51 protein-coding genes and 1 riboswitch (1 of these 52 running past the window's edge) are annotated in these 57,671 nt (G+C 39.5%); of the genes, 46 read left to right on the top strand and 5 right to left on the bottom strand.

All coding sequences use genetic code 11. The features are described from left to right. The first annotated feature begins 178 nt into the window (after positions 1-178). From ACLIJJ_RS18010 to purD, 17 genes are all read left to right on the top strand, one after another. Entirely contained in the window at positions 179-1,414 is a 1,236-nt protein-coding gene (locus ACLIJJ_RS18010) for a sugar ABC transporter substrate-binding protein (RefSeq protein ID WP_411411480.1), read from the top strand. Positions 1,415-1,514: 100 nt separating this feature from the next. After that, complete coding sequence (locus tag ACLIJJ_RS18015; RefSeq protein WP_233316171.1) at positions 1,515-2,402, top strand: carbohydrate ABC transporter permease; 888 nt, start codon at positions 1,515-1,517, stop codon at positions 2,400-2,402. Positions 2,403-2,418: 16 nt separating this feature from the next. Further along, positions 2,419-3,249 (top strand): carbohydrate ABC transporter permease, encoded by an 831-nt coding sequence (locus tag ACLIJJ_RS18020; protein WP_233316173.1) that lies wholly within the window; start codon positions 2,419-2,421, stop codon positions 3,247-3,249. 167 nt (positions 3,250-3,416) lie between these two features. Continuing rightward, positions 3,417-3,977, top strand: a complete 561-nt coding sequence (locus ACLIJJ_RS18025) for a DUF2179 domain-containing protein (protein ID WP_233316175.1) — start codon at positions 3,417-3,419, stop codon at positions 3,975-3,977. Further along, positions 3,955-4,152: an NETI motif-containing protein gene (locus tag ACLIJJ_RS18030; protein ID WP_233316176.1), complete on the top strand. Its 198-nt coding sequence runs from the start codon at positions 3,955-3,957 to the stop codon at positions 4,150-4,152. The genes ACLIJJ_RS18025 and ACLIJJ_RS18030 overlap by 23 nt, the downstream gene beginning before the upstream one ends. 107 nt (positions 4,153-4,259) lie before the next feature. Then, positions 4,260-4,360, top strand: a riboswitch (purine riboswitch). A 127-nt stretch (positions 4,361-4,487) separates the two neighbouring features. Further along, entirely contained in the window at positions 4,488-4,976 is a 489-nt protein-coding gene (purE, locus tag ACLIJJ_RS18035) for a 5-(carboxyamino)imidazole ribonucleotide mutase (RefSeq protein ID WP_411230133.1), read from the top strand. Next, on the top strand, positions 4,963-6,117 hold the full coding sequence (purK, locus tag ACLIJJ_RS18040; protein ID WP_411411438.1) for a 5-(carboxyamino)imidazole ribonucleotide synthase: 1,155 nt from the start codon (positions 4,963-4,965) through the stop codon (positions 6,115-6,117). Before purE ends, purK begins: the two co-directional genes overlap by 14 nt. Positions 6,118-6,120: 3 nt before the next feature. Beyond that, positions 6,121-7,413, top strand: coding sequence for an adenylosuccinate lyase (purB, locus tag ACLIJJ_RS18045; protein ID WP_237940615.1), 1,293 nt, complete (start codon positions 6,121-6,123; stop codon positions 7,411-7,413). A gap of 111 nt (positions 7,414-7,524) precedes the next feature. Next, positions 7,525-8,244 (top strand): phosphoribosylaminoimidazolesuccinocarboxamide synthase, encoded by a 720-nt coding sequence (gene purC, locus ACLIJJ_RS18050; protein ID WP_233316181.1) that lies wholly within the window; start codon positions 7,525-7,527, stop codon positions 8,242-8,244. Beyond that, positions 8,237-8,491: a phosphoribosylformylglycinamidine synthase subunit PurS gene (purS, locus tag ACLIJJ_RS18055; protein WP_144456273.1), complete on the top strand. Its 255-nt coding sequence runs from the start codon at positions 8,237-8,239 to the stop codon at positions 8,489-8,491. The genes purC and purS overlap by 8 nt, the downstream gene beginning before the upstream one ends. Continuing rightward, positions 8,488-9,174 carry a phosphoribosylformylglycinamidine synthase subunit PurQ gene (gene purQ / locus ACLIJJ_RS18060; RefSeq protein WP_233316183.1) on the top strand — a complete coding sequence of 229 codons (687 nt, stop codon included), beginning with the start codon at positions 8,488-8,490 and terminating at the stop codon, positions 9,172-9,174. The genes purS and purQ overlap by 4 nt, the downstream gene beginning before the upstream one ends. Beyond that, positions 9,158-11,374, top strand: a complete 2,217-nt coding sequence (purL, locus tag ACLIJJ_RS18065) for a phosphoribosylformylglycinamidine synthase subunit PurL (protein WP_411411439.1) — start codon at positions 9,158-9,160, stop codon at positions 11,372-11,374. Before purQ ends, purL begins: the two co-directional genes overlap by 17 nt. Next, on the top strand, positions 11,359-12,771 hold the full coding sequence (purF, locus tag ACLIJJ_RS18070) for an amidophosphoribosyltransferase (protein ID WP_233316187.1): 1,413 nt from the start codon (positions 11,359-11,361) through the stop codon (positions 12,769-12,771). The genes purL and purF overlap by 16 nt, the downstream gene beginning before the upstream one ends. A 91-nt stretch (positions 12,772-12,862) precedes the next feature. Next, a complete protein-coding gene (gene purM / locus ACLIJJ_RS18075; RefSeq protein WP_411230137.1) occupies positions 12,863-13,897 on the top strand; it encodes a phosphoribosylformylglycinamidine cyclo-ligase in 1,035 nt (344 codons plus the stop codon). 13 nt (positions 13,898-13,910) lie between these two features. Continuing rightward, a complete protein-coding gene (gene purN / locus ACLIJJ_RS18080) occupies positions 13,911-14,480 on the top strand; it encodes a phosphoribosylglycinamide formyltransferase (RefSeq protein WP_233316189.1) in 570 nt (189 codons plus the stop codon). Positions 14,481-14,528: 48 nt separating this feature from the next. After that, positions 14,529-16,064 (top strand): bifunctional phosphoribosylaminoimidazolecarboxamide formyltransferase/IMP cyclohydrolase, encoded by a 1,536-nt coding sequence (purH, locus tag ACLIJJ_RS18085; protein WP_411411440.1) that lies wholly within the window; start codon positions 14,529-14,531, stop codon positions 16,062-16,064. Positions 16,065-16,088: 24 nt separating this feature from the next. Then, the gene (purD, locus tag ACLIJJ_RS18090; RefSeq protein WP_233316400.1) at positions 16,089-17,345 is read left to right on the top strand and encodes a phosphoribosylamine--glycine ligase; all 1,257 of its coding nucleotides are present in this window, start codon (positions 16,089-16,091) and stop codon (positions 17,343-17,345) included. A 34-nt stretch (positions 17,346-17,379) separates the two neighbouring features. Here purD and ACLIJJ_RS18095 read toward each other — a convergent pair whose 3' ends face one another. Together ACLIJJ_RS18095 and ACLIJJ_RS18100 are read right to left on the bottom strand one after the other, a co-directional pair. Further along, positions 17,380-18,270, bottom strand: a complete 891-nt coding sequence (locus ACLIJJ_RS18095; protein WP_233316401.1) for an SDR family oxidoreductase — start codon at positions 18,268-18,270, stop codon at positions 17,380-17,382. A 203-nt stretch (positions 18,271-18,473) separates the two neighbouring features. Then, positions 18,474-18,833: a YgaP-like transmembrane domain gene (locus ACLIJJ_RS18100; protein WP_233316192.1), complete on the bottom strand. Its 360-nt coding sequence runs from the start codon at positions 18,831-18,833 to the stop codon at positions 18,474-18,476. Positions 18,834-18,972: 139 nt separating this feature from the next. Between ACLIJJ_RS18100 and ACLIJJ_RS18105 the strand changes: the two genes are divergently transcribed. The 9 genes from ACLIJJ_RS18105 to ACLIJJ_RS18145 all read left to right on the top strand — a co-directional run bounded on the left by ACLIJJ_RS18105 (position 18,973) and on the right by ACLIJJ_RS18145 (position 29,971). Continuing rightward, positions 18,973-20,718, top strand: a complete 1,746-nt coding sequence (locus ACLIJJ_RS18105) for an adenine deaminase C-terminal domain-containing protein (RefSeq protein ID WP_233316194.1) — start codon at positions 18,973-18,975, stop codon at positions 20,716-20,718. Between the two features lie 234 nt (positions 20,719-20,952). Continuing rightward, positions 20,953-22,005 (top strand): DUF3048 domain-containing protein, encoded by a 1,053-nt coding sequence (locus ACLIJJ_RS18110; RefSeq protein WP_237940619.1) that lies wholly within the window; start codon positions 20,953-20,955, stop codon positions 22,003-22,005. Between the two features lie 31 nt (positions 22,006-22,036). Continuing rightward, entirely contained in the window at positions 22,037-22,354 is a 318-nt protein-coding gene (locus ACLIJJ_RS18115; protein ID WP_237940620.1) for a YerC/YecD family TrpR-related protein, read from the top strand. A 243-nt stretch (positions 22,355-22,597) separates the two neighbouring features. Next, entirely contained in the window at positions 22,598-23,287 is a 690-nt protein-coding gene (pcrB, locus tag ACLIJJ_RS18120) for a heptaprenylglyceryl phosphate synthase (protein ID WP_233316197.1), read from the top strand. Positions 23,288-23,341: 54 nt separating this feature from the next. After that, complete coding sequence (gene pcrA, locus ACLIJJ_RS18125; RefSeq protein ID WP_233316198.1) at positions 23,342-25,549, top strand: DNA helicase PcrA; 2,208 nt, start codon at positions 23,342-23,344, stop codon at positions 25,547-25,549. A gap of 22 nt (positions 25,550-25,571) precedes the next feature. After that, positions 25,572-27,587 carry an NAD-dependent DNA ligase LigA gene (gene ligA, locus ACLIJJ_RS18130; RefSeq protein ID WP_411411441.1) on the top strand — a complete coding sequence of 672 codons (2,016 nt, stop codon included), beginning with the start codon at positions 25,572-25,574 and terminating at the stop codon, positions 27,585-27,587. A gap of 5 nt (positions 27,588-27,592) precedes the next feature. Beyond that, positions 27,593-28,762 carry a CamS family sex pheromone protein gene (locus ACLIJJ_RS18135; RefSeq protein WP_237940621.1) on the top strand — a complete coding sequence of 390 codons (1,170 nt, stop codon included), beginning with the start codon at positions 27,593-27,595 and terminating at the stop codon, positions 28,760-28,762. 127 nt (positions 28,763-28,889) lie between these two features. Beyond that, complete coding sequence (locus ACLIJJ_RS18140; RefSeq protein ID WP_233316204.1) at positions 28,890-29,327, top strand: YueI family protein; 438 nt, start codon at positions 28,890-28,892, stop codon at positions 29,325-29,327. A gap of 215 nt (positions 29,328-29,542) precedes the next feature. Continuing rightward, positions 29,543-29,971 carry an organic hydroperoxide resistance protein gene (locus tag ACLIJJ_RS18145; RefSeq protein WP_233316206.1) on the top strand — a complete coding sequence of 143 codons (429 nt, stop codon included), beginning with the start codon at positions 29,543-29,545 and terminating at the stop codon, positions 29,969-29,971. A gap of 78 nt (positions 29,972-30,049) precedes the next feature. Here ACLIJJ_RS18145 and ACLIJJ_RS18150 read toward each other — a convergent pair whose 3' ends face one another. Beyond that, positions 30,050-30,487: a MarR family winged helix-turn-helix transcriptional regulator gene (locus ACLIJJ_RS18150; protein WP_233316208.1), complete on the bottom strand. Its 438-nt coding sequence runs from the start codon at positions 30,485-30,487 to the stop codon at positions 30,050-30,052. A gap of 205 nt (positions 30,488-30,692) precedes the next feature. On the opposite strand from ACLIJJ_RS18150, the gene gatC reads away from it, so the two are divergent. The 3 genes from gatC to gatB are packed head-to-tail and all read left to right on the top strand — an operon-like array spanning position 30,693 to position 33,893. Then, positions 30,693-30,983 (top strand): Asp-tRNA(Asn)/Glu-tRNA(Gln) amidotransferase subunit GatC, encoded by a 291-nt coding sequence (gatC, locus tag ACLIJJ_RS18155; RefSeq protein WP_233316210.1) that lies wholly within the window; start codon positions 30,693-30,695, stop codon positions 30,981-30,983. Between the two features lie 12 nt (positions 30,984-30,995). Next, positions 30,996-32,453 (top strand): Asp-tRNA(Asn)/Glu-tRNA(Gln) amidotransferase subunit GatA, encoded by a 1,458-nt coding sequence (gatA, locus tag ACLIJJ_RS18160; protein WP_237940622.1) that lies wholly within the window; start codon positions 30,996-30,998, stop codon positions 32,451-32,453. A gap of 12 nt (positions 32,454-32,465) precedes the next feature. Then, positions 32,466-33,893 carry an Asp-tRNA(Asn)/Glu-tRNA(Gln) amidotransferase subunit GatB gene (gatB, locus tag ACLIJJ_RS18165; RefSeq protein ID WP_233316213.1) on the top strand — a complete coding sequence of 476 codons (1,428 nt, stop codon included), beginning with the start codon at positions 32,466-32,468 and terminating at the stop codon, positions 33,891-33,893. Positions 33,894-34,026: 133 nt separating this feature from the next. Here gatB and plsY read toward each other — a convergent pair whose 3' ends face one another. Together plsY and ACLIJJ_RS18175 are read right to left on the bottom strand one after the other, a co-directional pair. Continuing rightward, on the bottom strand, positions 34,027-34,644 hold the full coding sequence (plsY, locus tag ACLIJJ_RS18170; RefSeq protein WP_233316215.1) for a glycerol-3-phosphate 1-O-acyltransferase PlsY: 618 nt from the start codon (positions 34,642-34,644) through the stop codon (positions 34,027-34,029). A 150-nt stretch (positions 34,645-34,794) separates the two neighbouring features. After that, positions 34,795-36,465 (bottom strand): hypothetical protein, encoded by a 1,671-nt coding sequence (locus ACLIJJ_RS18175; RefSeq protein ID WP_233316217.1) that lies wholly within the window; start codon positions 36,463-36,465, stop codon positions 34,795-34,797. 219 nt (positions 36,466-36,684) lie between these two features. On the opposite strand from ACLIJJ_RS18175, the gene ACLIJJ_RS18180 reads away from it, so the two are divergent. The 17 genes from ACLIJJ_RS18180 to ACLIJJ_RS18260 all read left to right on the top strand — a co-directional run. Further along, positions 36,685-37,248 carry an RNA polymerase sigma factor gene (locus ACLIJJ_RS18180; protein ID WP_233316218.1) on the top strand — a complete coding sequence of 188 codons (564 nt, stop codon included), beginning with the start codon at positions 36,685-36,687 and terminating at the stop codon, positions 37,246-37,248. Next, on the top strand, positions 37,245-37,733 hold the full coding sequence (locus ACLIJJ_RS18185; protein WP_341074766.1) for an anti-sigma factor family protein: 489 nt from the start codon (positions 37,245-37,247) through the stop codon (positions 37,731-37,733). The genes ACLIJJ_RS18180 and ACLIJJ_RS18185 overlap by 4 nt, the downstream gene beginning before the upstream one ends. Further along, a complete protein-coding gene (locus tag ACLIJJ_RS18190; RefSeq protein ID WP_233316222.1) occupies positions 37,730-38,821 on the top strand; it encodes a hypothetical protein in 1,092 nt (363 codons plus the stop codon). The genes ACLIJJ_RS18185 and ACLIJJ_RS18190 overlap by 4 nt, the downstream gene beginning before the upstream one ends. Before the next feature lie 43 nt (positions 38,822-38,864). Next, positions 38,865-39,806: a hypothetical protein gene (locus ACLIJJ_RS18195; RefSeq protein WP_411411442.1), complete on the top strand. Its 942-nt coding sequence runs from the start codon at positions 38,865-38,867 to the stop codon at positions 39,804-39,806. A gap of 203 nt (positions 39,807-40,009) precedes the next feature. Then, positions 40,010-40,957 (top strand): diacylglycerol kinase, encoded by a 948-nt coding sequence (locus tag ACLIJJ_RS18200; RefSeq protein WP_233316227.1) that lies wholly within the window; start codon positions 40,010-40,012, stop codon positions 40,955-40,957. Between the two features lie 178 nt (positions 40,958-41,135). Next, on the top strand, positions 41,136-42,503 hold the full coding sequence (gene rlmD / locus ACLIJJ_RS18205; protein WP_411411443.1) for a 23S rRNA (uracil(1939)-C(5))-methyltransferase RlmD: 1,368 nt from the start codon (positions 41,136-41,138) through the stop codon (positions 42,501-42,503). 643 nt (positions 42,504-43,146) lie between these two features. Beyond that, the gene (locus ACLIJJ_RS18210; protein WP_411411444.1) at positions 43,147-44,466 is read left to right on the top strand and encodes a sugar ABC transporter substrate-binding protein; all 1,320 of its coding nucleotides are present in this window, start codon (positions 43,147-43,149) and stop codon (positions 44,464-44,466) included. Between the two features lie 157 nt (positions 44,467-44,623). After that, positions 44,624-45,916: a carbohydrate ABC transporter permease gene (locus ACLIJJ_RS18215; RefSeq protein ID WP_233316402.1), complete on the top strand. Its 1,293-nt coding sequence runs from the start codon at positions 44,624-44,626 to the stop codon at positions 45,914-45,916. After that, complete coding sequence (locus ACLIJJ_RS18220) at positions 45,913-46,752, top strand: sugar ABC transporter permease (RefSeq protein ID WP_251647189.1); 840 nt, start codon at positions 45,913-45,915, stop codon at positions 46,750-46,752. Before ACLIJJ_RS18215 ends, ACLIJJ_RS18220 begins: the two co-directional genes overlap by 4 nt. A 169-nt stretch (positions 46,753-46,921) precedes the next feature. Continuing rightward, positions 46,922-47,971: a LacI family DNA-binding transcriptional regulator gene (locus tag ACLIJJ_RS18225; RefSeq protein WP_233316236.1), complete on the top strand. Its 1,050-nt coding sequence runs from the start codon at positions 46,922-46,924 to the stop codon at positions 47,969-47,971. 84 nt (positions 47,972-48,055) lie between these two features. Then, positions 48,056-49,807, top strand: a complete 1,752-nt coding sequence (locus ACLIJJ_RS18230; RefSeq protein WP_411411445.1) for an alpha-glycosidase — start codon at positions 48,056-48,058, stop codon at positions 49,805-49,807. Positions 49,808-50,154: 347 nt separating this feature from the next. Then, positions 50,155-50,946 carry a MurR/RpiR family transcriptional regulator gene (locus tag ACLIJJ_RS18235; protein WP_341074780.1) on the top strand — a complete coding sequence of 264 codons (792 nt, stop codon included), beginning with the start codon at positions 50,155-50,157 and terminating at the stop codon, positions 50,944-50,946. 157 nt (positions 50,947-51,103) lie between these two features. Further along, positions 51,104-52,582 (top strand): PTS fructose transporter subunit IIC, encoded by a 1,479-nt coding sequence (locus ACLIJJ_RS18240; protein ID WP_233316240.1) that lies wholly within the window; start codon positions 51,104-51,106, stop codon positions 52,580-52,582. Then, positions 52,575-53,024, top strand: coding sequence for a PTS sugar transporter subunit IIA (locus ACLIJJ_RS18245; protein WP_341074784.1), 450 nt, complete (start codon positions 52,575-52,577; stop codon positions 53,022-53,024). The genes ACLIJJ_RS18240 and ACLIJJ_RS18245 overlap by 8 nt, the downstream gene beginning before the upstream one ends. Before the next feature lies 1 nt (position 53,025). Next, entirely contained in the window at positions 53,026-55,635 is a 2,610-nt protein-coding gene (locus ACLIJJ_RS18250) for a glycoside hydrolase family 38 N-terminal domain-containing protein (RefSeq protein WP_341074786.1), read from the top strand. Positions 55,636-56,149: 514 nt separating this feature from the next. Continuing rightward, the gene (gene kdgT, locus ACLIJJ_RS18255) at positions 56,150-57,139 is read left to right on the top strand and encodes a 2-keto-3-deoxygluconate transporter (protein ID WP_233316243.1); all 990 of its coding nucleotides are present in this window, start codon (positions 56,150-56,152) and stop codon (positions 57,137-57,139) included. Between the two features lie 41 nt (positions 57,140-57,180). Beyond that, positions 57,181-57,671: the 5' portion of a sugar kinase gene (locus ACLIJJ_RS18260; RefSeq protein WP_411411481.1), read on the top strand. The gene runs 457 nt beyond the window's last position; only the first 491 of its 948 coding nucleotides appear in the window; the start codon lies at positions 57,181-57,183; the stop codon falls past the right edge of the window.

The raw sequence follows: 57,671 nt of genomic DNA on the forward strand, positions 1-57,671 counted from the left end.
CTTAAAAAAGAGACAGCAGTCATTTTGACTGCTGTCTCTTTTTTTATTTTGTTTCTTTCAAGTATCGGTTCCTTAGTAATTTGTTTAAAGAAAACGCTTGCAAGATATTAGAAACTAGTTTATCATTTCCTTATCGAAACGTTTCGATAAATCAGATTAGGAGGAATCAATGATGGGCTTGAAAAAGAAGTGGTTTATTTTCGGCATTACAGCTTTACTGGCACTTGGTTTAATGGCAGGTTGTTCACAGAAAAGCAGTTCAAGTGATTCTGATGTATTAACAGTCTGGGGTATGGGAGATGAGGTAAAGCAGCTTCCAAAAATGGCAGAGGAATTTACTAAAGAAACTGGGATTGAGGTTAAAATACAGTCGATTCCGTGGGCGAGTGCTCATGATAAGCTGTTAACGGCAGTCGCCTCTAAAAAAGGACCGGATGTACTGCAAATGGGCACAACATGGATGCCTGAGTTTCAGGCAGCGGGAGCTCTTGCTGATATGGGGGAATACTTGGATAAATATCCGAATTTAAAACCAGACAACTTCTTTGAAGGTTCTGTTGAAACAACTCTTTTCGATAATAAATATTATGGTATTCCTTGGGCTGCGGAAACCCGTGTCCTTTTCTACCGTACGGATATTCTTGAATCCGTTGGATATAAAAAAGCACCACAGACTTGGGAAGAGCTTAAGATTGCTGCTAAAAAGTTATCTGAACGCGGTGAAAACATGTACGGACTTAATGTAGATGCAAAGGAACAAACCTTGGCATTTATGTTTGCAAGACAGAATGGATCTGCTTTGTTGTCTGAAGGGAAACCACAGTTTAATGAACAAGCGTTTAAAGACGCAGTTTCTTATTTAAATGATTTTATTCAAAAGGGTTATGCTCCAAAGCAGGATTTAGGTATGGATGTCTCCCAAACATTTTCAGGTGATGCCATTGTTCCGATGTTTATAAGTGGGCCATGGATGGTCAAGGCAGTGAACGATACAGTTGAAGGTATTGAGGGGAAATGGGCAACCGCGGTTCTTCCAACTGGCGCGGATAATAATCTGTCTAGTTTGGGCGGTTCGAATCTGACCATTTTTGAACACTCCAGTAAAAAGGATGAAGCAGCTCAGTTTATTGATTTCATGATGAAAAAGGAAAATCAGCTGAAATGGCTGGGACTGACTAATGCTATGCCAACAGTGAAATCAGCCTGGGAGGATGATAGATTAGCAAAAGATCCATTATATGAAGTTTTCGGTCAACAAATGGAGGCTTCCCGCTCGATGCCTTTAATACCTGAGTTTGAGGAAATCGCCCAAAATTACTTAAAGCATTTTGAACAAATCTATTTAGGTGGAAATAATGTTGAGAAGGAAATGGAAGCCTTTAATAGAGAGACAGAGGAATTGTTAAATAAGTAATAGATGAGTGAGGGTAGCTTAAACGGGAAGTTTACTCAGCAAGCATTTATTAGCAGCAGTTTAACATACCCTCCTTCATTTACAAAAGGGAGTGCTAGTTATGCGGAATTTTGTTAATAAAAGGGCGCCTTATTTATTCATTTCCCCTGCCTTAATTTTATTAATGATGTTTTCTTTAATACCTATTGTCGTAGCTTTTGTAATCAGTTTTACAGATATTAGCTTAATAGGCTTGGCAGATTGGTCACAAATTAACTTTGTTGGTATTGATAATTATATAGATATTATGACAGATCCTCTCTTTTTAAAATCTATTGGTAATACGTTATTTTATGTCATTATTGGTGTTCCGCTGGTGATTATATGTTCCTTAGGAATAGCTGTATTAATCAACTTTGGCGAGAGTAGAGTCTTTCAATTTTTTCGGCTGATTTTTTATACTCCATCCATTACAAATGTTGTTGCCGTAGCTGTTGTATGGAGCTACTTATATAACCCCAGCTTTGGTTTTCTTAATTATTTATTATCATTGGCAGATATCCCCCCAGTTCCGTGGCTTCAGCATCCAGTTGTTGCTAAAATTTCACTAATAATTTTAGCCCTTTGGCGTGCAATTGGAACAAATATGATCATATTTTTGGCTGCTCTTCAAGGCATTCCAAAAGAGTATTATGAAGCTGCTTCTTTAGATGGAGCTAACAAACGGCAGCAGCTGATTAAAATTACTGTGCCTATGCTGAAATTTGCAATCTTCTTTGTGACAGTCACGACGATGATAGGCTGGCTCCAGTTTTTTGAGGAACCGTTTATTATGACGAATGGGGGACCTCTGGACAGTACTACTTCTGTATCTTTATTTATCTATCGCAATGGCTTTCAATTTAGTAAATTCGGCTATGCAGCAGCAGGATCTTTCCTATTATTTATAGCGATAATAATTGTCACCTTGATTCAATTCCGTATGCAAAAAGTTAAGACGGAGGATTAAATAGAGGAGGGATAAAATGAATACAGCACATAAAAAGACAAAAGCTAGCAAATGGGTTGTTGCCATCATCCTTACTGCAGGCGGTATGCTTATGGTGCTTCCTTTCATTTGGATGTTGTTATCCTCATTAAAAACAGACACAGAAATCATGCAGTTTCCACCAACGATTTTACCGCAAGATCCCACTATGGATAACTTTAAAGAACTATTCTCTGCTTTTAACTTCTTTGTTTATTTTAAGAACACAATGATTATCGTTCTTTGTTCATTTGGAGGACTTTTTCTTAATGCGATGGCAGGCTACGGTTTTGCTAAATACAAATTTAAAGGAAAAAACTTTCTTTTCTATTTAGTGCTTGCAACGATGATGATTCCTGGACAAGTCACGATGATTCCGGTGTATTTAATCTTGAATGCGATGGGATTAACGAATACAATGGCGGGAATAGTCCTTCCTGGCTTAGTAGGTGCATTTGGCATATTTCTGTTTCGGCAGTTTATGTCTACAATATCAAATGAAATGTTTGAAGCTGCAAGGCTGGACGGTGCTAGTGAATGGAAAATCTTTTGGAGTATAGTTCTTCCTGTTTCGCGCCCTGTTCTAGCAGTACAAGGCATACTGACTTTCATTGGAGCCTGGAATTCGTTCTTATGGCCGTTAATTGTCGCCAATGATGAAAAATATTATACACTATCTGTCGGGCTACAGCTGTTAAAAGGGCAATATGCAAGCAATTATGCCTTACAAATGGCTGGTTCAACCTTCATGATTATTCCCATTATTATCGTATTTTTAGTTTTTCAGAAGTATATTTTGCAAGGCTTCAATGTTTCTGGAATGAAGTAATAATAATAAATAATATGAAAAAGGCTTAAAAGGAGATTTTCCTTTTAAGCCTTTTCTATTTTAAATACTCATACATATAAATAGGAAGAGATTTGTTTACAATTAAAAATTAAGGTAATTATAAAAAGAAACGCACAATTAAATGCTGAAAAAAGGGTGATGGATTAATGCTGGAAAACAGTGTTACAATGGTCGTAATCATATTAGTCATTAATATTGTATATGTGTCATTTTTTACAATCAGGATGATATTGACTTTAAAAGGGCAAAGATATTTGGCGGCTTTTCTCAGCATGATAGAAGTAGTTATTTATGTCATCGGCCTCGGGCTGGTATTAGATAATCTTGATCAGATTCAAAATCTAGTGGCTTATGCTGTAGGTTATGGAATTGGTGTTATCGTAGGCATGAAAATAGAAGAGAAGCTTGCGTTAGGATACATAACAGTTAATGTTATTACGAAAGAATATGATAGAGATTTACCTAAGGCCTTACGGGAAAAGGGTTATGGAGTTACGAGCTGGGCTGCACATGGCTTAGAAGGAGACAGAATGGCTCTGCAAATACTGTCGCCGAGAAAATATGAGCTGCGCCTCTATGATACAATAAAGAACTTAGACCCAAAGGCGTTTATTATTGCATATGAGCCAAAGACAATCTACGGCGGCTTTTGGGTAAAGAGCGTAAAGAAAGGAAAGTTATTTAATGGGCAAAAAGATGAAGTTTGAAGTACAAGAAAATGAAACGATCGATCAGTGTTTAGATCGGATAAAGAGTGAAGGCTACACTCCTGTAAAAAGATTAGAAAAACCGATTTTTAAAGAAAATGTAGTTAATGGACAGAAATCTTATGAACCTGTAGCCAGCCAAATAGTGTTTGAGGCTGTTAAGCTGGAAGGGTAAATCACGAACAATAAATATGATATTAGTATAATTGTTCGATTTTTATGTTGACAACGGGTGAAAATGCTTGTTAATATGGTATTGTGTTAATAAATAATATAAATGACAAACTAAATTTTAATAGCCCTCATATATAATGGGAATATGGCCCATAAGTTTCTACCTGGCTGCCGAGAACTGCCGGACTATGAGGGAAAGCAATAGAACGCCAGCAGAAGGGATTGGTATTTTTCCAGTCTTTTCAGGTTATTTGAGCTCTGGACGGATGCTTTCTCTCTATGTAGTAGAAACATCTGGGCAGGGCTTTTTATATGTAATAATTCAGGAGGAGAAATATGACTGCTCAAATTGGCGTTATTATGGGAAGCAAATCAGATTGGGAGACAATGAAGCATTCTTGTGACATCTTGGATATGCTGGAAGTGAGTTATGAAAAGAAGGTTGTATCTGCACATCGCACCCCTGATTTAATGTTTGAATATGCCGAGAGTGCTAGAAGCCGGGGACTGCGTGCTATTATTGCAGGTGCTGGCGGTGCCGCTCACTTACCAGGGATGGTTGCAGCAAAAACGACATTGCCTGTGATTGGAGTTCCGGTCCAATCAAGAGCGCTTAACGGGCTTGACTCTCTGTTATCAATTGTGCAGATGCCAGGCGGTGTTCCTGTTGCTACAGTGGCAATTGGTAAGGCTGGTGCGACTAATGCAGGCTTGCTGGCTGCCCAAATAATAGCTGCCTTTGAACCAGAATTAGCTGAAAGAATTTCCTCTATGAGAGAGAAAACCAAAACCGAGGTTATAGAAAGTAGTGATGAACTTGTCTAACTCAGTGATTCTTCCAGGTCAAACTATTGGTATAATTGGTGGTGGGCAATTAGGCAGAATGATTGCATTGGCTGCAAAAGCGCAAGGGTATCGAATTGCTGTGTTGGATCCAACAGAGGACTCACCATGCGGTCAAGTGGCTGATTATAAGATTGTGGCTGCATATAACAGTATGGAAGGCATTAAACAGCTGGCGCAGGTGAGTGATGTTATCACATATGAATTTGAGAATATTGATGCAGAAGGATTGGAATGGCTGCAAACACATGCATATGTACCGCAGGGATCTTCCGTCCTGGAAATAACGCAGGACCGAATTAGCGAAAAATTAGCCATTCAAAAAGCCGGCGTTAAGGTTGCTCCATTCGAGGTAATCGAGGAGCCTGAAGACTTAAAAAAGGCACTGGAAACGATAGGTATTCCGGCTGTTTTGAAAACAGCAAGAGGCGGTTATGACGGTAAAGGTCAATTTGTAATCACTTCAAGCGCTGAAGTACAGGAAGCAGAGAAGCTGCTGACGCAAGGCATATGTGTTCTGGAAAAATGGATTCCTTTTGAAAAAGAAATCTCTGTTATTGTGACAAGAGGCACTAATGGAGAATCAACTGTCTTTCCAGTGAGTGAAAACATCCATATTAACAATATACTTCACCAATCAATTGTGCCTGCCAGAATAAGCGACCATGCAAAAGAGGCTGCGATTCAAAAGGCAGGAATTATCGCTGAACACCTGCAGCTAGTCGGCACATTGGCAGTGGAAATGTTCTTAAGCAAGGGTGACGATATATATATCAATGAATTGGCGCCAAGACCGCATAACTCAGGACACTATACGATAGAGGCATGTGAAACATCACAATTTGAGCAGCATATTCGAGCAGTTTGTGGAATGCCGCTGGGAAGCACGAAGTTATTGAGACCAGCAGTAATGGTTAATATATTAGGTGAACATCAAGCTCCTATTATCAACGTACTTCCAGAACTGCAAGACTGGAAAGTCCACCTTTACGGAAAGCTAGAACCAAAGGAAAAGCGCAAGATGGGACATGCGACGTTGCTGCGTTCGTCTGTTGAAATTGCCCTTGATGAAATAGACAGGTCCAGTATTTGGAGCCTGCAAACAGAAAAAATCGGAGGATAAGATATGATTGATCGTTATACGAGACCAGAAATGGGAAATATTTGGACTGAGCAAAATCGTTTTCAAGCATGGCTGGAGGTTGAAATCCTTGCATGTGAAGCATGGGTGAAGCTAGGTGAAATACCTGAAGAGGATGTTAAGAAAATCCGCGAAAACGCGTCCTTTGACATTGCACGAATTCAAGAAATTGAGCAGGATACACGTCATGATGTTGTTGCGTTCACAAGAGCTGTTTCCGAAACATTGGGAGAAGAGCGCAAATGGGTTCATTACGGATTAACATCAACTGACGTAGTGGATACAGCATTATCTTACTTAATCAGACAAGCAAATGAAATTATTTTAAAGGACTTGGAGAACTTTATTGAAGTCTTGAAAAATAAAGCAATTGAACATAAATACACAGTCATGATGGGCCGTACACATGGTGTCCATGCAGAACCGACAACATTTGGGTTGAAGCTGGCATTATGGCATGAGGAAATGAAGCGCAATCTAGAACGCTTTAAAGCTGCAGCAGCAGGTGTAGAGTTTGGAAAGATTTCAGGAGCAGTTGGAACATATGCCAATATCGATCCATTTGTGGAGCAATACGTATGTGAGCAGTTAGGTTTGCAACCAGCACCGATTTCCACACAAACATTACAGCGTGACCGTCATGCAGACTATATGGGGACAATCGCTCTCATTGCAACATCAATCGAAAAGTTTGCTGTTGAAATCCGCGGACTGCAAAAGAGTGAAACTAGAGAAGTGGAAGAATTCTTTGCTAAAGGGCAAAAAGGTTCTTCAGCAATGCCGCATAAGCGTAATCCGATTGGTTCAGAAAATATGGCAGGTCTTGCTCGTGTTATCCGCGGCTATATGATGACTGCTTATGAAAATGTTCCGCTATGGCATGAAAGAGATATCTCTCATTCTTCAGCTGAACGAATTATCATTCCAGATGCAACAATTGCTATCAACTATATGTTAAACAGATTCAGCAATATTGTTAAGAACTTAACTGTATTCCCAGAGAACATGAAACGCAACATGGATCGCACATTAGGATTGATCTATTCGCAACGAGTACTATTAGCCTTGATCGATAAAGGACTTACAAGAGAAGAGGCTTATGATACAGTTCAGCCGAGAGCAATGGAATCTTGGGAAAAGCAAGTTCCTTTCCGTGAACTAGTAGACAATGACCCAACTATCTCATCTAAGCTGACTAAAGAAGAAATTGATGATTGCTTTGATTACCATTTCCATATCAAGCATGTTGATACTATCTTTAACAGATTGGGACTTTAATAAATTTGGCATAAAAGCACCATGGGGCGCTTTTATGCCGAATACCCTAATTTAGCAAGTTAATCTTACATTCGTTTTATCCCTAATTTTTTTGATAAGGAGACTCTTCAAATGGAAAAGAGAGCTTTATTGTACGAAGGAAAGGCAAAAAGAGTTTATGGAACGTCTGATGAAAATATCGTCTGGCTTGAATATAAAGATTCTGCAACAGCATTTAACGGTGAAAAGAAGGCAGATATCACAGGTAAGGGCCGTTTAAATAACGAGATTACGAGCTTGCTATTTTTAAAGCTAAAAGACATGGGCATAGAATCCCACTTTATCGAAAAACTGTCAGAAACAGAACAGCTAGTGAAGAAGGTTTCCATCATTCCATTAGAAGTTGTTGTTAGGAATTTAGCTGCTGGGAGCTTTTCAAAAAGATTAGGAATAGAAGAGGGGCAGCCATTATCAAAGCCTCTTGTTGAATTTTATTATAAAGATGACTCTCTAGGAGATCCGATTATGACGGAGGATCATATAGAAGAGCTAAAGCTTGCGACAGAAAAAGAAGTTGCAATATTGAAAAAAAACGCTCTTGAAGTGAATAAAGCATTAAGTGCTTTCTTTGCAGAGTTAGGCATCCGTCTTATCGATTTTAAGCTTGAGTTCGGCAAGGACAGCAATGGAGAAATAATGCTAGCTGATGAGGTTTCTCCTGATACATGCCGTTTATGGGATATAAAAACAAACGCGAAATTAGATAAGGATGTATTTCGTCGCGATTTAGGAAATTTGACAGAAGCATATGAGAATATTCTAGCTAGATTAGGGGGAAAACAGCATGTTTAAAGTTAAAGTATATATCACATTAAGAGAGAGTGTTTTAGATCCACAAGGAAATGCAGTGAAAGGGTCTCTTCATTCCCTTAACTATCAAGAAGTAAATGATGTACGCATCGGGAAGTATTTAGAGCTTACTCTAGAAAAATCGGATAGAAATGTAGATGAGCTTGTAAAGGAAATGTGTGAAAAATTGTTGGCCAACACTGTAATTGAAGATTACACATATGAGGTTGAGGAGGTTGTTGCACAGTGAAATTCGCGGTAGTCGTATTTCCAGGGTCCAATTGTGATGTCGATATGTTGCACGCAATAACGGATGAATTGGGAGAAGAAGCAGAATACGTATGGCATGACGCAGATAGCTTGGAAGGTTATGACGGAATTTTACTGCCTGGCGGATTCTCATACGGTGACTATCTTCGCACCGGCGCCATTGCAAGATTCAGCAATGTCATGAAGGAAGTTGTAAAAGCAGCCGAAGCGGGCAAACCAGTATTGGGTGTCTGCAATGGATTCCAAATTTTACTGGAGGCTGGACTTTTGCCAGGAGCAATGAGACGGAACGATCAGCTTAAGTTCATCTGCCGTCCTGTTGAACTGAAGGTCGAAAACAACAGCACAATGTTCTCCAATGCATATAAAGAGCAGGAAGTCATCACTGTTCCTATCGCCCATGGAGAAGGAAACTACTATTGTGATGAAAAAACGTTAGCTAGATTACAAGAAAACAAGCAAATTGTATTCACATATAATGGCGAAAATCCAAATGGAAGCCTAGAAAATATTGCAGGAATCACTAATGAAAAAGGAAATGTCCTTGGCATGATGCCGCATCCAGAAAGAGCAGTTGATGAGCTGTTAGGCGGAGCGGATGGCCTAAAGATTTTCCAATCAATCGTTAAACAGTGGAGGGAAGCAAATGTCGTTAATGCTTGAGCCAAGTCCAGAACAAATTAAGTCAGAGGAAATTTACAAACAAATGGGTGTTACGGACGAAGAATTCGCTATGGTCGAAAAGATTCTTGGCCGCAAGCCTAACTACACAGAAATTGGACTGTTTTCAGTTATGTGGTCTGAGCATTGCAGCTACAAAAACTCTAAACCAGTGTTAAGAAAATTCCCGACATCTGGTCCGCAAGTGCTTCAAGGTCCTGGTGAAGGTGCAGGGATTGTGGATATTGGGGATGGGCAAGCAGTGGCCTTCAAAATTGAAAGCCATAACCATCCGTCTGCAATCGAGCCGTATCAAGGAGCTGCAACTGGAGTGGGCGGCATTATCCGCGACGTTTTCTCCATGGGAGCAAGACCGATTGCTATTCTGAACTCTCTTCGTTTTGGCGAATTGGATAATGCTCGTACAAAGTATCTTTTTGAAGAAGTTGTTGCAGGGATTGCAGGTTACGGAAACTGTATCGGTATTCCGACAGTGGGGGGAGAAATTGCCTTTGATTCATCCTATGCAGGCAACCCGCTTGTAAATGCGATGTGTGTTGGTTTAATTAACCATGAAGACATTAAAAAAGGCCAGGCACATGGAGTTGGCAACACGGTAATGTACGTAGGAGCAAAGACAGGCCGTGATGGTATTCATGGGGCAACATTCGCATCAGAAGAGCTGACAGAGAATTCAGATGAAAAGCGTCCGGCAGTTCAAGTTGGCGACCCGTTCATGGAGAAACTTTTACTTGAGGCATGCTTGGAACTGATCAAATCAGATGCTCTAGTCGGTATTCAGGATATGGGTGCAGCAGGACTTGCAAGCTCAAGTGCAGAGATGGCAAGCAAAGCTGGATCTGGAATTGAAATGAATCTTGATTTAGTGCCGCAGCGTGAAGTGGGCATGACAGCTTATGAAATGATGCTGTCAGAATCTCAAGAACGTATGCTGATTGTTGTTAAAAAAGGCAGAGAGCAAGAGATTAAGGATCTATTCGATAAATATGATTTGGAAGCAGTTGCTATCGGTGTTGTTACAGATGATAAAATGCTGCGACTTCTTCATAAAGGGGAAGTAGTTGCGAACGTACCAGCTGATGCTTTGGCTGAAGATGCTCCTGTTTACCAAAAACCTTCTGCAGAACCGCAATATTTCCGTGATTTCCAAGCAATGGAGAACACAATCCCAGCAGTTGATAATTATGGAGAAGCACTTGCTAATCTTCTTAAGCAGCCGACAATCGCTTCAAAGGAATGGGTTTATAACCAATATGACTATATGGTTCGCACAAGTACAGTAGTTGCACCAGGATCAGATGCTGCTGTTGTCCGTATTCGCGGAACGAAAAAAGCGTTAGCGATGACGACTGACTGTAATGCGCGTTATCTTTACCTAGATCCAGAAACAGGCGGGAAAATTGCTGTTGCAGAGGCTGCTCGCAATATCGTCTGCTCAGGGGCAGAGCCATTGGCAATTACAGACAACTTAAACTTTGGTAACCCTGAAAAGCCAGAAATATTCTGGCAGATTGAAAAAGCTGCTGACGGTATAAGTGAAGCATGCTTAGCACTTAATGCACCAGTTATTGGCGGTAACGTGTCCCTATACAATGAAACAAACGGAACAGCAATCTATCCGACACCAGTAATCGGAATGGTTGGTCTGATTAAAGATACAAATGATATAACAACACAAAGCTTTAAAGCAAGCGGAGATCTTATTTATCTTCTTGGTGAAACGAAGGATGAATTCGGAGGAAGCGAACTTCAAAAGATGCTTGAAGGCTCCATTTCAGGAAAATCACCTGAATTAGACTTAGAAATAGAAAAGAGCCATCAAGCTGCAGTGCTTGCTGCCATCAGAGCAGGGGTTGTTGAATCTGCTCATGATCTAGCTGAAGGCGGCTTAGCAGTTGCAGCTGCAGAAAGCTTGTTTGAACCGAACGGTTTGGGTGCGAAGCTTGATTTGGAAGGCAACCCTGTTTCTGCTCTATTCAGTGAATCTCAATCACGTTTCTTGCTTTCTGTTAAACCAGATAACAAAGAAGAATTCGAAAAGCTAGTTCCTGCAACATTGATTGGAAAAGTAACAGACGACAATATTTTTGCTGTTAGCCAAGGGGAAAATATCCTAATTAAGGAACAGGTGGAAGTGTTAGAAGCCGCCTGGAGAGGAGCTATTCCATGCTTGCTGAAATAAGAGGGTTAAATGAAGAATGCGGAGTCTTTGGTGTTTGGGGCCATAACGATGCTGCGCAGCTTGCTTATTACGGGCTTCACAGCCTGCAGCACAGGGGACAAGAAGGTACAGGAATTGTTACAACAGACGGGAAACAGCTAAAAGGCATTAAAGGGGAAGGACTTGTTGCAGAGGTCTTCACACAGGATGCCATGAAGGAATTGACAGGAAAAGCTGCAATCGGTCATGTTCGTTATGCAACAGCAGGAGGTGGGGGCTATGAAAATGTCCAGCCCCTTCTGTTTCATTTCCAAAGCGGAAGCATGGCACTTGCTCATAATGGAAATCTTGTTAATGCTAATGCGCTCAAAAGCCAATTGGAAGCGCAAGGCAGCATCTTTCAGACTAGCTCTGATACAGAGGTACTTGCTCACTTAATTAGAAGAGGCGGTTTTTCTGCCTTTAATGAAAGAGTGAAAAATGCTTTGACAATGATTAAAGGGGCATATGCTTTCTTAATCTTGACAGAGACAGAGCTGATGGTTGCTCTAGATCCAAATGGTATGAGACCACTTTCTTTAGGAAAACTGGGAGATGCTTATGTTGTTGCCTCAGAAACATGTGCATTTGATGTTGTCGGTGCAGAATTTATCCGCGATGTCCTGCCGGGAGAGCTTTTGATTATTGACGATAATGGTTTCCGTTCTGAGATGTTCTCAGTGGCTTCCAATATTGCAATGTGTACGATGGAGTATGTGTATTTCTCAAGACCAGACAGCAATATCAATGGTATCAATGTTCATACTGCCAGAAAAAACTTAGGGAAAAGACTGGCTTTTGAAGCGCCAATTGAAGCAGATGTCGTAACAGGCGTTCCTGACTCAAGTATTTCTGCAGCAATTGGCTATGCAGAGGAAACAGGCATACCTTACGAGTTAGGCTTAATTAAGAACCGATATGTAGGACGCACCTTCATTCAGCCATCCCAATCATTGCGTGAACAAGGGGTGAAAATGAAGCTTTCAGCAGTCCGTGGTGTCGTTGAAGGAAAACGTGTCATCATGGTGGACGATTCTATCGTTAGAGGAACAACAAGCAGAAGAATCGTGTCCATGCTTCGTGAGGCTGGTGCAACAGAAGTGCATGTATTAATCAGTTCACCACCTATTAAAAACCCGTGTTTTTACGGAATCGATACATCTACAAAAGAAGAGCTGATTGCATCGAGATACTCGGTTGATGAGCTTCGGGAAATCATTGGTGCTGACTCTCTCATTTTCTTGAGCACAGAAGGAATGGTAGAAGCAATCGGCAGAAATGAAGAAGGGGAGAATAGAGGTTCCTGCTTAGCTTGCTTTACAGGCAAATATCCGACAGAAATCTATCCTTCTGCACTGCAATCATATGAAAAGGTGTAAAAGTAAACAGAAGTGAAAAGCGGCATATGGGTGTGTCGCTTTTCCATTGAAATGCACATAAGAGATGTCTTTGAATAGTAGGAGGATACGTATGGCTGAAAGCTACAAACAAGCAGGAGTTAATATCGAGGCAGGCTATGAAGCAGTTTCGAGAATGAAGAAGCATGTAAATAAAACAATCAGACCTGGTGTAATGGGAGGTCTTGGCGGTTTCGGAGGCATGTTCGATCTGTCAGTATTAAACCTGAAAAATCCAGTGCTGGTTTCTGGAACAGATGGGGTAGGTACAAAGCTGATGCTTGCATTTATGCTTGATAAGCATGATACAATCGGCGTAGATGCTGTGGCAATGTGTGTAAATGATATTGTCGTACAAGGAGCAGAACCTATTTACTTCCTTGATTATATTGCGTGCGGCAAAGCAGAGCCTGCAAAGATTGAAGCTATTGTAAAAGGGATTGCAGATGGCTGTGAACAAGCTGGCTGCGCATTAGTCGGCGGGGAAACTGCTGAAATGCCAGGGATGTACAGCGAAGAGGAATATGACCTTGCTGGATTTGCTGTTGGTGCTTGTGAGAAAGAACGTGTCATTACAGGGGAAAATATTAAGGCTGGAGATGTTCTGATTGGTTTGGCTTCAAGCGGAATTCACAGCAATGGCTATTCTCTTGTCCGCAAGCTTTTCTTTGAAAAAGCTAATATGTCTTTATCTGATTATGTAGACGAATTAGGCTGTACGCTTGGAGAAGAATTAATCAAGCCGACGAAAATCTATGTAAAATCAGTTCTGTCTGCTCTTCAAAAGTTCGAGATTAAGGGATTATCCCATATAACAGGCGGAGGTTTCATTGAAAATATTCCTCGCATGCTACCAGAAGGATTAGGGATCGAACTTGAAGAAACTAATTGGGAAGTGCCTCCTGTTTTTAAGCTGATGGAAAAAATAGGAGATTTACAGCGCAAGGAAATGTATAATATTTTTAACATGGGCACAGGAATGGTTCTTGCTGTGGACAGCGATGCGGAGCAAGATGTTCTAAAGCATTTTCAGGCAATCGGCGAAAAGGCATATACAATCGGCAAGGTAACAGATGATGGGGAAATCAACATCATTCTGAAACAATAACGGAGGAACAGACATGAAAAATATTGCTGTTTTTGCGTCAGGCAGCGGCTCCAATTTCCAAGCACTTGTAGATGCTGCAGAAAAAAATGAGCTGCAGGCGTCTATTAAATTACTAGTCTGTGACAAACCTAAGGCGTATGTTGTAGAAAGAGCTGCGAACCACAATGTTGATGTGTTTACATTCACAGCCAAAGATTATCCTTCAAAGGCGGAATATGAACAAGATATACTTCGGAAACTAAAAGATTACGAGATAGAGTGGATTATCCTTGCAGGTTATATGCGTTTGATTGGAGATACACTGCTTCAGGAATTCCCTGGTAAGATAATAAATATCCACCCGTCCTTGCTTCCTAATTTTCCTGGCAAAGATGCTGTCGGCCAAGCGCTTGCAGCAGGTGCAAAGGAAACAGGGGTAACGGTTCACTATGTGGATGAAGGAATGGATACAGGACCGATAATTGCTCAAGAGGCCGTCGGTATCATAGAAGGAGAAACGAATGAAAGCCTTCAAGCGAAAATCCAAAGCATCGAGCATGGACTGTATCCGAAGGTAGTTCAATCATTAGTCCTTTCCAATTGAGTAATTGCAGCAATAGACTACTATATGAAACAGGGGGAAATAAAGGAAATGAAAAAGCGTGCATTAATAAGTGTTTCAGATAAAACAGGAATTACAAGCTTTGCAAAAGAGCTTCATGAATTAGGATTCGAGCTGATTTCTACAGGTGGAACAAAAAAGGCCATTCAAGAGAGCGGCATCCCAGTACTTAGTGTCAGTGACGTAACTGGATTTCCGGAAATCCTGGAAGGCAGGGTAAAAACTTTAAATCCGTATATTCATGGCGGTCTTTTGGCGAAATTTGACGAACCTGGACACCAAGCACAGCTTGAGGAGCATAAAATTCAGCCAATCCAGCTAGTTTGTGTGAATCTTTATCCTTTCCAAGCAACAATTGCGAAGGAAGACGTAACAGTGGAGGATGCCATTGAAAATATTGATATCGGCGGTCCAACAATGCTTCGCGCTTCTGCAAAAAACCATCAATATGTAACAGTTGTAGTGGACCCAAGTGATTATACAACGGTTGTCGATGAACTAAAGCAAGATGGAGAAGTGAAGTTTGAAACAAGAAGAAAGCTTGCTGCTAAAGTGTTCCGTCACACTGCTGCTTACGATTCCATGATTTCTCAATACATGAGCGATCTTTCAGGTGAAGAAAACCCTGAATCATTGACTGTCACATATGAACTGAAGCAATCTTTAAGATATGGAGAAAACCCGCATCAAAATGCAGCGTTTTACCGTAAGCCTTTAGGTTCTGCATTTTCTATTGCGAATGCAACACAGCTGCATGGCAAGGAGCTTTCTTACAATAATATCAATGATGCAGATGCTGCAATTCAAATCGTCAAAGAATTCACAGAACCAGCAGCTGTTGCAATTAAGCATAGCAACCCATGCGGAGTTGGAACAGGCGAGGATATTTTCACTGCGTACACAAGAGCATTTGAGGCAGATCCTATTTCTATTTTCGGAGGAATTGTCGCATTGAACAGAGAGGTTGACGCTGCAACAGCTCAGAAGCTGCATGAAATCTTTTTAGAAATCGTCATTGCGCCATCTTATTCAGAAGAGGCTTTAGAGATTCTTAAAGGGAAGAAAAACATTCGTCTGTTAACTATTCCATTCTCTGCAGGCAACAAGAAGGAAATGAAATTTACGACAATTGAAGGCGGCTTGCTTGTTCAAGATTTCGACCATTTTACATTGGATGATGCAACAATCACTATCCCAACTGACAAAAAGCCGACAGATGAAGAATGGGAAGCACTGAAGTTTGGCTGGAAGGTTGTTAAGCATGTGAAATCGAATGCGATTGTCGTTAATAATCAGGAAATGACTTTAGGAGTAGGTGCAGGTCAAATGAACCGTGTTGGTTCAGCAAAGATTGCCTTGGAACAGGCTGGAGAAAAGGCAGTTGGAGCAGTATTGGCTTCCGATGCGTTCTTCCCAATGGATGATACAGTCGAAGCAGCAGCAAAAGCTGGAGTCACTGCAATCATTCAAACAGGCGGCAGTATCAGAGATGAAGATTCCATCAAGAAAGCAAACGAGTATGGAATTGCCATGGTATTGACAGGAGTAAGGCACTTTAAACACTAAAAGCTTTGATGGAGGATGGAAATGATGAAGGTACTCGTAATCGGCCGTGGTGGAAGAGAGCATACGATTTGCACAAAAATTAAAGAAAGCAAATTAGTTGAAACTATCTTTGTAGCACCAGGCAATGTAGGAATGACAGATGTTGCCGAACGCGTTTCAATTGAAGAGACAGAAGTAGATAAGCTTGTTGAATTTGCTCTAGATAATAAAGTGGACCTGACGGTAGTAGGACCTGAAGTTCCTTTGCTGTTAGGTGTTGTTGATAAATTGGAGGCTGCTGGGCTGAAGGTTTTCGGACCAAGGCAAAAAGCAGCAGAAATTGAAGGCAGTAAATCCTTTGCGAAGGATTTAATGAAGAAATATGAGATCCCGACAGGAAAGTATGAAACATTTTCTGATTATGAGCAAGCTAAAGCATATATATTAGAGCATGGGGCGCCGATTGTTATTAAGGCAGACGGCCTTGCAGCAGGCAAGGGTGTAACAGTTGCAATGACATTGGAAGAAGCTTTGGCAAGCATTGAAGAAATGCTTGTCGGTGCGAAATTCGGTGATGCATCTGCGACTGTTGTTATTGAAGAATTCCTGGCTGGTGAGGAGTTTTCCTTAATGTCCTTCGTCAATGGGGACACAGTCATTCCATTAGAGATTGCTCAAGACCATAAACGAGCATATGATGGTGATCAAGGACCGAATACTGGCGGCATGGGAGCTTATTCTCCTGTTCCTCATATCGATGAGAAAATCGTGCAGACTGCCATTGAAACAATCGTTAAGCCGACTGCACAGGCAATGATTACAGAAGACAGATCGTTTACGGGAATCTTATATGCCGGTCTTATTGCTACAGAAGAAGGCCCGAAAGTGATTGAATTTAATGCTCGCCTCGGCGATCCAGAAACACAGGTTGTTTTGCCTAGGATGAAATCTGATTTAGTTGAAGTGCTGCTTGCTATCCTTGAAGGAGAGACTCCTGTTATAGAGTGGCACGATGAGGATATGCTTGGTGTTGTCGTTGCAGCGAAAGGATATCCAGAAAGCTATGGAAAAGGTGCTGTCATCAAAGGTTTAAACACGATGGAGGATGTATCTATTTTCCACGCTGGCACAAGTTTGGACGAAGACGGTAACTTTACAGTGGACGGCGGCAGAGTATTGCTTGTTGCTGCTAAGAGCAAAACAATTAAGGCTGCCCAAGACAAGGTATATAAAGAGTTAGAAAAGCTGGAAAGCGATGGAGTTTTTTACAGAAAAGACATCGGCTTTAAAGCAATTAAATAATATGAAAAAAGATCCCAGTTGGGATCTTTTTTTGTTAGGCTAGTTCAATACCTCCTGTAATTCCATATACTTGTGCTGTTACGTAGCTTGATTCCTCAGATGCAAGGAACACATATACGGAAGACAATTCAACAGGCTGTCCGCTTCGCTGCAACGGTGTATTTTGACCAAATTGTGGAATTTTGTCACTAGGCTGTCCTCCAGTAACCTGCAATGCTGTCCAAATTGGACCTGGTGCCACCGTATTTACACGAATGCCTTTTGAGGCAACTTGTTTAGCCAACCCGCGTGTAAATCCGGTAATCGCAAATTTAGTAGAAGCGTAATCAAGCAGGTTCGGGCTTGGATTATAGCCTTGAACAGAAGTAGTCGTAATAATGGAAGCCCCTTTTGGCAGAAGTGGCAACGCTGCTTTTACAACCCAGAACAATGAAAATACATTAATTTCAAATGTGCTTCGAAGCTGTTCTGTCGTCAAATCAGCAATATCTTCAACTGCTTGCTGCTTGCCTGCTACTAACGCCAGCACATCAAGACCGCCGAGCTCATCATATGCTTTTTTAACTAATTCACCACAAAAAGCCTCATCGCTTAAATCACCAGGGATAAGAACAGCTTTTCGTCCTTCCGCTTCAATCAGTTCCTTTACTTCTTCTGCATCGGGCTGTTCTTCTGGCAGATAATTGATTGCGACATCTGCGCCTTCTCGAGCATAAGCAATAGCAGCTGCACGGCCGATACCAGAATCTCCTCCGGTTACAAGAGCTTTGCGGTTTGTCAATCTGCCATTTCCTTTGTAGCTTTTTTCTCCGCAGTCAGGCACTGGCTCCATTTTTTGCTGCAGTCCTGGCGGGTCCTGATATTGCTTAGGGAAGTCTCCTGTAAAGTATTGTTCTAATGGATTGTTTAGATTAGACAATGCAATCTCTCCTTTTTGTTTTATTTCCGTTTACTCTTTTTTCATGCTTCTCTATTTGGATTCCCAATCATACACAACAATAAACAATACTTTGGTGAAAAATTACAAAGAGAAATAAAAGTAAGAGGTATGGATAATGAGTCTTTTGCATATTATTTACGAATACAATAAGAAGCCTGCAGGCTAGCAAGGCTGCAGGCATTAGTGGTTTATTTTTTCATATCCTCAGGTGAAAAGATGGTTGCAGGATTAAATTCGCTCATGATGTTTTGAATGTCCGCAGGAGAAGCTTTTTCACTATCCTTAGGTTTTTCCTTATTTTCCTTGTGGGCAGTGTGCTCATTGTCTTTTTTAGGTGTATGTCCCTTACTGTTGTCAAATAGAGCAACAATCGGACAATAACGCACAATTCCTTCTGCGATTTTCATTCCAGCAAGCATAGCTATCCATAAATAGGATTGCTGATTAGGTCTTTTTGCGAGCTTAGCTGTGCTCCAGGCTAAAAAGGTAAAGCCAAGTGTGATGCGAATCATTGCATTTATCAAGCTGATATTTTGCTTAGGGTTCATAATAAAAACAGCCTCCTTAGAAAATTTAACGTAATAGTAATATTAGAAAAATCTTTCTGTGATAAAATGATTTTAATGATAAACATTTCCATTTTTTTAAAATAAAAACAAAAGCTGCAAATACAAAGGGGAGAAAACAATGTTAGAGCAACGTTACCGTTGGAAGAACAAATTGTTAAGAAAACATGTTTCCGTCCTAAATGGCGAAATTGCGCCATCCATCATATTGCAAAACGCAAAATATCTTAATCAGATTTTGCGAAAATGGATTTGTGCAAACATTTGGATATACCAAGATAGAATCATTTATGTCGGGCAAGAGATGCCTGGAAATGTCCGCGGCAGTGAAATTATTGATTGTGATGGTCAATATTTAGTGCCGGGCTATATAGAACCGCATTCCCATCCTTTTCAAATATATAATCCCCTTACACTTGCTCAATATACATCTCAATTTGGAACAACAACGCTCATAAATGATAACCTTCTATTGGCTTTGCAGTTAGAAAAAAAGAAAGCGTTTTCTTTTATGAGTCAGATGCGGAACCTTCCAACGTCAATGTTTTGGTGGTGCCGGTATGATTCTCAGACAGAGCTTGCAGAAGAGGAAAAAGTATTCTCCCACAGCAATGTTAAAAGCTGGCTTGAGCATGATGCTGTCATTCAAGGTGGGGAGCTTAGCGGTTGGCCGCAACTGTTGGATGGTGATGATATGATGCTCCATTGGATTCAAGAGACGAAACGGATGCGAAAGCAAGTAGAGGGACATTTTCCCGGAGCATCGGAAAAAACATTAGCAAAGCTGATGCTGCTTGGAGTTGACAGTGATCATGAGGCAATGACAGGCAAGGAAGTGCTTGACCGGCTGATGCAAGGTTATATGGTCAGTCTCAGATACTCATCTATACGCCCTGATTTGCCAAAGCTTGTCAAAGAAATGAAGGAGCTTGGAATCAGCCAGTTTGATAAATGCATGCTGACAACAGATGGGTCTCCGTCCTATTTTTATGAAAGCGGGCATATTGACCAGCTTATCCGCATAGCAATGGAACAAGGAATTCCTTCTGTGGATGCCTATAATATGGCAACCATAAATATTGCAAGATACTACAATATTGAGCACCTGCACGGAAATATTGCGACTGGCAGAGTCGCTAATATTAATTTCCTAAAAGACATCGCTGATCCAACACCTCACTCCGTTTTGGCAAAAGGAGTCTGGGTAAAGCGGGCAGGTGAGATAGTGACAGAAGCGTACCCTTCCATTGATTGGGTGGAATTTGGTTTTGAGCCATTAAAGCTGGACTGGGAATTGACTTATGACGATATGCAATTCTCCATGCCATTCGGAATAAAGCTTGAAAACTCTGTTATCACAAAACCATACTCCATTTCCATTGATGTATCTGGTGAGGCGCTTTCCCAAAATCATGATGAGTGTTTCTTTATGCTGTTAGGAAGAAACGGAAATTGGAGAATAAACACACTTCTTAAAGGATTCTCGAAGGAAATAGGCGGTTTGGCAAGCTCTTATACAGGCGATGGAGATATTATCCTCTTAGGAAAAAATCAGAAAGACATGATAAAGGCTTTCAATAGGATGAAAGAGATAGGCGGAGGAATTGTCATATACAAGGACGGCCAATTGGCTTTAGAGCTGCCGCTGCCTTTAAAAGGTGTAATGGCTGATATGTCTGTTAATGAATTGATTAAGACAGAAAAAAAGTTATTACAATATATTAAGGATGCTGGCTTTCCTTTTGACGATCCAATATATACGCTTGTTTTCTTTTCCGCTACCCATCTACCGTATATAAGAATTACCCAGAGAGGTTTATATGATGTCATGAATAAAAATGTACTCTTTCCGTCAATAATGCGTTAAAATATAAAAGAGATCCTTTTATAAATGAGAATATTCTGATATATGTATAAAAAGGCAACAATATAGCAATAAAATATTGATTGTAGCCCGTGTAACAGCAAATCAATCTGGTACGTATTCTTAGTAAGTGCAGCCTTTTTAGCCTATTTTTACAGAGAACCACTGTTTGCCTTCAGCGTTTTTCCGCCCATTCTTCCTAGCAGGTTTAAAAAAAACGCGCTATTAGGAGGATTTATGAAAAAGAGCATAGTATTGTTTTTGGCGGCAGTTTTTCTTTTATTGACAGCATGCAGCAAAGAACCGGAAAGTGTAGGCACACATGATGAAAATCATCAGGGCGGTGATGCTGGCAAGGACGAAGGCAGTGTGGAGGATTTAGGGTATACATTTCCTCTGACAGGCCTGTCTGCAGATGTGAAAAGCAGTGAGCGAGCAGTCAGCGTTATGGTGAATAATCATCCGAAAGCAAGGCCGCAGACTGGTTTAACTGATGCTGATATTGTATATGAGGTTCTGGCTGAAGGAGAGATAACAAGGTTTCTTGCCATCTATCAGAGCAAGGCTCCAAAGCTGATTGGGCCTGTCAGAAGCGCAAGAGACTACTATATTGAACTTGCTAAAGGTTATGATGGCCTTTATATTGCGCATGGTTATAGTCCGGAAGCAAAGAGGCTGTTGACAGAGGGCTTTATTGATAATCTTAACGGTATGCAGTATGACGGAACATTGTTTCAGCGTTCCGCTCAAAGGCAAGCGCCTCATAATTCGTATATCAGCTATAGCAATATATTAAAAGGGGCGCAACAAAATAATTATGATATGGATGTATCACCTAGACCGCTCACTTTTTTAAATGAACAAGAGGTAAACCAAATACAAGGGGAAGCAGCGAATAAAATATCCATATATTATGGTTCGAACCCACAGTACAATTCTTTATTCTATTATGATAAAGACACTGAAAAGTATATCAGGTATTCAAACGGCGAAAAAACCGTGGATTACGAATCCGGCATGCCTGTTGCCGTAAGCAATGTGTTCATTTTGGAAGCAGAACATCACACAGCCGACAGCAAAGGCAGACGAGATATAGATTTGCAATCTGGTGGAGATGGCTACTTGCTTCAAAAAGGCAAGTGGAATAAGGTTGAATGGAAAAACATAGATGGCCGGCTTCTTCCGTTTGACGGTGACCGGCAAATAGGACTTGTTCCCGGAAAGACATGGATAAATATCATACCTTCTGATCCTGGATTAGACGCAGCCGTTTCATTAGAGACACAATAAACTAATATATGTAACCGATGGAGGTCATGAAATGCAAATTGATAAACTAAGAGGGAAAGAGCTGGATCAGCTATTTAAATCCATCCTTTCATTAGAGAATTTAGAAGAATGCTATCAATTTTTCGATGATTTATGCACAGTTAATGAAATTCAATCACTTTCACAGCGTCTTGAGGTTGCAAGAATGTTGCGAGAAGGAAATACCTATCATAGCATTGAAAAAGAAACTGGTGCTAGCACAGCTACAATCTCCCGTGTGAAAAGATGCTTGAACTACGGCAATGACGCCTATGTTATGGCATTGGACAGAATTCAAGAAGACAAGACTTCGGAAGAAGAAAGTGAATAAGATATTTTCCTGAGCAGGCAATGATTGCCTGCTTTTTTGTTTAGTTAAAAAAGCTGAGCTTGCTGAAACATTGTCTCTTACAAAATCGTCCTATTATAAAGCAGAACTACGTGAAACTTATTGTTATTCATAACGAAATATCCTGCAAATATTTACATGCATAATTCCCGCCTTTCATTTCTTTTTTGTAACATACACAAATGCTATAATGATGTAATGGAAGTTAGAATGGAGGATTTTTGCATGTACAATGTCCGTGAGTGGCGTCACGTTTTTAAATTAGATCCGAATAAAGAAATTTCAGATGAACATTTAGAGAAAATAGCTGAATCAGGAACAGATGCGATTATCATTGGCGGGACAGATGGGGTTACGCTTGAAAATGTGCTGAGCATCATGTCCCGAGTAAGAAGATATACAGTTCCTTGCATACTAGAAATATCAACAATCGATGCTATTACTCCCGGTTTTGATCTTTACTTCATACCAACTGTCTTAAACAGCAAGGATACAAAATGGGTGACAGGTCTTCATCATGAAGCAGTAAAGGAATATGGTGAGATTATGAATTGGGAAGAGATACTTGTCCAAGGCTATTGCATCTTAAACAGTGATTGCAAAGCAGCTAAAGCAACAGATGCGAATACCGACCTCGATGCCCTTGATGTTGCTGCATATGCAATGATGGCAGAGAAAATGTTGCACCTGCCTATTTTTTATCTTGAGTACAGCGGTTCTTACGGAGACGTGGAGGTTGTCAAGGCAGCGAAAAGAAATCTGACCGATACTGTCCTTTTTTACGGCGGAGGAATAAGATCACTGGATGACGCGCAGAAAATGGCGCTCGAGGCAGATGTAGTGGTTGTTGGAAATATTATTTATGATGATATAGCGGCTGCTTTAAGCACCGTGAAAATAAAGAATCTGCATTGATTACAAAAACGGAAAAAGGTATTATAGAATATATGTTCTTATGGCGGTGAGATAATGCAATTTTTAACAGATAAAATATTAAATGGTTTAAATCCTGAACAGCAAAAGGCTGTTAAGGCAACAGAAGGCCCGCTTCTTATAATGGCAGGAGCAGGAAGTGGAAAGACAAGAGTGCTTACACAAAGAATCGCTTATTTGATGGTTGAAAAAGGGGTTAATCCATACAACATCTTAGCGATAACATTTACGAATAAAGCAGCAAAGGAAATGAGACATAGGATTGCAGGAGTGCTTGGCGGCGCGAGCGAGGATATCTGGATTTCCACATTCCACTCCATGTGTGTCCGCATCCTGAGGAAGGATATAGACAGAATCGGCTATAACAGAAACTTTACGATTTTGGATACGACAGACCAACAGTCTGTAGTAAAGCAAATTTTAAAGGAAAGAAACATCGATCCGAAGAAACATGATCCTCGGGCGATATTGGCAAGCATCAGCTCTGCTAAAAACGAACTGATTACACCAGAGGAATATGCAAAAACAGCAGGGGATTATTTCGCTCAGATTGCCAGTGATGTATATACCGAATACCAAAGACGTTTAAGAAAGAACCACGCTTTGGATTTCGATGACTTGATTATGCAGACAATCCACTTGTTCCAGCGTGTACCGGAAGTTCTTGAATTTTATCAACGCAAGTTCCAGTATATTCATGTAGACGAGTATCAAGATACGAATAGATCTCAGTATATGCTTGTAAAACTGCTTGCAAGCAGATTCCGCAATCTTTGTGTTGTAGGTGATTCTGACCAGTCTATTTATCGTTGGCGCGGGGCGGATATTGCCAACATCCTTTCATTCGAGAAGGATTACCCGAACGCAACGGTGGTCATGCTTGAGCAAAACTACCGTTCTACGAAGAAGATTCTTCAAGCTGCCAACAAAGTTATTGAAAACAACACAGGCAGAAAAGATAAAAATCTGTGGACGGAAAATGAAGATGGAAATAAAATTCATTACTATCGTGCAGACAGTGAGCAAGGGGAAGCACAATTTGTAATTGGGAAGATCCAAGAAATCAGAAGAGAAACCTCAAAAAAACTGGCTGATATTGCGATTCTTTACCGTACAAATGCTCAATCTCGTGTAATGGAAGAAATGCTTCTAAAATCAAATATTGAATATTCCATTGTCGGGGGAATAAAGTTCTACGATAGAAAAGAAATTAAAGATACACTTGCTTATTTAAGACTGATTGCAAATCCCGATGATGATATTAGCTTGCAAAGGGTCATAAATGTGCCGAAACGAGGGATTGGTTCAAGCTCTATCGATAAAATCGCTAATTTTGCAGCAATGCATGATATGTCTATGTATGATGCGATTGAATCAGTTGAGCTAATTGGATTAAGCCCAAAAATCACAAAATCAGTAGCAGAATTCCACAACTTCATCCGTAAGTACAGTGAAATGCAGGAGTACTTGTCTGTAACGGAGCTGGTGGAGGAAGTGATTGAAAAGTCTGGTTATCTAGAGGCGCTGAAAGCAGAGAAATCGATTGAATCCCAAAGCAGAATTGAGAATATCGAGGAGTTCATGTCTGTTACGAAAAACTTTGAGGACACGAATGAAGACAAGTCTTTAATTGCCTTCCTGACAGATTTAGCTCTTGTTGCAGACATCGATAAGCTTGATGATGACGGCAATCAGGCAGATGCTGTTGTACTAATGACGCTCCACTCGGCAAAAGGACTGGAGTTTCCAGTAGTATTCTTGATTGGTCTGGAAGAAGGGGTTTTCCCGCATTCCCGTTCCCTTATGGAGGAAGTGGAAATGGAGGAGGAAAGAAGACTTGCCTATGTTGGGATTACAAGGGCAGAACAGCAGCTGTTCATAACAAACGCTCAAATGAGAACATTGTTTGGTCGTACGAATATGAATCCTCCTTCCCGTTTCATTAAGGAAATACCAGAAGATTTATTAGAAGGAGTTCCAGAAAGAAAGAGCGAATCGAGATTCAGTGCCAGACCGGCAGCACCTGCAGCAAGAAAAGCAGTTATACGCCCTGCGGCAAGGACAACAGGTGGAGAGGATATTGGCTGGAATGTCGGAGATAAGGCGGTTCACGGTAAATGGGGAACCGGTACGGTAGTAAGCGTTAAGGGAGACGGAGACTCCAAGGAGCTTGATATTGCATTCCCAAGTCCGGTAGGCATAAAGAGACTATTGGCGAAATTTGCGCCGATCCAAAAAGGCTGATGAACGAGAAAGGAATGGAAGTATGGATCTACAAGCAGCAGAAAAAAGGGTAAAGGAATTGCATAACCTTTTAAATAAATATAACTATGAATATCATGTACTTGATAATCCCTCTGTTCCCGATGCAGAATATGATGCTCTTTTAAAAGAGCTTGTTGATTTGGAACAAACATTTCCTGAATTAAAGACAAGCGACTCTCCTTCCCAAAGGGTTGGAGGGGAAATTTTGGATATGTTCTCAAAGGTCCAGCATGAGACACCGATGCTTAGTCTTGGGAATGCCTTTAATGAAGCTGATTTACGTGATTTTGACAGAAAGATGCGCCAAGCAATTGGAGACAACTTTTCTTATGTTTGTGAGCTGAAGATAGATGGACTGGCTGTGTCGCTTCGCTATGTAGATGGATTGTTTGAACTGGGAGCGACACGCGGTGATGGCACTACTGGGGAGGATATTACAGCGAATTTAAAGACAATTCGCTCCATCCCTCTTCGGTTAAATCAGCCTGTAAGCATTGAAGTGCGAGGCGAAGCCTTCATGCCGAAGAAATCCTTTGAGGCACTGAATAAAGCAAAAGATGAGAACGGAGAAGAGCCGTTTGCCAACCCAAGGAATGCGGCAGCTGGCTCTCTCAGACAGCTTGATCCGAGGATTGCGGCTTCCCGAAATCTTGACATCTTCCTTTATGCGATTGGAGATCCTGGAGAAACAGGTGTGCGATCTCACAGCCAAGGACTTGATTTGTTAGATGAGCTAGGCTTTAAAACGAATAAAGAAAGACAGCGTTGTGCAACAATTGAGGATGTACTTCAGTATGTGGAAGGCTGGCAGGATAAGCGCCCTCATCTTCCATATGAAATCGATGGAATTGTTATTAAGGTTGACAGCTTGGAGCAGCAAGACGAGTTAGGCACTACTGCGAAAAGTCCAAGGTGGGCAATCGCCTATAAGTTCCCTGCTGAAGAGGTTGTCACAAAGCTCCTTGATATCGAGCTAAGCATCGGACGAACAGGTGTGTTGACGCCGACAGCGTTGCTTGCCCCTGTTAAGGTGGCAGGGACTACTGTCAAACGGGCATCTTTGCATAATGAAGATTTAATTCGCGAAAAAGATATTAAAATCGGCGACAGTGTTGTTGTAAAAAAAGCGGGCGACATTATTCCTGAGGTCGTGAATGTGCTTGTGGAAAGACGAACAGGCGAAGAGCAGGACTTTATCATGCCGACTGAATGTCCTGAATGCGGCAGTGAACTGGTAAGAATTGAAGGAGAAGTGGCTCTGCGCTGCATTAATCCTAAATGTCCTGCCCAAATAAGAGAAGGACTGATCCACTTTGTGTCCCGCAATGCCATGAATATTGACGGACTTGGCGAAAGGGTTGTTAGTCAGCTGTTTTCTGAAAAGCTGATTGAAGATGTTGCTGACCTCTATAAGCTTACATATGAGCAGCTTATTAATCTGGAAAGAATGGGCGAAAAGTCTGTGACGAACTTGTTGAATGCTATTGCTTCATCTAAAAGTAATTCCTTAGAGAGGCTGTTGTTTGGGTTAGGAATTCGTCATGTTGGAGCGAAGGCTGCTAAGACGATTGCGATGGAATTCAGCAATATGGACGCATTGGCTAATGCGAGTGTTGAAGACTTAAAAGCAATTAATGAGATAGGCGATAAAATGGCTGATTCAATTGTTGCATTCTTCGAGCAGGAAGAGGCTGCAGAGCTGATTGAGGAGCTTAAAGCTTCTGGAGTAAACATGGAATATACAGGTGCAAGACCTGTTGCACTTGAGGATTCAGACAGCGTGTTTGCCGGAAAAACAATTGTTTTAACTGGTAAACTAGAGCAGCTTTCCCGTAATGAAGCGAAAGAAAAAATCGAGCTTTTAGGCGGGAAGATTACGGGAAGTGTCAGCAAAAAAACAGATCTCGTAATCGCCGGTGAGGATGCAGGCAGCAAATTGACGAAAGCAGAACAGCTGGGAATTGAAGTTTGGGATGAGGATAAGCTGTTGGAAGAACTAAAGGTTAAAGGTGTGTAATGTTGATGAAAAGAAGCTTTTTATTTATAGCCAGTCTCGTTTTTCTACTTACTGCCTGTGCCCCCAACTTCCAGAAAGAAGAGGAAGTAAAGAGTGAAACAGGCGATAATGAAACGGAGACAGCCATCCTGCCGAAATTCAAAATATCGGATGAGTATTACAGCATGAGTCTTCCTTTCAAAACATCGGAGGCGAGAGGGCTTGTCGTCAATAATTTGAATTCAAGGTACGACATCAGTGAGTTTGAGAGCGGTTTGATGCGAGTTGCCCAAAACACATTCAGTACAGAAAACTATTATTTTCAAGAGGGGCAGTATTTGAATAGTTCAACAGTTGCTTCATGGCTGAACAGAAAGTACACAGCGAAGGAACTGAAAGATAAGAAAATGTCTGAAAGTGACAATGTCGGGTTGAATCCTTCTGATGAAGATAAGAGCCAAGCAGAAAGTGGAGAGATGGATCCGATATATCTTGCACATATTCTCGAGCATGATTATTTAGTGAAAAATGAAGAAACAAATAAATTGGAGCTGGGCGGTGTGACAATCGGTCTTGCACTAAATTCGGTTTATTATTATCAGGAAAAAAATAACGGATCTACAAAAAAGAAAGATATTAGTCAGCAAACACTTCAAAGAGAAGGGAAGAAAATTGCTGCAGAGGTTATCAAAAGGCTCAGAAAAATCGAAGGCTTAGAAAATGTACCAATCAACATCGCCTTGTTTGAACAAAAAGAGACGTCCTCTGTTGTACCAGGCAATTTTATTGCTTATGCGAATGCAGGAAGTGGAGAATCTTCTTTAGGTGAGTGGAAAAGTATAAATGAGAAGTATGTGATTTATCCGAATAATGATAGCCAGTATAAAACAGAAAATGCTGCCTTCTCAAAATTTCAAAATGATATTGAAGAATATTTCCCGAATTTCAATGGTGTAATCGGCAAAGGATTTTATATAAACAATAAGCTGCGGAGCCTCAGCATTGAGATGAAGATACAATTTTATGGAGCGACAGAAGTCATCGGTTTCTCCCAATATGTAGCTGGGAAAGTGATGGATCGTTTCAAAGACACAAACCAGGCAGTACAGGTTAGCATAACTTCTGCAAATGGAGAAGAAGCACTGATAGTCAGAGATGCAGGTCAGGATGAACCGTTCGTTCATATTTATCAGTAAGGTATAAAGATTATCCCAATACGGGGTAGTCTTTTTTATTTTCCTTTTTTTGCAACAATTTCAATGACTGTAGGTGGAATTTTTTTAGTATAGTGGTAAAGAGTATCTATATAAGGAGTTGGAAAGAATGACAAATCCAAATTTAGATGATTACCTGCAGCAAGGTATGTACGGCACTAAAGAAACAAAGCCTGAAGAAAGAAGGCAGTTTCTCGGAACAATCAGGGAAAGGATTGTTCTTGCTTTGAGGCAGAGCCAAGTAAGAGAACCAGATGTCTATAAAGAGGCAGAGGAAGCTATTAAAGGCAATAAGGGGGCAAAACTTTATTTAAACGGCCACTTGGATTATTCCTATTTGTCTAAGTACTTAAAAATCGCCAATCAGCAAAACATGGAATATACAATTGTAACAAATAACGATTATAACAGTGATATCGGTTTGCTGATAGCATATGACCATGCAGTAGACAAAGAAGATATTTATGTAACAGAAAATTCAGCAGAAAAGAAGGCAGACGAACCGAAAGAGAAAAAAGGATTTTTTGCTAAGCTCTTCAAAAGATAATAAGGTTTATGGCGAGAGGGAAAAGAATGCTGATTCTTTTCCCTTGTTTCTTTAGATGAGGTTTAAAAGGGACAGGCACGTGATATACAAAAAACAACAGGATATTTCGTTTATTTATGGGAAATGTAAAAAAGTAAGTTGTATAACTTGTAATGTAAAATTAAATTGTGTACAATATAATTGTGTAAAACATTATTTAATTGGAGGGTTTAACTATGTCAGAAACATTGTTTACTACATCTGTAAAAGCGGTTGGCGGAAGAGAAGGAAGAGTAGAATCAGAGGATTATGTCATTCAATTAGAAACAGCAATGCCTGGAACACCAAGAGCAAAACAGCTTGAGGATGCAACTAACCCAGAGCAGCTGTTTGCAGCAGGCTATGCAGCTTGTTTCGATGGAGCTCTTCAGATGATCGCAGGAAAAGAACGTGTGAAGTTTGAATCAGAAGTGACAGCAAGTGTCAGCCTGATAAAAGATCCAACAGATCAAGGTTTTAAACTTGGTGTTAAATTGTCTGTCAAAGGTACTGGCGTAGATAAAGCTACTTTAGAAGATCTTGTTCATAAAGCACATAATTTCTGCCCATACTCTAAAGCAACTAGAGGCAATATTGACGTTACACTTGAAGTTATTGCTGCATAATAAATCAAAAAACCATCGCCTACATGTGATGGTTTTTTTATACCTAAAAAGAAGCGCCTTTTTAAAGACGCTTCTTTTTTATTTGGCAAGCTGCTGTAAAAGATGAGCCAGGGAATTTTTTAACTGACTAAATTCCTGTGGTTCTTTATTAGAAAGCTTGAATATTTCTGCTGGAATGCAGGCTGCTTTTTCTTTAAGGCTTTTGCCTTGTTCTGTTAACGATACCATAACAGAGCGCTCGTCTTCTTGGGAACGTTCCCTCTTGATAAGACCGTTCTGTTCCATCCGTTTTAACATTGGAGTTAATGTGCCTGAATCAAGGTACAGCTCTTCTCCCATGCTTTTCACACTTAGCACCTCATGCTCCCATAATAACAGTAGAACTAAATATTGAGGATAAGTCACATCAAGATCCTCAAGCAAAGTTTTGTATTTTTTAGTCATTTCTCTTGAACTGGCGTAAAGCAAAAAACAGAGCTGATTTTCCAGTTTAAGCATATCTATTTCATTTGCCATTGTAGTTCACCAACTTTAAAGTATCTTAATAATATTACTATTGTAATCCAATTATAGCTTTTTTCCTAATGAAGTAAATTGGGGCAGCATTATAAAGGCAAGATTTTTGGAAGGATAACAAATACTTCATTGTTCTTGTTGCCTTAATAGAGGCTTGTTTGATATCATCAGATTATTGCATGGAACGTACTTGGAGGTGACAATTATGTCAAGGATTACAAAAGAAGAAGTAAAGCATGTTGCAAACCTTGCGAGGCTTGCGATTACAGAAGATGAAGCTGAAAAATTTCAGAAACAGCTTGATGCAATCATTTCATTTGCTGAGCAGTTGAATGAGCTGGATACAGAAGGTGTTGTACCAACATCCCATGTGCTCGATACGAAAAACGTATTGCGTGAAGATGTTGCAGGAAAAGGCCTGCCAATCGAGGATGTCCTGCGAAATGCTCCAGAGCATCAGGACGGCCAGATCAAGGTGCCATCAATTATTGAGTAAGGAGGGAAGAGGATGAGCTTATTTGATCAAAAAGCGGCAGATTTACAAGAAATGCTGCTTAAAAAAGAACTTTCTGTTACAGATTTGGTGCAGGAAGCATACACGAGAATTAAGGACGTAGATGAAAAAGTACAAGCCTTTATGACATTAGATGAGGAAAATGCCTTTAATCAGGCGAAGCAGCTTGATGCAAGATTGGCTACAGGTGAAACGACAGGTCCACTGTTCGGTTTGCCAATCGGGATAAAGGATAATATTGTCACTAAGGATTTAAGAACAACATGTTCTAGCCGCATATTGGAGAACTTCCAGCCAATCTACAATGCGACAGTTATGGAGAAATTACATAATGCAGGCACGATTACAATCGGGAAGCTGAATATGGATGAGTTCGCGATGGGGTCATCAACAGAAAACTCCTATTATATGAACACAAAGAACCCTTGGAGTTTAGATAGAGTGCCAGGTGGTTCATCAGGCGGATCAGCAGCTGCAGTTGCTGCAGGAGAAGTTCTGTTTTCACTTGGATCTGACACAGGCGGCTCTATCAGACAGCCGGCTGCCTATTGCGGAGTTGTCGGCTTAAAGCCTACATATGGACGTATTTCACGTTTTGGTCTTGTGGCATTTGCGTCTTCTTTAGACCAAATCGGACCGATTACAAGAACAGTTGAAGACAATGCCTTCTTGCTGAAAGCTATTTCAGGAGTAGATCCGATGGACAGCACATCAGCAAATGTGGCAGTTCCGGACTTTACGAAGAGCTTAACAGGTGATATTAAGAACTTGAAAATCGCAGTGCCAAAAGAATACTTAGGCGAAGGTGTAAGCGAGGAAGTGCGTCAATCTGTGCTTGATGCTCTTAAGGTGTTAGAAAAGCTTGGAGCAACATGGGAAGAAGTATCATTGCCACACAGCAAATATGCGTTGGCAACTTATTATCTGCTGTCTTCTTCAGAGGCTTCTGCTAACTTGTCCCGCTTTGACGGAATCCGCTACGGCTACCGTGCAGAAGATGCAGGAAGCTTAATTGAACTCTATAAAAAGACTAGGGCAGAAGGCTTCGGAGATGAAGTGAAACGCAGAATCATGCTTGGAACTTTTGCATTGAGCTCTGGTTATTATGATGCTTACTATAAAAAAGCACAAAAAGTCCGCACACTTATTAAGAAGGACTTTGAGGATGTATTTGAGAAATACGATGTAATCGTAGGACCTACAACCCCAACACCAGCATTCAAAATCGGTGAAAATGTGAATGATCCATTGACGATGTATGCAAATGACATTCTGACAATTCCAGTAAACCTTGCTGGAGTGCCTGGAATCTCTGTTCCTTGCGGATTCACAAACGGATTGCCGCTTGGCTTGCAAATTATCGGTAAGCACTTTGATGAAGAAACTGTTTATAAAGTGGCATATGCATTTGAACAAGCAACGGACTATCATAAGCAAAAACCAACGCTGTAAGGGGTGAAATAAATGGAATTTGAAACAGTCATAGGACTTGAAGTCCATGTGGAATTAAAAACAGAATCGAAGATATTTTCTGCAAGCCCGAACCATTTTGGGGCTGCACCAAATACAAATACGACAGTTGTCGATTTAGGTTATCCAGGCGTATTGCCGGTCTTGAACAAAAAAGCTGTCGATTACGGTATGAAAGCGTCAATGGCATTGAACTGCCAAATTGCAACAGAAACAAAGTTTGACCGTAAAAACTATTTCTATCCAGATAATCCGAAAGCATATCAAATTTCTCAGTTTGATAAACCAATCGGTGAGCATGGCTATATCGATATAGAAGTGGACGGTTATAAGAAAAGAATCGGAATCACACGTGTTCATATGGAAGAGGATGCTGGAAAGCTGAACCATGGTGACGGTTATTCTCTAGTCGACTTTAACCGCCAAGGAACACCTTTGATTGAGATTGTTTCAGAGCCTGATATCAGAACACCAAACGAAGCATATGCATACCTGGAAAAACTGAAATCAATCATCCAGTATACTGGAGTATCTGACTGTAAGATGGAAGAAGGCTCTTTACGCTGTGATGCGAATATTTCCATTCGCCCTGTTGGACAAGAAGAATTCGGAACAAAAACAGAATTGAAGAACTTAAATTCATTTAACTTTGTTAGAAAAGGTCTTGAATACGAGGAAAAGCGTCAGCGTGAAGTTGTTCTTGGCGGCGGTGTGATAGAGCAGGAAACACGTCGTTATGATGAAGCAGCAAATACAACAATATTGATGCGTGTTAAGGAAGGTTCAGATGATTATCGATATTTCCCAGAGCCAGACTTAATGGACCTATATATCGATGAAGATTGGAAAGCTAGAATTCGTGCGGAAATTCCAGAGCTTCCTGATGCTCGTCAGAAGAGATATGTAGAAGAATTAGGCTTGCCTGAATACGATGCTAATGTATTGACTGTTACGAAAGAAATGGCAGATTTCTTTGAAGCGACAGTAAATGCTAAAGCAGATCCTAAGCTTGCCTCTAACTGGATTATGGGTGATGTATCAGCATACTTGAATGCAGAAGGAAAAGAGCTGGCAGATGTTGCACTGACTCCAGAGAGTCTTGCAAGCATGATTAAACTCATTGAAGATGGGACAATCTCCAGCAAAATTGCTAAGCAAGTGTTCAAAGAGCTGATTGAAAACGGCGGCGACGCAGAACAAATCGTTAAAGATAAAGGATTAGTGCAAATTTCGGATGAAGGAGCTCTCCTTCAGGTAATTTCCGAAGCATTGGACAATAATCCGCAATCAATTGATGACTTCAAGAACGGCAAACAAAAGGCTGTCGGCTTCCTTGTTGGTCAAATCATGAAAGCAACAAAAGGACAGGCTAACCCGCAAATGGTCAACAAGCTGCTTGTTCAAGAAATAAACAAAAGATAATGTAGAAAAACCAAGAGCTAACTGCTCTTGGTTTTTTCATTTATTTCGACATTTTCTCTGCATATTTCCCAGGAAAAGTGTTCTCTTGGCAATTTTCGAACTTTTTTTGCAAAGCTTGTCCTAATGAAGATACTTAGCTAATCTTTTTCGGTCCGATGCGGTCTTTTTTTATTGTTTTATCATTTATTTTCGGTTCAGTGTGATTAAAGAAATTAATAATATTGGATCTGTGCAAGTATATAAGCAGTAAAAGATAGATTATAAATATAAGTTCATGTTCTAAAGTAGCATCGAATAGGGCATACAGCAATATCGTAATTCCGACAGATATGCTGCCGAGGAATACATATTTAGTTATCCAGATAACAGCGATAAATGTTAAGTAGACAACCAAGAACATAACAGGATTTGCGACAATCAGCATACCTGCTGTAGTGGCGATGGCCTTTCCGCCACGGAAGCCTGCGAACACAGGGAAACAATGGCCGATTACAGCCGCCAAACCTGTATAAATCGGATCGATATCCTGGTGCAATAAAATTGGAAGAGCTGCAGCTAGTGCACCCTTGCCGATATCGAAGATGAGTACGGCGAGACCAGCTTTTTTCCCAAGAACGCGAATAGAGTTCGTTGCTCCTGGATTAAAGCTGCCGTGCTTTCTTATATCGATACCAAAAAACATCTTACCTATTATAATGGCAGCTGGAATAGATCCTATTAAATATGCGATTAATATCGTATACAAAAGCATTCTCCTTTGACGGTATGATAAATATTCCCATTTCCTATGTTAGTATATGCAAGCAGAAAAGTATACTTGTTCCTGAATAACATAATTTTAAAAAAACGGCAAAAAAGCCGCCAATTTTAATTGATAGGCGGCTCTTGTGACAAATATAGTCTATTCAAATCCTGCCATGACAAGTTCTTGGACACTGACAACAACCTCTTCTGTATCCATATATTTCACAGAAACATTCATCCCTTTTTCTAGGAAGATGCTGTAAGGGAAATCATTAGATGACACTTGGAATATTCGTTTATCTTTATCTACCATAAAGCGGACGACAGTGCTGCCTTCCATTTCTGATTTATAGACATTGCTGATTGTCCCTTGTAATTCCTTCATATCAGCCAAATCGGTAGGAACTGTGTTATCGTCCTTTAGCAATGTAGCAATTGCATATTTATAATCATTAAATAGCTTTGATTTTTCATTGCTGTAGCTGTAAACCTTCTCATCCTTGGCGTTGACAAGAACAATTTGTCTCAGCACGTTGTTGCTGTCCATCAAAGGAACTACCCATGTAAACTGGCCATAGATCGTATAAAGTATAGGGGTGCCAGCTTCATATTTTTCCGCTCTGAATGTCTTTTCCGCCACATTGATGGCAGACTTTCCATTTAACGATCCATTTGCATTCTCATAGAATGTGAGCTTGCCATCTCTGGCATTTATGAGAGAGTAGCCGACCATGCTGCCGCTGTCTGATTTAGGACGAGTGAAATCTGTAAACCAGTTTAACGCAAGATCCTTATTGAACACTCCATTCACTTCATCTATGTCTTCCCATTCTGTTGGCACCTTTATATCTTCTTTAGAGAAAATAGTATTCCAGAAGCCATGCACATATTTTCCATACCATTCATTCCAATCTTCCGCTACACTTGTTGGGATGACATGATCGATAAATGCAGGAATCTCGTTCATCTTATAATCTTTTATTTCCCCGCTTTCTGGGTCAATAATATAAATGCCCTTTACATCGACAATTTCCCTGAATTTATTGTAGTCCCCATATGGAACAACATAATAGGGCTTATCATTATCATCGGGTTCAAAGCTTGCTTCGAGCAGGACAGAGTCCTTGTGTTTTTTTCTTACAAGACGCTTTAAGTCTTCGTTGAAATAGGCAGATGGAACATAAGTCATTTCTGATTTTACTAAAACGGCATCTTTATTTTCATCCTCTGCACTCATTTTAACGAATCCAGGAACAGGCACATCTTTCATCCATTTAAAGAAGCCTGTGTATTCAATGGGCGTTACCCAATAAAGATGATCGTCGATTTTTTGCAAAGTAGATTCCCCGAGGTCATAGTAGGAGGCATGTGACAGCTCCCCAAGCTTTTTTTCACTTCGATACCTTGCGTATTTTTCCGGAACCACAGCAATATGCTGTTCATCTGTAGATTCTTCTTGCTCTTTGGCAACAGTGGCCTTTGCTGCTACAAAATCATACTTATCATTAGCTATTGTCAAAGGATAAACAAATTGGAAGTAAGCACTTGCGACCAGCATGGCAATCCCGAGAAAGCTTGTGTAATAAAATCCTTTTGCTTTCCGATAAATGATGTCAGCCAAAAAGAACAGCGCTAAATAAAATAAGCTAAACTTAATTGCAGCCTGCACAGAATAATCGATAAGCTGGAAATAAGTTAAAATAAAGATGATAATCGCTCCAAGTATGACGCGCAGAAGCTGTGTGTATAAAAAAACTTTACTGCGATAATAAGCTTTCCAAACAATTGGATTAAGCGTTAACGCGAGCAATGATAATAAATATATCATTAACATAAACCTCCTTATGATAATTGCTTCCATTGTAATACGGAATGTTCCCCATAATAGTTTCATAAATCATTCCTAACTTAATCCGACAAAAAACATCTTTATAAGATCAGAAAAATGTTACTATAAAAAAGTATGACTCGCTGGAAAGCTTATTAATTGAAAAAAATATAACATTGGTGTAGGGGTTGAGCATTTTATAACGTCTATTATGTGAACATGTTTAGAAGGGGGGAGAGAATAATAGCAGATCAAGAGTTGATTGAGTTAGTCAAACTTGGAGATGATGATGCATTTAGACAGCTCGTCGAGAAGTATCGCCAAGATGTATTTCGCACAATTTACAGCATCCTGAAGGATCAGAAGGAAGCTGAAGATGCTGCACAGGAAGTATTCCTTAAAATTTATTACTCTCTCCCTAAATATGAAAACCAAGGATTTAAGACTTGGATAACGAGAATTGCTGTCAATCATTCGATTGATGTTAAGCGAAAACAGCAAAGAAGAAAAGAGGACATTACAGAACAAATCGAGCTGGATACAGGAAAAAAAGACAATGTAGTAGCAGAAGTGCTCATTAGGCAGCAGCGCAAGCTGTTAAGAGAAAAGCTCAACGATATTCCAGATAACTACCGTGATGTTATTTATGGCTACTATATTGCGGAAAAGAGCTATCAGCAATTGGCAGAAGAGCAAAATGTTCAAGTCAAAACAATTGAAACAAAACTGTACCGGGCAAGAATCTGGTTGAAGAAGCATTGGAAGGAGGAGGATTTCTTATGATAACACACTATTCTTTTGAACAATGGCTAGAGTATGCAAAGGATGAACTGGACGAGGGTAATCGTTCACAAATGGAAGACCATCTATATGGATGTGATCATTGTCTTGATTTGTATGTCCAAGCAGTAGAAGCACAAGAACAGGAACTACCGTCTATTTCGGATGTGGAAGCATTCACAGATCAAATCATGCAAAAAATTACACAGGAACAGGCAGAATTAATGGATATACCTGTTGTAAAACCGAAAAAGAAAAAATCATTCTATCAATCCTCTATCTTTCACTACGCAATTGCGGCCAGCATTACACTAGTTTTGATGACGACTGGAGTTTTCCAATCGATTATCAAACATACTGAAAGCATTCAGAAGGCAGAAATGCCAATGAAACAGGAAGAGGTAAAAGTAGGCTTTGTTGATAAAACATTTTCTTGGCTAAATACATTTGATGGGAGTATGAGTATGAAGGAGGAAAAGAAAAAATGAAAAACCCGTTTGCCGCATTTATATTAGCTTTCTTTCCGGGAGGCGGACTATTTTACATTGGAAACCGGATAAGAGGGTCCTTGTATGGAGCAGCTGTATTCGGACTGGCTGTATTCTCGATATTTCTGTTTAGCATGTCTGGATATATGGATGGGGTTGTTGCAGCCGTTATTTTTATTGGCTTTCTCATCTATTGCATAAGCATTTTGGACACTTATATTACAGCTAGCCGCTATTTTAAAAGACAGGTTCTCCCAAGCAGTCAGACAGGTGATGGAACGGAGAGAACAGTGCTTGTAAATACAATAGAATCACAGCGTTTTTACACCATTGTTTTATCCTTTGTGCCTGGTTTAGGACATATTCAATTAGGATTGATGTACCGAGGGATAACTCTATTGTCCACTTTCTTAGGGCTGATTATCATGGTGCTGTTTGTTTCCATATTGACAGGTGCAGGAGAGTTTCTGCTGTTTCTTGCTATCCTGCCGGTCATTTGGGTATATGGATTTTTTGATGTGATGCAGCAGTTTACCAAAAAGCAAAATGGAGAGGAATTGGTTGACCAGACGATTTTCCAAGACTTTGAAAAAAATCGTGAAGACGGAAAGAAAAGCAAAATCATTGCCACTTTTTTATCCATTTTTCCAGGAGCCGGCCATCTTTATTTAGGGTTGCAGCAAAGGGGGCTGCAGCTGATGGCAGCATTCCTGTTTGCAATCTTTTTAATCAATGAGCTTTACTTAGGGATTTTCCTATTTCTAATTCCGATTATTTGGTTCTACAGCTTTTTCGATGGACTCCAAAAAGCATCTAAAATAGGAGAAGTGGAGCTGGAGGATACACCTGTTATCGCCTATTTGACCAATTATCAAAAATGGGTTGGAGTTGGACTTCTTCTTGTAGGCTTCTATTACATGATCGTTAATATCCTGCTTCCTGCCTTTTCTTCAAGGCTGAAGGTATGGCTTGGAATTGATTTGCAATTCTTGTTCTATCATTATTTCCAGACAGGAGTAGTCTGCATCATTCTTATTCTAGGCGGATTGCGGGTGCTTGTCGGCAATAAGAAAAATACAGACAAATAAGCAGTCAGCAAAAAAAGATTGCATAAAGGGGGAGAAGCACGGAATGAGAACATGGAGAGTTGGAACATTTTCGATGGGGTTGTCACTTTTGTTTCTGGGGGTTTTCTTGTTATTGTCGCAAATATTGGATTGGAATATCACAACGGCATTAAAGCTGTGGTGGCCTGTCATTCTTGTAGTCCTTGGGTTGGAAATCCTTGTGTATCTGTTCCTTAGCAAGCAAGAGAAGCCATATTTGAATTTTGACCTTTTCAGCATCGTTATCGTTGGGATATTAGGTACAGCAGGGGTCATCATGGTTTTTTTGCAGACTTCAGGCGTTATGGATTTAATTCAAGATGAAATTAAAAAGGAAGCAATAACATTGGACCTTCCAGCCTTTAACCAAGATATAAGCAAGGATATTAAAAGAGTCGTAGTAGAAGGTGACGGCATAGAGCAATTTAGAGTCGAAGGAATAAACGAAAGAAATGTCTCCATGTTTGGTACATACAGACAAGACAGAACAATCGAAAAGATAGAAAAAGCAGAGGATTATCTTACCATTACGGATAAAGGAGATACACTGTATATTAGGGTGAAGGAGCGTCCGCATCAAACAGGATTGTATGAAGATTATTCAAGTTTGGATGCTACTCTGCTTGTGCCGACAGATGTCCAACTGGAGCTTGCTGATCTTTGGAGCAATATTTCTCTTAATCCAAGAAATTTGAACAGTGATTGGAAAATAGCAGGTACAGGGGAGATCGGATTGGATATTAGAGAGACAGATAATGTTCGTGTCTCCGTCCAAAATACGGACATATACAATAAAGAGGACCAGAATTGGAAGTTTGCTAAGCTGGATAATGACATAGACGGGAACGCGGATTCAGCTAGTGAAGTGGAAGTCACAACGCCTAATGCTACCCTTGAAAAAGGAAAAGCGGAAAATCATATATATGTATCCAATAGTGACACATTGATCTTAAATAATATGAAATAAGAATTTAATCAAACGTTTGTTTAATTTTATAAAACAGGCAAAAGCGGTTGGAACGCCTATTATTAGGGTATAATTGATAGCAGATTTCTAAATCCTGCAGAGCATTTTTCGCAGGATACTAAATATTGCCTAATGAAGTAGTTTTCGTATATGATGTTAGATGGTAGAAACAAGTCATGAAATTATGAAATAGGATGATGGGTATGAAAAGGGCTAGAATTATATATAATCCTACATCAGGCCGGGAAGCTTTTAAGAAGCATTTACCGGAGGTGCTGAAAAAACTGGAGAACGCAGGGTATGAAACATCCTGCCATGCTACGACAGGTCCAGAGGACGCTACAACAGCGGCAAGGATTGCAGTAGAAAGAAGATATGATCTTGTTGTTGCTGCAGGCGGTGACGGGACGATTAATGAAGTAGTAAATGGGCTTGCAGAGCAGGAGTACCGGCCGAAGCTTGGGATTATCCCAGTGGGAACGACTAATGATTTCGCAAGAGCCTTGCATATCCCCCGAGATATTGAAGCTGCTGCCGATATAATTGCAAAAGGAGACACAATTCCTGTTGATATCGGACGGCTGAATGAAGATAAGTACTTCATCAATATTGGCGGCGGAGGCAATTTGACAGAGCTTTCTTATGAAGTGCCAAGCAAGTTAAAAACAATGCTTGGACAGCTTGCCTATTATTTAAAGGGTATGGAAAAGCTGCCTTTCATTAAAGCAACGAAAGTAAAGATAGAATACGACGGCAAATTGTTTGAGGGAGAAGTCATGCTGTTTTTAATTGGGCTGACTAACTCTGTCGGAGGGTTTGAGAAACTTGCGCCAGGCTCTTCCATTAATGATGGTCTATTCTCTTTGCTAATCTTGAAAAAGGCAAATTTAGCTGATTTTATTCGAATCGCTACATTGGCTCTGCGCGGAGAGCATATTAATGATCCAAGCGTTATCTATGTTAATGCCAACCACATTAAAGTAACATCAGAGGAAAAGGTTCAACTAAATCTCGACGGTGAATTTGGCGGGGTTCTTCCAGCTGAATTTGTTAATTTGTACAGACATTTTGAAGTGTTTGTTCCAATAGACAGTATCCGTGATGAGGACCGTCCTGATAAAGAGACAGCAGTAAAAGAAACAGACGAGTAAAGCTATAGAGTGAGGATGACTCACTCTATCCACCACTCTTTTAACCCCCAAAAAAGCCCCTTTTTTCCATTGTTTTCAACTGACCAAAAACGAACAAGGATTATAGATTACAGGAAAAGTATGATACAATTTGTTCGGTATACTTTTTAAAAGATAAATGTAGCAAAGGAAGTAGACAATGAGCAGAACATTGCCCGTTCAAAAGAACGATATAATAGATATAGTATTTGAAGATTTGACACATGACGGCTCTGGTGTAGCAAAAGTTGAAGGTTATCCACTGTTTATCCCCAATGGACTTCCTGGAGAAAAAGCAAAAGTTAAAGTTATTAAAACGAATAAGAATTACGGCTTTGGCAGAATGCTCGAGCTGGAGGAAAAAAGCCCTTACCGAGTGGAAGCACCATGTCCTATTTATAAAGAATGCGGCGGCTGCCAGCTTCAGCATCTTAATTATGAAGGCCAGCTTATAATGAAGCATAAGCATGTCCAGGACGTTCTTACAAGAATCGGGAAAATAGACGCTGTTGTACACCCGACTATCGGGATGAGTGAGCCGTGGCGCTACCGCAACAAAGCACAAGTGCCGATAGGAGAGCATGAAGGCGGACTGATAGGCGGTTTCTATCAGCAGCGCAGCCACCAAATTATCAATATGGAAGCTTGCCTTATTCAACAAGAGGAAAATGATGATGTCGTAAGAGCAGTGAAAGAAATCTGCCAAAAACACGGAGTAAAGGCATATAATGAAGAGCGTCACAAGGGTGAGCTTCGTCATATTATGGCCCGCCGCGGGTTAGTTACCGGTGAAATTATGGTTGTTCTTATCACCAGAACAAATGAAATTATTAACAAAAATAAAATTGTGGATGAAATTGCACAAGCTGTTCCAGGCTTAAAATCAATTATCCACAATGTGAATAACAAAAAAACAAATGTAATTATGGGAGATACGACTAAGGTATTATGGGGACAAGAAACAATTACTGATTATATTGGTGATGTTAAGTTCGCTATTTCTGCCCGTTCTTTCTATCAAGTGAATCCAGAACAGACAAAGGTTCTCTATGAAAAGGCGCTCGAATATGCTAATTTGCAAGGAGAAGAAAGTGTTATTGATGCCTATTGCGGTATAGGCACCATTTCCTTATTCCTCGCTAAAAAAGCGAAAAAGGTATTCGGTGTAGAAATCGTTCCCCAAGCAATAGAAGACGCAGGCAAAAACGCCTTGCTCAATGATATCCACAATGTGGATTTTGCTGTCGGCAAAGCAGAAGAAGTTATCCCCAACTGGTATAAGGAAGGGAATACAGCAGACGTGCTCGTAGTCGATCCGCCAAGAAAAGGCTGTGATGAAGCACTATTGCAGACAATCATTGACATGAAACCGAAAAAGGTCGTATACGTTTCCTGTAATCCGGCAACATTAGCAAGAGATTTACGCGTCCTTGAAGACGGCGGCTATAAAACACTTGAAGTACAGCCTGTGGATATGTTCCCGCAGACAATGCATGTAGAGGCTGTTGCGCAGTTGGTATTAAAATAGAATGCTTCCCGGGTTTCTTTCATGAAATCCGGGATTTATTTTTTTATGCATCTAATTTTAAAGTTCGGGGGAGCTATATGTAGAATTTAAAAGGGGAACTATTAACAGCATAAATAGCAACTAGACTTAGGGATTAATGTGTAAGGATGAAACTATTTATTTTTTTATGGAGTTATTGCTTAAAAACCATTGTTTCTTTCCAATTTTTTTAGTTGGAGCTATTGCCATCACTATCACCGCCTTGAGTTCATATACGATAAGTAAAGAATTAATCACCTGTGCATCAAGAAATGTGCCCCATTTCTCCTCCTCTATGCTTCCGTTAATGAGTAGTTGATTATTCTGTGAACAACAAGATAACTTAAAGGGAAGCCTCTGGTTAAAAGTCGAAATTCCTCGAAAAATAAAGCTATTCAGTTATTGACAGAGCCTATACAGAAACTTATAATTAACCTGTAAATTGAAAGGGTTTTCATTTTTGGGTTATCACTTTATGTGATATTTTTTTGATGTATTGATAAAACGTTTAATCATTTTTTACTTAAATATATAGTTGGTTTTATTCCTATATTTTTTACATAATGATAAAACGTTTAATCAATTTTTTTATGCTGCAAAATTATATAAAAGGTGGGGAAAATGAATGAAAAAATCTTTGTCAGTAATACTAGTTTTCATGTTGATTGTGTTGGCTGCTTGCAGTAAACCTGGCAGCAGTTCAACGGGAGGAAATGAAGCAAGTTCTGATTCTTCGAATGACTCTAAACAGGAAAACAGCGCAGAGATAGAACCGGAGGATGGAGCCGAGCTGGTAATGTGGACAAATGGAGATGAAGAAGCAGAATGGTCCAAATTTGTTGCAGAAAAGTACACCGATAAATATGGGGTTCCTGTCAAAATTGAAGAGGTGAGCCATGTGGAGGCTGCCGGGAAACTGGAAACAGACGGACCAGCAGGGCTGGGTGGTGATGTATTTACCGGGGCACATGATCATGTAGGGACAATGAACGCAGCAGGACTAATTTATGAAAACTATTTTGCTGATGAATATAAACAGCGTTTCATGGAAGGAGCCATCACTGGCGTTTCTTCAAAGACAGATGAGGAGATGAAAGTTTATGGATATCCAGTTGGTATTGAAACAATAGGATTATTTTACAACCAAGATTTATTAGATGAGATGGGCTTTAAGCCGGCAGAAACGATGGATGAGCTTATTGACCAATCAAAGCAATTTATGGAAAAGAATCCTAAGTCATACGGATTTATGGTTGAGCCAGGCAACTATTATTTAGTGCATGGGTTTCTTGGAGGATACGGCGGTTATATCTTTGGTGAGGATAATACAAATCCAGAGGACATTGGTTTGAACGGGGAAGGCGGACTTAAAGCTGCAGAGCTGATGACAAAAATACATGATGAAATTCTGCCGCTTAAAAAAGAAGACATTACTGGTGATGTTATCAGTTCCCAGTTTAATGAAGGAAAGTTGCTGTACTATATAACAGGTCCATGGGCAGTAAAAGGGCATCAAGATGCTGGAATTAACTTTGGTGTTAGAACAATGCCTTTATTGGACAATGGGGAACATCCTCAAACCTTCTCAAGTGTTAAATCATTATTTGTAAACGCATACAGCAAATATCCAAAGGCTGCAACATTACTTGCACAATTTGCAACCTCTGACGAAATGCTGCTGGAACGTTATGAAATGACAGGGCAATTACCGCCTGTAAAAACATTGATGGAGAATGAAACAATTAAAGCAGATGAGATGAATGCTGCTTTCTTGGAGCAAGCGCAATATTCTATATCAATGCCTAACATCCCAGCAATGCAGCATGTGTGGGCAAGTATGGAAGTCGCATTTACAGCATTATGGAATGGCCAGTCTGAACCAAAAGAGGCCCTTGATAAAGGTGTTCAGCAAATTAAAGATGCAATTGCTTCACAAACTGAATAGACATGTGTTGAGCCAATGCCTTCTTGGGATTGGCTCAACAGCATAACTAAGGAGGGAATGATAAATGGCAACACCAGAACGGAAGCTGAATGAGGGTCTGCCGACAAACAACGAAAAGGCGGCACCGCCTGTAAAGAAACAGTTCTTTACAAAACCTATGCTTGCAGCAGGTTTATCTGTTCTTTTTATGGGACTAGGACAGCTCTATAATAAACAATACTTAAAGGGATTAACTTTTCTGTTGCTAGAATTGTATCTTCTTATTTTTTGGACAGTGCCCTTCCAATGGGCGATGTGGGGTCTCACAACTTTAGGAGAAACTGTTCAGACTAGACAAGGGTTTGAAATTATTCAAGGAGACCATTCCATCTTTTTAATGATTGAAGGGATATTGTTTCTGATTTCATTCTTGCTGTTCCTGTGGTTTTATTATTTAAATATTCGCGATGCCTACAAGGTTGCTGCTAAAGCAGAAAAAGGCATCAAGCCTAATAATGCGAAACAAATGCTCAAAAACATTTGGGATAATGGGTTTCCTTATATTCTTTTGACTCCCTCTATCCTCTTTACCGCCTTCTTGACCATTTTGCCTTTGCTGTTCGGAGTATTGATTGCTTTTACAAACTACTCAGCACCAAACCATTTGCCGCCGAAGGCTTTAGTGGACTGGGTAGGTTTTGACACGTTTGTTCAACTTTTCAAAATGAAAACATGGAGCGCTACATTTTATGGTGTGTTTTCTTGGACAGTAATCTGGGCTGTTCTAGCGACGATTACAACTTATTTTCTGGGACTTGTTTTTGCTGTTTTGATATCCCAAAAAGGAATAAAACTGAAAAAGTTTTGGAGAAGTATATTTATCTTGCCATGGGCAATTCCACAGTTTGTATCCATTTTAATCTTCCGCAATATTTTTAATGGAGAGTTTGGACCAATTAATAAGTACTTAATGGACTGGGGAATTACAGACCAGGCAATTCATTGGCTTTCAGATCCAATTTTAGCAAAGCTTACACTGGTTATTGTAAACATGTGGTTTGGCTTTCCGTTTTGGATGGTGCTGATGAGCGGTGTTATGACAAGTGTGGATAAGGAAATTTATGAAGCTGCAGAGGTGGATGGTGCTTCTTCTGTACAAAAGTTTTGGAAAATTACAATGCCGCTTATCATGTTCTCAACAGCTCCACTGGCAATCATGTCGTTTGCGAACAATTTTAATAACTTCAACATTATTTACTTAATGACACAGGGTGGACCAGTTAATACTGATTACTCATATGCAGGTTCCACAGATATCTTAATCAGCTGGATTTATAAACTGACATTAGATAATAGCCAGTTTGCTGTTGCATCTGTTGTGTCTATCCTGATTTTCATTATTATCGCGATATTCTCCATCTATAATTTCAGGAAAACACGAGCATTTAAAGAGGAGGATATGATGTCATGATAGGGATATCTTTAAGAGAGAAAATAAGCAAATTTTTCACTTATACTATTTTAGTCATTACAGCCATTTTCGTCTTGTATCCTGTTATTTGGATTATAACTGGATCTTTAAATCCCGGGGATTCACTATTTTCTACAAGTCTCATTCCAGATTCCTTATCATTAAAACACTATGTTTATTTATTCAATGAAACAGATTATTTAAATTGGTATAAAAATACGCTGAAAATTGCTTTTTGGAATATGATTTTATCTACCTTCTTAGTAGTAACAGCAGCATACGCCTTTTCCAGATTCCGCTTTCCAGGCAGGAAGCAGGGGCTGATGACCATGCTTGTCTTGCAGATGTTTCCAGGATTTATGGGAATGATTGCAATCTATATCCTGTTATTGCAGCTTAATCTATTAGACAATCATTGGGGATTGATTTTAGTTTATGCAGGTGGTTCAATTCCATTTAATGCATGGCTCGTAAAGGGTTATTTTGATGGCATGCCGAGAAGCCTGGAGGAAGCAGCAAAGATAGATGGTGCCAGCAATGTGAAAATTTTCTACAAGATTATGATGCCGCTTTCCAAACCAATCTTAGTTTTTGTGGCGGTAACTAACTTCATCGGACCATGGATGGATTTTATTTTTGCCAGATTAGTATTGCGCTCAAGCGAGAAAAAAACATTGGCTATCGGACTTTTTGAAATGGTGACTGGGCGCGGGAACAGTGAATTTACTACATTTGCAGCTGGAGCAGTTCTAGTGGCAGTGCCGATTACTATTCTGTTCTTTATCTTCCAGGATCAGCTGACAGACGGCCTAAAGGCAGGAGCTAATAAAGGTTGATTCCTTTAAAACTGCGCTCATATGGATAAAAAAATAGCTTCTTCTTAGATTGGGAATCTTAGTTATTTATAGGTTTGGCGTGATAAAATACAATTACTCTATAAAGATGGAATGATACAAACCAATTTAAGAACAGCAATTGATTTATATATATGAGAGGAAAGCCATAATGGAGAAACCAACAATTAAAGATATAGCAAGAATGGCTAATGTTTCAATAGGCACTGTTTCCAATGTAATAAACGGAAAAGGAAGATACTCTGTTGAAACAAAGAAGAAAATTGACAAAATCATTAAAGAACTAAACTTTATGCCAAATGTGGCAGCAAGAAGCTTAAAGGATAAATTAAACCCATTAATTGCACTGGTTGTGCCATTTGCCGATAAAGGAGAAGTCTTTGTTAATCCATTTTTTACACAGCTCATTTCTGGTGTTGAAAGCGGAGCAAGAGACAGGAATTTTCATGTGATTGTTGCTGCGGTCAAAGATGAACCTCAATTATCTGTTTTGCTGGAGAAGCAAATAAATGGTTTGATTGTTTTTGGTGCAAATGAAAACCAAGTAATACTGGAAGAGATAAAAAAGCTGAGACTGCCGACGGTTTTTATGGACAGCTATCTTTCTGATCCTGAGCTTTATCAGTTAGTGATAGATGACGAATTGGGAGGATACTTAGCAACGAAATATTTAATCAGCTTAGGGCACAAGTCAATCAATGTTATTGCTGGAAATCTTGATCCTATCGGCAATCCGGCAGAAAAGACAAAAATGAATACAGTCGGCCATTTGCGGCTTTTTGGTCATATAAAGGCATTAGAAGAAGCAGGAATTGAGTTTGACCCAAGCTTAGTTTTTCCACATGAATTTTCAGTAGAGGGCGGTTATACAGCCGCACAGCAAATTATAAAACAAAAGGGGAATTCGACTGCTGTATTTGCTTTTTCAGATATGACAGCCATGGGAGTTATTAAAGGCTTTTATGATCTCGGTGTCTCTGTGCCAAATGATTTCTCTGTAGTAGGATTTGATGATTTGTACTTCTCGGAATATTTAACACCAGGATTGACAACTGTTAGACAGGATATTTATGGAAGAGGTCATTCTGCTGTAAAACTTCTCATCGATCAAATAGAGGAAAAGACTATGGAACACAATCGCAAAATAATTTCTCCAGTCAGTCTAAAAATTAGGCAAAGCACGGCTTCGTTCAATAGCTAATCTTATAGGAGCAAAAACGTAGAAAAGCTTCTGTAAGGCACACTGACGCATATCCCCTTATCCTAAAGGGAGGGATAACTTGTTATGTTAAAAGAAGCGATTTTCCATAGACCTATAAATAATTTTGCTTATGCTTATGATAAAGAAAAACTGCATATACGTCTCCGTGCTAAAAGAAATGATTTAACGAAAGCCTATTTAATTTATGGTGACCCATATGAGTGGAGCGAGGATGGCTGGCAAAATCGGACAAAACCGATGCATCTGGAAGGAACAGACGAATTATTTGATTATTGGTTTGTGGAGATAAAGCCGGAATACCGCCGTTTGCGGTATGGTTTTGAGTTATATTCAGGGAATGATTTACTCATTCATGGAGAAGGTGGCTTTAAAAACCATTATCCGAAGGAAATAAGCTTTTACTACTGTTTTCCATTTTTAAATGAGACAGATGTCTTTCATGCTCCAGATTGGGTGCAGGATACAGTCTGGTATCAAATTTTTCCTGAGAGATTTGCAAACGGAAATCCTGAATTAAATCCAAAAGAGGCACTAGCTTGGGGAAGTGAAGAGCCAAAGCCAGACAGCTTCTTTGGCGGAGATTTTGAAGGAATTATCGAACACATAGACCATTTAGTTGACCTAGGGATAACGGGAATTTACTTCACACCTATCTTCCAATCCTTCTCCAATCATAAATATGACACAATTGACTATATGGAGATTGATTCCCAATTTGGTGATAAAGAAACGTTTAAAAGATTAGTAGAAATCTGTCATCAAAAAGGCATTAAAGTGATGCTGGATGCTGTTTTTAATCATAGCGGCCTCTTTTTTGCTCCGTTCCAGGACGTTTTAACAAATCAAGAAGCATCTGTTTACAAAGACTGGTTTCACTTTAGAGAATTTCCTGTAAAACCATTGCCAGTTCCTAATTATGATACATTTGCCTTTACGCATATGATGCCTAAACTGAATACAGAAAACCACGAAGTAAAAGAATATTTGCTGGAAGTGGGCCGCTATTGGATAAGAGAATTTGATATTGACGGCTGGCGTCTTGATGTGGCAAATGAAGTGGACCACCAATTTTGGCGTGAGTTTAGAAAAGCAGTGAAAGAAGTAAAACCAGATGCATATATCCTCGGTGAAGTTTGGCATGATTCTATGCCTTGGCTTCAAGGAGACCAATTTGACGCAGTAATGAATTATCCTTTTACAGAAGCAGTGTTAGGCTACTTAGCAAAGGATGAGCTCCATGCAGAGGAATTTGCAGAAAAAATTACAACTGTTCTTACAGCCTACCCCAAAAATGTTAACCAAGCTGCATTTAATTTGCTAGGCAGTCATGACACACCAAGAATATTAACAGTCAGCAATAACAGCAAAGAAAAGTTAAGATTATTGTTCTTATTTCAGCTGTCCTTTATGGGAAGTCCTTGTATTTATTATGGAGATGAAATTGGTCTGACTGGAGAAAATGACCCTGGCTGCCGCAAGTGCATGGTGTGGGAAGAAACAGACCAGGATCGTAATCTGTTTGAATTTGTTCAAAAACTGATAGAGCTTCGAAAAAACATAGCTGCTTTTGGCAGCAATGGCGACTTTCAGATACTTGAAGCAAACCGGCAGACAAACCACATCGTCTACAAAAAACAAACCAAGACAGAAACGCTTCTTATAACTATCAACAACTCTAATGACTCGATTGCAGTGTCTATTCCATACGATTTTACGGACAAAAATCCTGTAGATCTATGGAGTGGCACGCAAATGGAAGAGAATTCGAGGATTAATTTAGATCCATATGGGTTTTCTATAATCATGCTGAAATAAAATAATGTTGAAAAGCTTGTGGATAAAGCTATCAACACTTAAATGAAATTAGTTGAAAGTCTCCTGTTGTGGATGGGAGGCTTTTTTTGTGGATATCTTCTTATTAATTAGAAGATATCCACAATGTAATCAATAGTTTTTATTTTCTCTAAAGGGATAAATTATAAAAGTGTCATTATTTTGTCAAAAAGCAATAGTTAGCAATTAGAAAAGGAATAGTATACTTTAAAATAATAGAATTTCTCCTCTATAAGAAGAATTAGCCGAATAGACTGATTTTCTTCATAGAGGTTTTTTAGTGTCTATAGGTTTCTCAGGGACACATATCAAGAAGAGGGAGGTAGAAAATGAATATAGTAATTAATAGAATTAATGAACATTTAAGAAGACTATCACCAGCACATAAATCACTTGCTAACTATATACTGAATAATCCAGATCAGGTTGAAAGCATGACAGCAAGAGATTTAGCTAAAAGGACACATAATGTTCCAAGTACAGTAATTTCTTTTTCTAAAAAAATTGGTTTTAAAGGATTTAACGAATTAAAATTTCAATATTTAAATGATGAGCAAAATAATCATTCTATCAATGAAGAAATCATTTATTCTTTTAAGAAAGCGGAGCAAGTGACAAAGAATCAAGCTTTTATAGATGCTGTTCAGCTGTTAATTTCTGCACGTAAGATATTTATTATGGCGTTTCAGATGTCCCAAATACCAGCAAAAGACTTTTATTTTAGAATGAGAAAGATAGAGCCAGCAAAAATGATTTTCTTTGATTCGTATGCAGATCAATTCCGAATGGCGTCTCTCATGGAGGAAAAGGATGTTATTCTAATTGTATCTAACAGTGGTGAATCTGATGAAATACTTGATATTGAAAGAGAGTTAAGTAAAAAAAACTGTAGGCAAATATTAGTGACGAATGGAGTTAATAGTTCTCTAGCTAAATATGCAACTATTGAATTAAGCATTGGTTATTTAGAGGAAAATCCAATTCTGTTTAAGGAAGCTCCTACAACAGCTAGATATGCTTTAATTTATCTGTTAGAGAAACTATATTTAAACATTCTACATGCTAATTATGATGAATCATTTCAGCGAATAAAAGAAACGAGTCAGTTCTTTAAATATTGATATGGTATTAGACAAATGATAAAATTTGTCTTTTTTTTAAAAGGAGTGCGAACAAATTTCCAAAAGTTATTAAGCCATTGAAAATCTGTTTCTATGTCTGTACTATCTATTTTAGAAAGCGCTTTCTAAAATCTCTTGATTCAATGGAGGAGTAAACATGGCAGTTAAGTTTTTTGTTGCAGTGACTGGTTGTGCAGCAGGGATAGCACATACGTATATGGCGCAAGGGGCGCTGGAAAAAGCAGCAGAAGAATTAGGAATAACAGCAAAGGTTGAAACTCAAGGAACAATTGGTACAGAGAACGAATTAACAGAGCGAGAAATTGAGCAGGCTGATGTAGTTATTATTGCAGCAGATATCCATGTTGATAAAAGCCGTTTTGTAGGGAAAAAAATACTTGAAGTAGATACAAATCAGGTATTAAAAGATGCAAAGAGTTTGATTGAAACTGCTTCAGAAAAAGCTGTGCTATTCAGTGGAAAAGGAATGAAAGTCGGAAAGAACATGGAAGTGGGTTCATCATCAAACAAAGTGGTCAAGTTCCTAATGTCAGGCTTAACGGACATGATTCCTATTGCAATAGCGGCAGGGTTACTGCTAGCTTTTGCGAATACATTTGCTTTTCAACCAGATCCAAATAATGCTGATCTAGTTGTCTGGGGATTCTCCGATGATGCGAAGGGAATGTTTTTCTCAAAGCTATTCGATTTAGGGAAAATAGGCTTTACTTTAATGATTCCAATATTTGCGGCAGGAGTTGCTAGAGCAATTGGAGACAAGCCGGCTGTTGCTCCTGCTTTTATTGCAGGATATATGATTAATGATGCAGGGTTCTTAGGAACAGAGACAGGGGCCGGCTTTTTGGGAGCGATTATTGTTGGCTTTGGCGTTGGCTACCTTGTCCGTTTGTTGAAGAGTATCCCTTGGCCAAATATGCTTAAACCTGTTGTGCCTATTTTGATTATCCCACTCATCTCAACTTTTATTTCGTTTATTGTCATCTACTACTTAATCGGACAGCCAGTAGCTTTAGGTATGAATTCTCTCTATACCTTTATTAATGATATTACAAAAAATTACGCTGCTGCTCCTATCATATACGGAGCAATATTAGGCGGCATGATGGGAGTGGATTTAGGAGGTCCAATCAATAAAACAGCAATATTAGTTTCCCAAGCGATTTTTGTTGATACGATGGCGCAATTTGGGCCAGATGGGGTTAATGCCATTCCGCAAGCAGCGGCATGCTCTGCGATTGCAGTAGCGCCACTAGGAGCAGCGTTTGCTACATGGCTGTTTAAAAAATATTTTACGACAGATGAACGCGCACTGGGATCTTCAGCGTTTGTTATGGGGATTGTGGGCATTACTGAGGGAGCAATACCTTTTGCAGCAGCACATCCTAGTCTAATCATAGCTAATACAATATCATCAGCAATTTCAGGGGCATTTATTGCTGCTGTTGGAATACAATTTTACGGCGGAATTGGTTCACCGCTAGGAGCCTTTATAGGGTATACAACAGGTCCAACCCTTGCCTGGCTATGGTGGATTTTGATTATTTTATTTTCTGCATTAATTAATGCGGTACTGTACAGAATGACATTAAGAAAGCGGGTAATTGTAAATGGCTGAGATTTTTAATGAGAATAATATTTTTATAGTTGAAGACAATTTGGAAGATAAGGAACAGTTATTTAAACTTATTGCAAATGATGCATATAATTTGGGATATGTAAAATCAAATGAGGAATGCTTTAGGGGTCTTTTAACACGTGAAAGTCAACAGACTACAGGATTTCAAGATGGATTTGCTATACCTCATTGTAAAGATCAAACTGTACAAAATCCAAGATTATTAATATACAAAACCTCACCTATTCCGTGGAACAGTCTTGATGGACAGGCAATCGTGTTTTCTTTTGTTCTGTTGATACCTGAAGATTCTGCTAAAGAGCATTTGCGATATTTAGCTAAAATTTCAAAGTCATTAATAGATGAATCATTTCGGCAAAGATTGAAAACAGCGGATAAAACAACCATTCATCAATTAGTTTGCAGGAACTTGGAGGTGTAAAATGAGTAAAGTTCATATCGTTAACCATACTCATTGGGATCGGGAATGGTATTTTACAACAGCAGATGCTTTAGTGTTAAGTGAGAGTTGTTTTACACATGTTCTAGATGAGCTAAACAATAATCAGGATGCAATGTTCTGTTTGGATGGGCAAACGTCTATTTTAGATGATTATGTAAGATTAAAGCCTGAGCGTGCCAAACAAATTAAATCCTTTATAAAGCAGGGACGATTAGCTATTGGCCCATGGTATACGCAGACAGATGCTTTTTTTGTAAATGCAGAGTCTATTATCCGAAATCTAACTATTGGTATTAGAGACAGTCTGAAGTATGGGGGATACATGAACGTAGGCTATTTGCCAGATACATTTGGATTTAACGCACAAATGCCTACTATTTTAAAGAATTGTGGCATAGACAACATTGTTTTTTGGAGAGGTATTAATTTTAAAAAACATGCTATTGGACCCTATTTTAAATGGCAGGGTCTTGGAGGCCAAGAAATAATTGCTGTTAATTTAGTAGACGGGTATGGTGCAGCGGCACATCTTCAGGATACAGATGAGTATATTGCAAAGAGACTAGTTCCAGTTACAAATAAACTAAAGCAATTAACGGACAGTGATGAGATTATAATGGCGTCAGGCGGAGACCAACTGGATATTATTCAAGATTTGCCTCAGAAATTAACAACTATAAATAAACAAACGAAAGACTGCTATGAAGTAAGCACATATGCACATTTTCTTGAATACCTCAGGCAACAAAAAAATCTGAAACTATACATCGGTGAACTTAGAGAACCTTGCGAATCCCGTGTGCATAAGTCGATAGGTTCAGTAAGATATGATATTAAGCTTAATAGCTTTTTGCTGGAGCAAAAGCTTCTGTACCGTGTTGAACCCATGATGGCTATTGCTAGGGCAAAGGGAATTCATATTGGAGAAAAATTACTTTCAGTAGCTTGGAAAAAGTTACTTGAGGGCCATGCGCATGACAGTATGGGAGGATGCATATCAGATGATGTAGCAACTGATGTACTTCATCGCATGAAAGAAGCAAACGAAATTGCTGACGGCATCGAAAATATGATTAAGAAGCGATTATCTGAACAAATGCAGTTAACCGAACAAGAGTTATTGATTGTTAATACAACACCTTTTCCATTTAGTGGTTTAAGAATCATAGAATTTATGAGTCCTTCAAAAAATATTAAACTAGTGGACTGTGAGGATGCTGTTATACTAGAGGCAATCTATTATGAAGGTAGGAGTAACATCCTCTTAGAAACACCGAAAGGACCAAGGTATATACAGGAAGAACCTTACTACATGCTGAGGGTGCTAGCTCCTATTGAGCTACCAAGTATGGGCTATCGTGTCATTAAATACGAAAACTCTAATCATTCACTATTAGAGTTGGAATCATCTAGTGATACGTCTATTGCTAATAAATATTGCAAAATTTTCTTCGAAGAGGACCAACTCAAGCTAACTACTCATTTTGGTAAAACTATCGACAACTTTATAGAGTTTGAAGACTGTGCAAATGATGGAGATACTTATGACTTCTCTCCGTTGAAAGGCGATATACCAAAACTGCTTTCATTAGAACTTAAAAAAGTTAGGAAATCTTCACTTATGGAAATGATGACATTAGAAGGTACTTTTCATTTACCACTAAATTTAAAAGAGAGACTCAAAGAAAATGGTAGAACAGGTACGCTTTCTATTAAGTTGCAAATTAGCTTGCTGAAAGACGTAGATCGGGTTGAGTGCGTATGTATAGTAGACAATCAAGTATATACCCATCGGTTGCGTGCAAAAATTAACACAAATATAAAGGCAAAAGAAACAATCTCATCGGTGCCCTTCGGTTTCATTAATCGTCCAGTTTTAAACGGTGATCCAGTAGACTGGGAAAATGAATATGTGGAAATCCCAACAGATATAGAACCTTACGATGCTTCTGTAGCAGTGGAGAGCAACGAATACCATTTCACTGTGTTCAGCAAGGGGATGAAGGAATATCAATTTATTGAAGATAGTTTTTACCTGACATTATTTGCATCGACAAGTCAGCTAGGGAAACCGGACCTACTTTATAGACCTGGACGTGCTTCTGGAGATACAACAAAAAAAGGGCATGTAATGATTCCAACCCCAAAAGCAGAACTGATTGGAACACACCAATTTAACTTTGCTTTTCGAATTGCAGAAGATAAGTATGATGAGGAATCTACTGCAAAGTGTTGGGAGGACTACACTGTAGAGCATATAAGCTATCAATCTCAAACACTAAATAAGTTTATTCATCGTCTCGATAATAAGCTTCAGCCTCGTGAACAAGGACAACAGCTATCCTATGCTTTTTCATTATTGGAAGTACCTAAAGACAATCATTTCAGCAGTTTGTCCCCGTCTCTGTATGAAGATAATGCATTTTTATTAAGGTTGAAAAACCCAACAGATAAATTTAAACGTCTAACCGACTATAAATTTACAAGTTTTACAAAGATAGCTAAAGTAAATTGTATTGAAGAATTACTAGAAGAGGATGAGTATATTATTCCTCCATATGATATGTTGACTCTTAAACTTTGGCTGTAAACATTTAAAGTGAAAAGCATAGTTTATGCCATTGGAGAGAGTTTAACTTTAACAATTAGACCAATTCATTAACTCTGAAAAAAATCTCATATATGAAAAAACAATATCACCGAAAACAGATATTGTTTTTTTTGTCGAATTTCCACTTTATTTTGCCAGATTATTGAAATATAAATATGTAAGCGCTATAATTATATTATGGAACAACGTACCACATAGTGGAACGCTAAAAGAGGTGATGGATAGAGAAATTATTTTTTACCATTAAAAATGTAAGCGTATTCCAACTATTGAAAAGCAGCAGTATGACTTTAGCAGTAATGTTTTTCTGGCTTTATCTATCGTTAAATACTAAACAAGCAAGAAGAATTGGATGACGCGTTTAATGGTATTTGGAAAGGACTAAAATCCTTTTACAGAACTGTATAAGCTATTAGACTACATAATTACTTATATTATATGCAGCGTCTTTTTCGATTGCTTAATTACCTATATGGAAAGGTAAGGATGCCGAATGAAAATCATGAAGTCGATTGAGAAGATTCCAGGGGGCCTAATGCTGGTTCCGTTGTTTTTAGGAGCTATTATTCATACGTTTGCACCAAAATCAGGAGAGTATTTCGGTTCATTTACGAATGGGCTGATGACAGGTACAATTCCCATTCTTGCTGTTTGGTTTTTCTGCATGGGGGCAGGGATTAATTTAAAGTCGACAGGAGTAGTTTTGCGGAAATCAGGAACGCTGCTGGTGACAAAGATTGGGGTTGCATGGATTGTTGCCCTTGTGGCCGGAGCATTTTTGCCGGAAGGCGGAGTGCAGACAGGCTTTTTTGCCGGGTTTTCGATTCTGACACTTGTTGCGGCGATGGATATGACAAATGGTGGTTTATACGCGTCGATGATGCAGCAATATGGAACAAAGGAGGAGGCTGGGGCATTTGTTTTGATGTCGCTGGAATCCGGTCCTCTTGTGACGATGCTTATTCTTGGTTCAACAGGAATAGCGTTTGAGCCTCAGGCATTCGTCGGAGCGGTGCTTCCATTTTTGATTGGGTTTATTTTAGGTAATCTAGATTCTGATTTCAGAAATTTTTTCAGCAAAGCTACACATACGATGATTCCGTTCTTTGGATTTGCGTTAGGTAATACGATTGATCTTGGCGTTATTGTGAAAACTGGCTTTGCCGGTATTTTACTAGGCATTCTTGTCATTGTTGTTACAGGCATTCCGTTAATGCTGGCTGACAAATATATTGGCGGAGGAAACGGAACGGCCGGAATTGCTGCATCAAGTACTGCTGGAGCAGCGGTTGCTAACCCGATGATTATTGCTAGCATGAAGCCTGAATTTATGCCAATTGCCCAGTCTGCAACGGCACTGGTCGCTGCATCTGTAATTGTTACGTCTATCCTAGTGCCGATATTGACTGCTTCCTGGTATAAATATATGCAAAAGAAAAATAAAACAAGCAGCGGTAGCGGCTTGGACTCACGGGCAATTTAGGAGCAGTTTCTTCCTATATATATAGAAGGAGTTGGTGAATGATGAGCAGGATTGTCACTGTAGGTGAACCGATGGCCCTTTTTGCTGCAGAGTATGAGGGGCTGTTGGAGGAAGCAGAGAAATTTAGTCGGTTTGTAGCAGGCGCAGAAGTAAACTTTTCAATTGGAATGGCTCGGCTAGGTCATCAAGTAACTTATATAACTAAGCTTGGAAATGATCCGTTTGGTAAAAATATTCAAACATTTTTAGAAAAGAACAATATTGATACTAGTTTTGTTTCCTATGATGATAAGCATGTTACAGGTATGCAATGGAAGCAAAAGGTTGTTAAGGGAGATCCAGAGGTGTTCTCTTTAAGAAAAAACTCAGCAGCCTCAAATATGGATATTCAATCAATCAGCTCCTTGCAGTTTGAGGATTTCGATCATCTGCATTTAACAGGCATTCCTCCCGCTTTATCTCCAAGCTGCCGGGAGTTGGTTTATGAATTGGCACAAAATGCTAAGCGATCAGGAGTACCGATATCGTTTGA

The organism is Niallia laureatilytica, from assembly GCF_046613985.1.
Lineage (GTDB): Bacteria > Bacillota > Bacilli > Bacillales > Cytobacillaceae > Niallia.

What these genes read in the sequence shown, in the direction of transcription:
- ACLIJJ_RS18235 (WP_341074780.1), top strand. Translation starts at nt 50,155, where the DNA reads ATGAATATAGTAATTAATAGAATTAATGAACATTTAAGAAGACTATCA.
- gatA (WP_237940622.1), top strand. Translation starts at nt 30,996, where the DNA reads ATGAGCTTATTTGATCAAAAAGCGGCAGATTTACAAGAAATGCTGCTT.
- ACLIJJ_RS18015 (WP_233316171.1), top strand. Translation starts at nt 1,515, where the DNA reads ATGCGGAATTTTGTTAATAAAAGGGCGCCTTATTTATTCATTTCCCCT.
- purL (WP_411411439.1), top strand. Translation starts at nt 9,158, where the DNA reads ATGTCGTTAATGCTTGAGCCAAGTCCAGAACAAATTAAGTCAGAGGAA.
- ACLIJJ_RS18190 (WP_233316222.1), top strand. Translation starts at nt 37,730, where the DNA reads ATGAAAAACCCGTTTGCCGCATTTATATTAGCTTTCTTTCCGGGAGGC.
- ACLIJJ_RS18245 (WP_341074784.1), top strand. Translation starts at nt 52,575, where the DNA reads ATGGCTGAGATTTTTAATGAGAATAATATTTTTATAGTTGAAGACAAT.
- ACLIJJ_RS18250 (WP_341074786.1), top strand. Translation starts at nt 53,026, where the DNA reads ATGAGTAAAGTTCATATCGTTAACCATACTCATTGGGATCGGGAATGG.
- ACLIJJ_RS18140 (WP_233316204.1), top strand. Translation starts at nt 28,890, where the DNA reads ATGACAAATCCAAATTTAGATGATTACCTGCAGCAAGGTATGTACGGC.
- ACLIJJ_RS18180 (WP_233316218.1), top strand. Translation starts at nt 36,685, where the DNA reads ATGTTTAGAAGGGGGGAGAGAATAATAGCAGATCAAGAGTTGATTGAG.
- ACLIJJ_RS18135 (WP_237940621.1), top strand. Translation starts at nt 27,593, where the DNA reads ATGAAAAGAAGCTTTTTATTTATAGCCAGTCTCGTTTTTCTACTTACT.
- purD (WP_233316400.1), top strand. Translation starts at nt 16,089, where the DNA reads ATGAAGGTACTCGTAATCGGCCGTGGTGGAAGAGAGCATACGATTTGC.
- pcrA (WP_233316198.1), top strand. Translation starts at nt 23,342, where the DNA reads ATGCAATTTTTAACAGATAAAATATTAAATGGTTTAAATCCTGAACAG.
- ACLIJJ_RS18025 (WP_233316175.1), top strand. Translation starts at nt 3,417, where the DNA reads ATGCTGGAAAACAGTGTTACAATGGTCGTAATCATATTAGTCATTAAT.
- rlmD (WP_411411443.1), top strand. Translation starts at nt 41,136, where the DNA reads ATGAGCAGAACATTGCCCGTTCAAAAGAACGATATAATAGATATAGTA.
- purH (WP_411411440.1), top strand. Translation starts at nt 14,529, where the DNA reads ATGAAAAAGCGTGCATTAATAAGTGTTTCAGATAAAACAGGAATTACA.
- ACLIJJ_RS18020 (WP_233316173.1), top strand. Translation starts at nt 2,419, where the DNA reads ATGAATACAGCACATAAAAAGACAAAAGCTAGCAAATGGGTTGTTGCC.
- ACLIJJ_RS18195 (WP_411411442.1), top strand. Translation starts at nt 38,865, where the DNA reads ATGAGAACATGGAGAGTTGGAACATTTTCGATGGGGTTGTCACTTTTG.
- ACLIJJ_RS18215 (WP_233316402.1), top strand. Translation starts at nt 44,624, where the DNA reads ATGCTTGCAGCAGGTTTATCTGTTCTTTTTATGGGACTAGGACAGCTC.
- ACLIJJ_RS18200 (WP_233316227.1), top strand. Translation starts at nt 40,010, where the DNA reads ATGAAAAGGGCTAGAATTATATATAATCCTACATCAGGCCGGGAAGCT.
- purS (WP_144456273.1), top strand. Translation starts at nt 8,237, where the DNA reads ATGTTTAAAGTTAAAGTATATATCACATTAAGAGAGAGTGTTTTAGAT.
- ACLIJJ_RS18150 (WP_233316208.1), bottom strand. Translation starts at nt 30,487, where the DNA reads ATGGCAAATGAAATAGATATGCTTAAACTGGAAAATCAGCTCTGTTTT.
- purE (WP_411230133.1), top strand. Translation starts at nt 4,488, where the DNA reads ATGACTGCTCAAATTGGCGTTATTATGGGAAGCAAATCAGATTGGGAG.
- ACLIJJ_RS18210 (WP_411411444.1), top strand. Translation starts at nt 43,147, where the DNA reads ATGAAAAAATCTTTGTCAGTAATACTAGTTTTCATGTTGATTGTGTTG.
- ACLIJJ_RS18105 (WP_233316194.1), top strand. Translation starts at nt 18,973, where the DNA reads ATGTTAGAGCAACGTTACCGTTGGAAGAACAAATTGTTAAGAAAACAT.
- ACLIJJ_RS18240 (WP_233316240.1), top strand. Translation starts at nt 51,104, where the DNA reads ATGGCAGTTAAGTTTTTTGTTGCAGTGACTGGTTGTGCAGCAGGGATA.
- gatC (WP_233316210.1), top strand. Translation starts at nt 30,693, where the DNA reads ATGTCAAGGATTACAAAAGAAGAAGTAAAGCATGTTGCAAACCTTGCG.
- ligA (WP_411411441.1), top strand. Translation starts at nt 25,572, where the DNA reads ATGGATCTACAAGCAGCAGAAAAAAGGGTAAAGGAATTGCATAACCTT.
- gatB (WP_233316213.1), top strand. Translation starts at nt 32,466, where the DNA reads ATGGAATTTGAAACAGTCATAGGACTTGAAGTCCATGTGGAATTAAAA.
- ACLIJJ_RS18225 (WP_233316236.1), top strand. Translation starts at nt 46,922, where the DNA reads ATGGAGAAACCAACAATTAAAGATATAGCAAGAATGGCTAATGTTTCA.
- purN (WP_233316189.1), top strand. Translation starts at nt 13,911, where the DNA reads ATGAAAAATATTGCTGTTTTTGCGTCAGGCAGCGGCTCCAATTTCCAA.
- ACLIJJ_RS18115 (WP_237940620.1), top strand. Translation starts at nt 22,037, where the DNA reads ATGCAAATTGATAAACTAAGAGGGAAAGAGCTGGATCAGCTATTTAAA.
- ACLIJJ_RS18110 (WP_237940619.1), top strand. Translation starts at nt 20,953, where the DNA reads ATGAAAAAGAGCATAGTATTGTTTTTGGCGGCAGTTTTTCTTTTATTG.
- purM (WP_411230137.1), top strand. Translation starts at nt 12,863, where the DNA reads ATGGCTGAAAGCTACAAACAAGCAGGAGTTAATATCGAGGCAGGCTAT.
- purB (WP_237940615.1), top strand. Translation starts at nt 6,121, where the DNA reads ATGATTGATCGTTATACGAGACCAGAAATGGGAAATATTTGGACTGAG.
- purC (WP_233316181.1), top strand. Translation starts at nt 7,525, where the DNA reads ATGGAAAAGAGAGCTTTATTGTACGAAGGAAAGGCAAAAAGAGTTTAT.
- ACLIJJ_RS18145 (WP_233316206.1), top strand. Translation starts at nt 29,543, where the DNA reads ATGTCAGAAACATTGTTTACTACATCTGTAAAAGCGGTTGGCGGAAGA.
- ACLIJJ_RS18030 (WP_233316176.1), top strand. Translation starts at nt 3,955, where the DNA reads ATGGGCAAAAAGATGAAGTTTGAAGTACAAGAAAATGAAACGATCGAT.
- kdgT (WP_233316243.1), top strand. Translation starts at nt 56,150, where the DNA reads ATGAAAATCATGAAGTCGATTGAGAAGATTCCAGGGGGCCTAATGCTG.
- ACLIJJ_RS18230 (WP_411411445.1), top strand. Translation starts at nt 48,056, where the DNA reads ATGTTAAAAGAAGCGATTTTCCATAGACCTATAAATAATTTTGCTTAT.
- pcrB (WP_233316197.1), top strand. Translation starts at nt 22,598, where the DNA reads ATGTACAATGTCCGTGAGTGGCGTCACGTTTTTAAATTAGATCCGAAT.
- purF (WP_233316187.1), top strand. Translation starts at nt 11,359, where the DNA reads ATGCTTGCTGAAATAAGAGGGTTAAATGAAGAATGCGGAGTCTTTGGT.
- purK (WP_411411438.1), top strand. Translation starts at nt 4,963, where the DNA reads ATGAACTTGTCTAACTCAGTGATTCTTCCAGGTCAAACTATTGGTATA.
- plsY (WP_233316215.1), bottom strand. Translation starts at nt 34,644, where the DNA reads ATGCTTTTGTATACGATATTAATCGCATATTTAATAGGATCTATTCCA.
- ACLIJJ_RS18220 (WP_251647189.1), top strand. Translation starts at nt 45,913, where the DNA reads ATGATAGGGATATCTTTAAGAGAGAAAATAAGCAAATTTTTCACTTAT.
- ACLIJJ_RS18185 (WP_341074766.1), top strand. Translation starts at nt 37,245, where the DNA reads ATGATAACACACTATTCTTTTGAACAATGGCTAGAGTATGCAAAGGAT.
- ACLIJJ_RS18100 (WP_233316192.1), bottom strand. Translation starts at nt 18,833, where the DNA reads ATGAACCCTAAGCAAAATATCAGCTTGATAAATGCAATGATTCGCATC.
- ACLIJJ_RS18175 (WP_233316217.1), bottom strand. Translation starts at nt 36,465, where the DNA reads ATGATATATTTATTATCATTGCTCGCGTTAACGCTTAATCCAATTGTT.